Genomic DNA, 56,007 nt, shown 5'->3' with positions numbered 1-56,007 from the left:
GTGCCACGCTGAGCAGCAACACCTGCACGAACAGCGGCATCTAGCCGCGGGCCCGTGTAGCGTTTGGGCGCGTGCGGCGATACTCGCTCGTGCCCGGCGCTTGCCCACAAATGGGTTATTACCGATAAGCACTTGCTACCCAAATAAGTACTGAAAAGCGACCGGACAACCCGGTCGCTTTTTTTTGCCTCTATTTCGGCTAGCTTAGCGGCTACATTCGGCACTATTCTCCCAGACACCTTGCCTTTTTCTTTTGCTCTTATGAACAGACGCGATTTTGCTGCCCTTACCGGCCTGGGGGCCACGGCCCTGCTGCTGCCCAGCCTGCCTGGCTTCGGGGCCAAGCACGTGGACCACAGCCGCTTGCTGGAGCCCGGCGCCGACACCATCCTCAAAAAGCGCCTGGCCGACGCGGCGCTGAATGCCGCCAAAAGTGCCGGGGCCAGCTACGCCGATGTGCGCATCGGCCGCTCGCTCAACCAGTACGTGTTTACCCGCGAAAAGCAGGTGCAGAACATCGTGAGCACCGAGAGCTACGGCGTGGGCATTCGGGTGCTGGTGGGCGGGTGCTGGGGCTTTGCCTCCACCAGCGTCGTTACCGAGGCCAGCCTGGCCGCCACCGCCCGCCTGGCCGTGGACATTGCCAAGGCCAACCGCCTGGTAATGAAGGAGCCCGTGCAGCTGGCCACCCAGCAAGGCTACGGCGAAGTGAGCTGGAAGACCCCGCTGCAACAAAGCGCCTTCGAGGTGCCCGTGAAGCAAAAGGCCGACCTGCTGCTGGCCGCCAACGCCGCGGCCATGGCCAACGGCGCTAGCTACATCAACTCGGCCCTCTTCCAGGTGAATGAGCAGAAGTACTTTGCGAGTACCGACGGCTCGTACATCGACCAGGATATTCACCGCCTCTGGCCCACCTTCAACGTGACGGCCGTGGATACCAAATCGGGCAAATTTCGCTCGCGCGAGTCGCTGAGCGCGCCCGTGGGCCTGGGCTACGAGTACCTCACGCCCAGCGCCGCTGAGCAGGTGCGCGGCCCCCAAGGTACTGACACCGTGGGCTATAAGCTGCGCTACGACATATTAGCCGATGCCGCGCTGGCCGGCAAGCAGGCCAAGGCCAAACTCACCATGAAGTCGGTGACGCCCGGCAAGTACGACCTCGTGCTCGACCCCGGCCACCTGGGCCTCACCATCCACGAGAGCGTGGGCCACCCCACCGAGCTCGACCGCGTGCTGGGCTACGAGGCCAACTACGCGGGCACCAGCTTCGCCACCCTGGAGTGGAAGGCCAAAAACCTGCCTTACGGCTCGCCGCAGGTCAACATTGTGGCCGACAAGCTGCAAACCGGCTCGGTAGGCAACGTGGGCTGGGACGATGAGGGCGTGAAAACCAAGGAGTGGGACATCATTAAGGCCGGCAAACTAGTTGATTACCAGAAGATTCGCGACCAGGCGCACATCGTGGGCCAGAAGGCCAGCGACGGCTGCTGCTACGCGCAGTCGTGGGAGGACGTGCAGTTTCAGCGCATGGCCAACATCAGTCTCAAGCCCGGCCCCGCCAAACTGAGCGTGGACGAGCTGGTGAGCAAGGTGGACAAAGGCATCTACATCGCGGGCGCGGGCTCTTTTAGTATTGACCAGCAGCGCTTTAACTTTCAGTTTGGCGGCCAATTGTTCTTTGCCATCGAGAAGGGAAAAATCACGGAGCCGCTCGAAGACGTGGCGTACCAGTCGAATACCCAGGAGTTTTGGGGCGCCTGCGCCGGCTCGTGCGACCAGTCGGATTATCGCCTCTTCGGCACCTTCTTCGACGGCAAGGGCCAGCCGGCGCAGGTGTCGTCGGTGAGCCACGGCTCGGCCACCACGCGCTTTAATGGCGTGAACGTCATCAACACGGCGCGTAAGGTGTAAATTTTTAAGCTGTTAGCTTATAGCTGCTAGCTGTTAGCTTCCGTTCGGGAGGCGCAGTCAGCACAAAAAGCTAACAGCCAACAGCTATAAGCTAACAGCTCAAGAAAATGGCTATCCTATCCAAAGACGAAGCACAGACGCTCCTCAAGAAAGTCCTCGGCTACAGCACCGCCGACGAATGCGCGGTATCGCTGAGCGGGCGCACGGCCGGCAACATTCGCTACGCCCGCAACAGCGTGAGCACGGCCGGCGCGCAAGACAACGTATCGCTGGCCGTGGAGGCGCGCTTTGGCAAGCGCAGCGGCATTGCCACCTGTAATGAGTTTGGCGACGCCACCCTACGCCGCTGCGTGCAGCGGGCCGAGGAAATTGCCAAGCTGGCTCCCGAAAGCCCCGAGTACGTGCCCCTGCTCGGCCCCCAAACCTACCTCAACCCACCCTCGGCGGCTTCTACGCCGCTCACGCCCGCGCTGCGCGCCCAAGCCGCGGCCGACAGCATGACGCTGTGCGCCGCCAAAAACCTGACGGCGGCTGGCTTCTTGGATGGCGGCACGCGCTTCACGGCGCTGCGCAATTCGAAGGGCCTGGAGGCGTATCAGCAGTCCACCAACACCGACTTTTCGGTGACGGTGCGCACCGCCGACGGCCGGGGCTCGGGCTACGCCATTGCCGACGTAACGGACCCTACCAAACTCAATACCAAAGCCTTAACCCAGCGCGCAGCCGACAAGGCCCTTGGCTCGGTCAATGCCAAGGCCATTGAGCCCGGCAAGTACACCGTGATTCTGGAGCCGGCCGCACTCATGGCCGGTGACGACCTGTCGCTGCTCGGCGGGCTGATGTATGGCCTCAGCGCCCGCTCGGCCGACGAGGGCCGCAGCTTCATGACCAAGAAGGGCGGCGGCAACCGCAAGGGCGAAAAGCTCTTCGATGAGCGCGTTACGATTTATTCTGACCCGCTCAACGCCGACGTGCCCGGCAATGCCTTCGACGACGAAGGCCTACCCACCCAGCGCATGAGCTGGGTGGAAAAAGGCGTGGTGAAAAACCTGTTTTACTCGCGCTACTGGGCCGAGAAAAACAAGACTACGGCTACGCCCTTTCCCAGCGGCTTCGTGATGAGCGGCGGCACGCAAAGCACCGCCGAGCTGATAAAAGGTACCGCCAAGGGCATCCTGGTCACGCGCCTCTGGTACATCCGCGAGGTCGACCCGCAAACGCTGCTCTACACCGGCCTGACGCGCGACGGCACGTTTTACATCGAAAACGGAGCCATCAAGTTTCCCATCAAAAACCTGCGCTTCAACGAGAGCCCGATTATTATGCTCAATAATATCGAGGCCATCGGCCGGCCCGTGCGCCTGGCCGGCTGCCTGGTGCCGCCCCTTAAAATCAGGGACTTCACGTTCACGAGCCTGTCGGACGCTATCTAGAAAATTGCGTCTGCCTCAATAGGATTGAAGCTTATAAAAAAGAACGTCATGCTGAGCTTGTCGAAGCATCTCTACCACGCCAGTTGGTTTACTAACCTAAGCGGCGCGATAGACATGCTTCGACAAGCTCAGCATGACGTTCTTTTGTAGTAGACTATAAAATAGCCACTTACAGCTTGGGCAGTTGCACGGCTATGTAGGCCTGAAACACGCGGTTTTTCAGCTGCGGGTCGTTCACGCCCACCAAAGAGCCTTGCAGTAAGTTGTCCTTGTGCACATCATTGAGGCCCGCCACGAAGCGGCCACCCACCCGAATGAGCGAGCCCAGCTTGAGGCCAACGCCACCGCAGACCGCAAAATCGCCCCGCTTGTAATTGTCGGTCGACGACTGGTCGGCGTCGCGGAAAGTGGCGGTGCCGCTGGTGGTGCGCACCTGCACCATGCCCTGGTCATTGGCGGCCACGAGGTAGCCAAACTGCGGGCCCGCCTCCACAAATACCGGCCCCAGGGTGGCCTTCAGCAAGATGGGCACCTGGATGTAGTTGAGCTGAGTGGTGTAGTTGGCCACCGTAGTCGCGCCCTTTAGCTGCGAGCCCTGCAACGAATACAGCAATTCGGGCTGAATGGAAAGCGGGCCAATCAGCTTGGCTTCGTAGAAGACGCCGGCGTGGAAATATGTCTTGTAGGTGGCGTCTTCGCCCACGCGGCCTTTAAGTACGGCCTCATTCACGCCGGCCTTGATACCGAACTGGGCGTGGGCCTTGGGCGCGAGCGCGCAAGCAAGCAGCGAAACGGCAGCCAGAGCAGAGAATTTCATAAACATCAGAAAAAGTGATAGATAGAGCAGCGGCGCGGTTGCAGCCGCCAGGATAACGAGTGCGCGAGGCATTTGGTACGTTGCAAGCCGCCGCAATAAAGCGGCAATTTACGGCCTTCGGCCGGGTGGGTGGCCCCCGGCACCCCGCCATCAGCCAGGGCCACTGCCCATCATAGCTGCCGACTAAAGTCAAGCAAAGCTCAGGCTCGGCTCATTAAGTATCAATGAATTATGGCAATTGATGGTGGCTTTAGCGCGCGCGCTAAAGTCTGACGGATACATAAGTTGGTTTGTATGGCGGGCGCGTAGCCCGCAGCTTTGTTTGGTCAACGGGCTACCCGCGCCGCCCGCAGCCCTACATTCGCCGCCATGCCTTCTATTTATGCCCTTAAGCCTCGGTTTCAACAAGTATTGCGGCCTTTGCTGGCGGCCTTGCACGGCGCGGGCATCTCGGCCAATGCCGTAACGGTGGCCGCCCTGCTGGCCTCGCTGGCCTACGGCGGCTGGCTGGCGCTGGCCCCTACTAACCGCTGGGCCTGGCTGCTGCTGCCCTCTTTCCTGTTTACGCGCATGGCCCTCAACGCGATAGACGGCATGCTGGCCCGCGAGTATGGGCAGCAAAGCCGGCTGGGCGCGCTGCTCAATGAAGTGGGCGACGTGGTGGCCGATACGGCCCTCTACCTGCCGTTTGCGCTGCTGCCGGGCGTGCACGCCAGCCTGGTGGTGCTGGTGGTGGTGCTGGCGCTGCTCAGCGAGTTTGTGGGCGTGCTGGGGCAGGTGGTGGGTGGCGAGCGGCGCTACGACGGCCCCAGCGGCAAGAGCGACCGGGCATTTATTTTCGGAACGCTGGCGCTGGCCGTGGGCCTGGGCCTGCCCGTGGGGCCCTACCTCGACTACGTGTTTGGCGGGCTGGCGCTGCTGCTGGTCGTCACCTGCTGGAACCGGGCCCGGCAGGCCCTGCGCGCCGATGCCAACTCAATCAACTGATTACCAGTGAATCCCATCTTACTCTACGCCTTTGGCGGCCTCGCGGGGCTGCTGTTGCTGGCCTCGCTCGCCACGGCGGGGCTGATGCGCTGGCGTCCTGCGCACGACTACACCATCCTGAGGCAACGCATCCAAACCTGGTGGGCGCTCACGGCGCTACTGGCGCTGGGCCTGGCGCTGGGCCGCCCGGTGGCCATCGTAATGGCAGCCCTGGTGAGCTTCCTGGCTTTGCGCGAATTTCTGTCGCTGGTGCCCACCCGGCCCGTCGATAACCCGGTGCTGCTGCTGGCCTACCTGGCCATTCCGGGGCAGTATTTGTGGGTGCACCTGGCCTGGTACGGGATGTTTATCATCTTTATTCCGGTATACTTTTTTCTGCTGCTACCGGTGCGCATGGTCATCGCCGGCGAAACCAAGGGGTTTTTGCAGGCGGCGGGCACGGTGCACTGGGGCCTGATGGCTACCGTGTTCAGCATCAGCCACGTAGCCTACCTGCTGGTGTTGCCCGCCCGCGCCGGGGCGCACGGCGCGGTGAGCGGCGAGCTGCTGGTTTTTTACTTGCTGGTGCTGTCGCAGCTCAACGACGTTGCGCAATTTTTGTGGGGTAAAATGCTGGGCGGCCGTCGCATAACGCCCACCGTGAGCCCTAACAAAACCCTGGCGGGCCTGCTGGGTGGCGTGGGCACTACCACGCTGCTGGCCTGGGCGCTGGGGCCGTGGCTCACGCCCTTCGGGCCGTGGCAGGCAGTGCTGGCGGGCCTACTTATCAGCCTATTTGGCTTTTTTGGCGATGTCGTGGTTTCGGCCATCAAGCGCGACGTGGGCGTCAAGGATTCGGGCACGCTGCTACCCGGCCACGGCGGCGTGCTCGACCGGCTCGACTCGCTTATCTACGCGGCCCCGCTGTTTTTTCACTATACTTATTACCTCTACTATTAGCCCCATGCCCAGCCGGCTCGATGCGTTTTGGCGGCAGCTGTTTGCGCTGGGTATGGTGTACCCGGTGATGCGGCTGTGGCTGGGCCTGCGAGTGCACCACTGCGAGCGGCTACCCCGGCAGGGCCCGGCCATCATCGTAGCCAACCACAACAGCCACCTCGATATTCTGGCGCTACTAGCCCTGTTTCCGCTGGGCCGCGTGCCGGGCGTGCAGCCGGTGGCCGCCACCGATTACTTCTATAAAAGCCGCTGGCTACGGTGGTTTTCAAGCCGCCTGGTGGGCGTCATCCCAATAGCGAGAGGTAGCGGCCAAAACTCTACTAATGACCCACTTGAAGGCTGCTACCGCGCCCTGGCCGCCGGCCAGGTGCTCATCGTTTTTCCCGAAGGCACCCGCGGCCAGCCCGAGCAGTTCAGCGAGTTCAAGTCGGGCATCTGGTACCTGGCCCAGCGCTTCCCGCAGGTGCCCATCGTGCCGGTGTTTCTGGCCGGCATGGGCAAGTCGATGCCGCGCGGCGCGCCCCTCGCGGTGCCTATGAACGTACAGGCAATTGTGGGTGACCCATTGCATTACTTGGAAGATAAAGCACAGTTTATGAACAGCTTACTCAATAATTTTCACGAGCTGCGCGCGCAGCTTGACCTGGTAGGAGTTGATTAAGAACGTCATGCTTCACTGCACTCAGCATGACGTTCTTTTTCTTTTTCCCTCAAAATCAGGACTTATACAAAAAGCGTTTGTCATTGCGAGCGCAGCGCAGCAATCACACCAGAACGGCACCCACGCCAGTCGTTCGTCCATCGTTCTGGGACGATTGCCGCGCTGCGCTCGCAATGACAAACACTTTTTGCGTAAGTCCTCAAAATATAAAATCTCCTATTAATCACGTCTTTCCTTTTCTCATGACCGCCACCTACGACACCATCCGCCCCTGCCAGGAGCGCTACTTCGCTTCCTTCGATGCTACCTCGCTTTTCTACCGGCACTGGCCGGCGGCGGGCGGCGCGGCGGGCAAAAAGGCCATCGTGCTCTTCCACCGCGGCCATGAGCACGGCGGCCGCATGGCCCACCTGGCCGACGAATTCTCGCTGCCTGATTTTGATTTTTTCGCCTGGGATGCGCGCGGCCTGGGCGAGTCGCCGGGCCCGCGGGGTGCGGCCGACAACTACGGCGTGCTAGTGAAGGACGTGGACGCCTTTGTGCGGCACATTGCCAGCGCCCACGGCATTGCTACGGAGAACGTGGTAGTTATCGGCCAGAGCTTCGGGGCCGTGACGGTGGCTACCTGGGTGCACGACTATGCGCCCCGCCTGCGCGGCATGGTGCTGGCCGCGCCGGCCTTCAAAATCAACCTGATTGTGCCCGGGGCGCTGGCCGGCCTCAAGCTGCTGTATGGGGTGCGGGGCAACTACTTCGTGAAGTCGTACGTGAAGCCCACCCAGCTCACCCGCGATACGGCACGCATTGCCTCCTACCACGCCGACCCGCTCATTACCAGGCCCATAGCGGCCAATATTCTACTGGAAGTAGACGAGGCCGCTACCCGCGTGGTAGCCGATGCGGGGGCTATTCACGTGCCCACCCAGGTGCTGGTTTCGGGCAACGACGCGGTGGTGTACGAGGAGCCGCAGCAGCAATTTTTCGACAATCTGGGCACCGAAAACAAGGAGCTGCACCGCCTCGACGACTTCCTGCACGACACGCTGGGCGAGCGCAACCGCGCCATCCCGATTGGGCTGGCCCGCGCGTTTATCGAGCGCCTGTTTGCCACCGCACCCGCCCAGCCCGGCTTGCTCGAAGCCGACCAGCGCGGCCTCACTAAAACCGAGTTTGACACCCTGAGCGCGCCCGCCGCCACAGCCGCGGCGCGCCTCTACTGGGCCATGAGCCGCTTTTGGGTAGCCGTGGGCGGCCGGTTTTCGACGGGCATCAAAAACGGCATTGCCACCGGCTTCGACTCGGGCAGCACCCTCGACTACGTGTACCAAAACCGCCAGCAGGGCTTCACGCCCATCGGCAAGCTGGTCGATAACGTATTCCTAAACAGCATCGGCTGGCGTGGCATCCGCATTCGTAAGCAGCACTTGGAACAGCTTATCGGCCAGGCCATTGACTTGCTGAAAGCCGCCGGCCAGCCCGTGCGCATTCTCGATATTGCGGCCGGCCACGGGCGCTACATCCTGGAGGCCGTGGCCGCCCGCCCCGGCCAGGCCGACAGCGTGCTGCTGCGCGACTACAGCCCCGCCAACGTGGCCGCCGGCCGCCGCCTCATTGCCGAAAAAGGCCTCACCGGGCTGGTGCAGTTCGAGCAGGGTGATGCCTTCGACCAAGCCGGGCTGGCCGCGTTGCAGCCCCGCCCCACGCTGGCCGTGGTGTCGGGTCTCTACGAGTTGTTTGGCGATAACCAGCAGGTCAGCAAGTCATTAGCCGGCGTGGCCGGCGCGGTGGAAGCCGGCGGCTACCTCCTCTACACCAACCAGCCCTGGCACCCCCAGCTGGAGCTGATTGCCCGCTCGCTCACCAGCCACCGCGCCGGCGCGGCCTGGGTGATGCGCCGCCGCGTGCAGGCCGAAATCGACGAGCTAGTGGCCCAGGCCGGCTTCGAAAAAATCGACCAGCTAACCGACCAGTGGGGCATTTTCACGGTGTCGCTGGCCCGGCGCAAATAACGTAGCTACTTACCAATTTCAGATTTGTTCTTCGGATTTAAAGTTCTGAAAAAGAACGTCATGCTGAGCTTGTCGAAGTATCTCTATCGCTTCACCTACACTTTTTAACGAAGCGGTAGAGATGCTTCGACAAGCTCAGCATGACGTTCTTTTTTAGCCAAAAAGCCTCTCCCACCGCGCCCCGCCCCTGGCTACGGGCGGCGGGGTGGCTGACGTTTCTGGGGCCGTTTTTCTTCCTCTCCTACGGCTTCGCCAACTGGTGGACGGGGCGGCTGCCGCACGTGGGCTCGTTCGTATTCGATTGGGAAAACCACATCCCCTTCTGGCCCTGGACCATCGTGCCCTACATGGCGCTAGATGCGTTTTACGCCGGCTCCCTATACCTGTGCGCCACCCGCACCGAGCTCGATACCCACGCCAAGCGGCTGCTGAGCGCCAGCGTGTTGTCGGTGGCGGGGTTTCTGCTGTTTCCGTTGCAGTTCAGCTTCGTGCGGCCCGCCACGAGCGGGTTTAATGGCGTGTTGTTCACCATGTTGGCGGGTTTCGACAAGCCCTATAACCAAGCGCCTTCGCTGCACATTAGCCTGGTGCTGCTGGTGTGGCTGGTGTTTGCGCGCCACCTGCGCGGGGTGGCGCGCTGGCTGGCTCACGGCTGGTTTTTGTTGATTGCGCTGTCGGTTTTCACCACTTACCAGCACCATTTTATTGATGGCGTGGCCGGGGCGGCGGTGGGCGTACTCTGCGTGTATCTATTTCCTGATGAGTCACATACGTGGCAACGTGCGCCTGGCCCACCAGCCGCCGACCAACCCTGGCAACGCAAGCTGGCGGCCAGCTACCTACTAGGTGCGGCATTGTGCCTGGCGCTGGCCGCCGCGCTCGGCGGCTGGGCATGGCTGCTGGCCTGGACCAGCATTTCGCTGCTGCTAGTGGGGCTCGCCTACGCTGGCCGGGGCGTGGCCATTTTTCAGAAGCACGATGGGCGGCTGAGTTGGGCGGCGCGCCTGCTGCTATTGCCCTACCGGGTGGGCGCGTGGGGCTCGTCGCGCTGGTTTACGCGCCGGGGCGTGCCGAGCGCCGAGGTGGCGCCGGGCATCTGGCTGGGCCGCGTACCTAGCCGCACCGATTGGCAGCACCTGCCCGCCAGCGCCGTGCTCGACCTCACCGCCGAGTTCAGCCTGAGCCGCGCTGCCCGCGCCCGGCCCCACCGCAGCGTGCCGCTGCTGGACCTGGTGGTGCCCACCCCCGCGCAGCTGGCGCAAGCCGTGGCTGCCCTCGACGAGTTGGCGGCCCACCCGCCGGTGCTAGTACACTGCGCCCTCGGCTACTCGCGCAGCGCGCTGGTGGTGGCGGCCTGGCTATTGCACCGCGGCCGCTGCGCCACCCCCGCCGAGGCGCTGGCGCAGCTGCGCGCCGCCCGGCCGCAGGTGGTGCTGGGAGCCGCCCACCAGGCAGCGCTGGCAGTATATTACGCCAGCTTACCTATTGAAAACCAACAAGTAGCTCCTTAACGATGAAGACTAATAATCCGGTGATGCTGCGGGTGGTGGTGGGCTTTTTGAAGGGCGGGCGGGTGCTGGATGGGGCCTCTTCGGTGCTGCTGCTGGGCACGCTAGTCCGGGCTTTGCTGCCAGCTACGCCGCTGGTGATGGTGAGTATTTGGGTGGCCCTGGTGCTGGCCGGGCTGGAAAAATATTTTGCCTGGCGGGTGGCCCTTGATGGGGAGTTCTTTACCCTGCTACACGAGCAGCCCGAGCAGGTTGAGAATTTTGATGCGGCGCTGGCGGCTTTTTTGGGTCGTAGCAAGGTGCTTCCCCCCCGCTCATTCGCCAGCCGCTGGCGGGGCACGCGGCAGCTGGCGATTTACCAGGCGGTAGTCTTATTAGCTCAATCGCTGCTAGTCAGTGCGTTATGCTTATTTTTTAGGTAACGTGCCGAAAATCAGTCGATAAAAAAATCCGCCTAGCACGCAACTACCATCGCGGGAGTGTTTCATTTGCGCAGTCCGGCGGCTGGTACGCGGCCGGCAGCTTGCTGCTAAATGCCTACTCCTTTCACCTTTGTGCGCCTCAGCTACCACTCCGGCGACTGGGATGCCGTGGACGAGCGGATGCCCGCCAACCTGCTGCATTCGCTGGTGCAGTACACCACGGTACCCGTCGAAACCAAGGAAAAAGTGGTAGCCCTCGACAGCCCCGAGCTCTTCAATTACCCCTTCTGCTACCTCAGCGGCCACCGGCTGGTGCAGTTTTCGGCGCAGGAGAAAAAGAACTTCACCCAGTACGTGCGCAACGGCGGCTTCGTGTTTGTGGACGATTGTAACCACGACATCGACGGCCTCTTCGCCCGCTCCTTTGAAGAGCAGATGCGGGTGTGCTTCGGCACCAACGCCTTGCAGAAAATCGCTAAGACGCATCCTATTTACAATCAGTTCTTTAAGTTCAAAGACGGGCCGCCCAACACCGGTTTCGAGCTCAACGGCTGGGGCGACGACCTGGTGCACGACTACCTCAAGGGTATCACGATAAATAATCGGCTAGGGGTATTGTACTCCAACAAAGACTACGGCTGCGAGTGGGATTACGACTTCCGCAACAAGCGCTTTTTGGCCGAGGACAATACCAAGTTTGGCGTCAATATTCTGCTGTACGCGCTGAGCTGATATCTATCTGTCATTGCGAGCGCAGCGAAGCAATCGCACCCGAACGAAACCCACGCCAGTCGTTCAGCCATCTTGTTCTGATGCGATTGCTTCGCTGTGCTCGCAATGACAACTGCTTACTAATCACCACATGACTGAACAAGACGTAACAACCTTACTCGCCAAGCTGCCAACCTTGAAAGCCGAAATCGGCAAGGTCATCGTGGGCCAGTCGGCCGTGCTCGATGAGGTGCTGGTGGCGCTGCTGGCCGGCGGCCACGCCCTGCTGGAGGGCGTGCCCGGCCTGGCCAAAACGCTGCTCGTGCGCACGCTGGCCCAGGCCACCGATTTGCCGTTTCGCCGCATCCAGTTTACGCCCGACCTCATGCCCACCGACATTCTCGGCACTGAGGTATTGGAGGAGGACCACGGCACTGGCCACCGCTCGTTCAAGTTCAACCCCGGCCCCATTTTCGCCAGCCTGGTGCTGGCCGATGAGATAAACCGCACGCCCCCCAAAACCCAGGCCGCCCTACTGGAGGCTATGCAGGAAGGCCACGTCACCTACGCCGGCCAGGAGCACGCGCTGCCCAAGCCGTTCTTCCTGCTGGCTACGCAAAATCCTATCGAACAGAGCGGTACCTACCCGCTGCCCGAGGCGCAACTCGACCGTTTCTTGCTGTACGTGCGCATCGGCTACCCCAGCGAGCAGGAAGAAATGGCCGTACTCAGCGGCACCACCGGCACCGCGCGGCCCGAAGTGCGCCCCATTTTGGGCGGCGACGACATCCGGCAATTGCAGCAGCTGGTGCGCCAGGTGAGCCTCAGCCCCGAGCTGCTGGCCTTCGTGAACCGGCTAGTGCGCGCCACCCGCCCGGCCACCTCGGAGGTCAAGTTCATTCAGGACTACGGCCGCTGGGGTGCGGGCCCGCGCGCCGGCCAGGCGCTCATACTTTGCGCCAAAGCGCGGGCGCTGCTGCAAGGCCGCTTCGCCGCCACGCTGGATGATATCAAGGCCCTCGCGCCGCCCGTGCTGCGCCACCGGGTGCTATTGAACTTCAATGCGGAAGCCGAGAATATCACGCCCGACGATGCCGTGCGTGAGCTGCTGAAGGCAGTGCAGGTGTAGCGTGGACTCTGTGAGTCCGCGCGTAGAACGATTGCATAACCAACCCACGCGCGGACTCGCAGAGTCCACGCTACCCGCCAAATGCTGACCCCCGAACTCCTCTACGCCCTGCGCAACCTGCCGCTAGCCGCCCGCCAGGCGGCCGAGGGCTTTTTGGCGGGCGCGCACGCCAGCCGGCGGCACGGCGCGGGCATGGAGTTCAGCCAGTACCGCCCCTACCAGCCCGGCGACGACCTACGCCGTCTCGACTGGCGCCTGGCCGCCCGCTCGGACCGGTACTATTTGCGCGAGTCGGAGGTCGATACCAGCCTCACGGTGAACCTCGTGCTGGATGCCAGCGCCAGCATGAACCACCGCGACGACAACGGCCTCACTAAGCTCGACTACGCCCGCCTGCTGCTGGCCGCGCTCGCCTATTTAGCTCAAAAACAAGGTGATGCGGTGGGCCTGACTATTCTGAGCCCCGGCGGCTTGCAGCACTTCCCGGCCCGCGCCGACACCCGCCAGCTGCCGCGCCTCTACCACGCCCTGGAGAAAGCCGAGGGCACTGGCACCTTCCCTGACGCGGCCACGCTGGCCCCGCTCACGGCCCGCCGCCAGCGCGCCCTCACCGTGTGCGTAAGCGATTTATACGAAGCTGATGGCGAGATAAACCGCCTGCTCACCCGCCTGCGCGCCACCAGCGGCGACGTGCTGCTACTGCACCTGGTAGCCAGCAACGAGTTGAACTTCAGCTATAAAGGCTCCGTCACGTTCCGCGACCTCGAAACCGGGCAAACCATGCAGCTCGATGCCGACCAGCAGCGCGCCACCTACCAGCAGCAGCTGCAGCAGTGGCTGCGCGACACCGCCCACGCCGCCCGCCGCCAGGGCCTCGACTACCACCAGCTCAGCACCGCCGGGCCGCTGAACGGGGCCCTGCGCGAATTTTTAAAACGCAGACAATCTATAAGTTAGTAGCTAACAAACCCGCCTGTCATTGCGAGCGCAATATTCTGCGCATCAAGCAGAGATGGAGCGCTCGCAATGACAGACGCGGATTCTTGCCAATAAAACGCCACCAATTTGCTCACTTTTACTAATCCATCTGCGCTACTTGCCCTGCTGGGCCTGCTCGTGCCGCTGGCCGTTCACCTCTGGAACCGCCGGCCGGGCCGCGAGGTGGCGGTGGGCAGCCTGCGCTGGCTAGCCGCCGGGGCCAACCGCCGCCTGCGCAACCTGCGCCTAGAGCAAGTGGGCCTGCTGCTGCTGCGCGCCACGCTGCTGGCCGCGCTGGCCGGGGCGTTGGCCGGCCCGCAGTGGCGGCAGCCCCGGCCCGCTGGTCGCGGCCAGGTGCTGGTGAGTCCTGAGTTGGCCGATGGCAGCCGCCTGGCAGCCGTGCGCCCCACCCTCGACTCGTTGCGGCGGCGCGGCTACGCGCTACGCTGGCTGACGGCGGGGCTACCCGCTATCACGCCCGCCGAGTGGCAGGCCGACTCCTTGGGCCGGCGCAAGCCGTTGTTAGCTAATACATTGATTGACAATACTTACTGGACTAGAATCCAGCAGGCGGCCGATATGTTTGCCGGGCAGCCACTGTACGCCGTGACGCCGGCGGCGCTGCGCGGCCTGGGTGGCGCGCACCCGGCCTTGCCCGCCAACCTCACCTGGCAAACACTGCCGGCGCGCACGGCTACCAACTGGCTGCAAGCCGCCACCGCTGGACCCAGCAGCCTGCGCCTGCTACTGGGCCACAGCGACGAAAAGCAGACCACCTTCCAAGCGGTGCGCGTGAGCCAGCCCCAACCCGGCGCGACGCTGACGGTGGCCGGCCTCCCGCCGCTGCGCTACGAAATGGCGGCCGGCCGCGCCCAACTGCGCAAGCAGCCCACCGACTCCAGCCAGGCGCAACTTCCGGTGCCGGTGCAAGCCGCCCCGCTGCGGGTGGTGCTCTACGCCACCGCCGGCTACGCCGAGGAGGCCCGCTGCCTGCGCGCCGCCTTGCGGGCGGCCGAAGTGGGCCTGGCCGCGCCGCTCACCCTCACGGTGAGCCCCACCCCACCCGACCCAGCCGTGGCCGCCGATTGGCTGTTCTGGCTGAGCGACAGTCCTTTGCCTACCGCCTGGCGCAGCCGGGTGCCGCGCGGACTGCGCGTGTGGCAGGAAGCCGCGGGTCCCGGCGTGGCCGACACCGCTACGCTGGTCACCGCCGCAACGGCCGGGACCGCGCCCATTCTGCTCACGCGCCGGGGCCGGCAGCCGGTACCCGCCGGTAGCCAGCCCCGCTGGGCCGATGGCCGGGGCCGCCCCGTACTAGCCGAACTGACGCAGGGGCAAGGCATTCACTACCAACTGACTACGCGCTTAGCACCGGCCTGGAGCACGCTGGCCGATAGCCCAGCTTTGCCCGCGTTGCTGCTCGATTTGCTGGCTACCAACCCGCAGCTGGGTACCGATGCCCTGCTGACCGTGCACGACCAGCGCCGCCTCGACCCGGCGCAGCTGCCAGTTTCGCGTACCAAATCAGTTGCTGACACGGCTACTCAACCAGCTGCTTATCAGCTTACTGACCTGCGGTCGTGGCTGGTGCTGGCGGTGGCGCTCTTGTTTGGCCTGGAGCGCTGGCTGGCTCAGCGGCGGGCTGTTCCTCCTTCTCTTTCGACTTCGGTATGACGCAGGTAGCTTTTCAGCCCGCCACAAACTTGGGTACCGCCCGGCAGCACTTGCGGGCGGCGGGGCGCAGCTACGCTGGGCGGCGGGCGGTGGCGGTGCTACTGCCCACGCTGGCCGGGCTACTGCTGCTGGAGGCGCTGGCGGCGCGCTGGCCAGCGCGCTGCCCGGCGCTGCTGGCGGGCCTGGTAGCCGTGCTGGCCGTAGCCACCTGGCAGCTGTGGCCGTTGCGCCACCTCGGGCCGGCGGCCGTGGCGCGGCAGCTCGACCGGCTTTTTCCTGAGCTGGAAGACAGCGCCGGATTATTATTGCAAGAGGCTGAGCAGCTGCCTTTTCTGGGGCAGTTGCAGCAGCAGCGGGTGGGCCAGCGGCTGGCTGAGCTAGCCGCTACGCAAGCGCCCCTACTGCCGGTCACCTTTAAAAACACCTTATTAATAAGCTTATTACTGCTAGCGGGTGGGGTAGCAGCCTGGTGGCTGCCCGTACGGCAGCCAGCGGCGTTGGCACCGGTCGCGGTAGCCATACGCTTCACGCCCGATGCAGCCCGGCCGGTGCCGGCCACCGCGCCGCGCATCACCAAAGTAGCGCTGCTGGTAACGCCGCCGGCCTACACCCGGCGAGCGGCTTTCGTGCCGGCTGCCGCCACGTTTCAGTGCCCGCAGGGGTCGCGGGTGCGCTGGCTGGTAACCGTAAACCGGGCGGTGAGTGGCGCTCCCACGCTCGAAATCGGGACGCAGAAGCTGGCGTTGCAGCCGGTGGCCGGGCAGCCCACGCAGTTTGGTGGCGAGCAGGTGCTAAGTGCCTCGGCCCTCTACCGGTTACGCTACGCAGGGCAAACATCCGACGACTACGCCATCGATGTGCGGCCCGACCAGGCCCCCACTATTCGCCTGCAAACACCTAAGCCTTATACCCTTATTGCGGCGGTGGGCACGCGGCCAGAGGTGCCCATCCGGGCCACGCTGCGCGACGACTACGGCCTGACGCGGGCCGAGCTGGTTATCACCGTGGCCCAGGGCCAGGGCGAGGCGGTGAAGTTTACGGAGGTGCGCCGCGACCTGAGCGCTGCCCTGGCCGGGCAGCCGGACCAGGCCACCGTGGGCAGCCTGCTCAACCTGCCCAAGCTTGGGCTCACCTATGGCGATGAGCTGTACTTCTACCTGCAAGCCCGCGACAACAACGGCCACGCCGCCCGCTCCGACGCCTTTTTGGTGCAGTGGCAGGACACGGCCGCCGCCGCCAGCGCCCTCGACGTGGGCCTGGGTGTGAATACTGCGCCCGCTTACTTTCGCTCGGAGCGCCAGATAATTATCGATACCGAAAAGCTTATTAAAGACAAGCCCAAGCTCACCGCCGCCGAGTTTGCCAACCGGGCTAATGCACTGGGCTTCGACCAGCAGTCGCTGCGCATGCGCTACGGCAAGTTCTTGGGCGAGGAAGCTGAAAAAGGCATTGGGGTAACGGCCGGGCCGCCCACGGCCGACGAGCCCGCCTCCCCCACCGCCGAGGTGCCCACGGCCGACGCGCCCACCGCCGACCCCAAGCCCGCCGCCCACGCCGACGAGGCCGATGACCACGACCATCACCCCGAGGCGCCCATTGGCCGCAACGCGTCGCAAACTGCCGCCACCGACGCGCTCATGGACCCCTACATCCACAAGCACGACGACTCCGAAACCGCCGACTTTCTGGAGCCCGCCGTGAAGGCCAAGCTCCACGCCGTGCTTGATGAGATGTGGGCCGCCGAGCTGCGCCTGCGCACTGGCCAGCCCGCGGCGGCCCGCCCCTACGAGTACCGCGCCCTGCGCCTGCTCAAGGAAGTGCAGCAGCAAACCCGCGCCTACGTCAAGAAGGCCGGCTTCACACCCACGCCCTTCCCCGAGGCCACGCTGCGCCTCACTGGCGAGCTAAAGGGAGCTGCCGCCCCGCGCCTGCAAGCTACCGTGCCGGCCCCCGCCACCCAATCCGCTGTGCGCGCCGCCCTGCGCTGGCTGGCCACCGCCCAGGGTGGCGGCCCCGGCCAGCCAGCCCGCCCCGCCGATGCCCCGGCCCTCGACCAGGCCGGCGCGGCGCTGGCCCAGGCGGCCCTGCAAAAGCCGGGCTTCTACCTGCCGGCGCTGCGGGCCCTGCGCCAGCTAGCGGCCGATGCCCGCGCCGGCCGGGTGCCCAGCGCTACCGCCCTCGCCCCGGCCCAGCGCGCCCTCGCCGACCTGCTGCCCGCCCCAGTGCCCACCGCCGCGCCCGCCACCACGGCCGACCGGCTGGGCCGCCGCTACTTTGAGGAACTGAGCAAATAATACTTCTTAAGAAATTGATTACTAATTAGTAGCAGCGCATTGTTTAGCACAACTTCTTCTTTACTGCTGGCGCTTGCTTGCGTGCTGCTGGCGCTAGGACTACTAGCCGCTGCCCTGCGGCGAGCCGACCGCCGACGCCTGGCGCTGCGCGTACTGGCCAGCCTGGCGGCCCCACTAGCGCTGTGGCTTACGGCCCACCCACCACTGCGCCAGGTGCCCGCCGTCCGCGCCGAAGCTATCGTGCTCACGCCTGGCTACCAGCCTGATACATTACGCCAGCTACTTCGCCACCTGGGGGCAGGCACCCCAGTGTGGGCCTACGGCACCCCGCCGCCCGCCCGCGCCAAGGCCCTCGGCAGCTTGCTGAGCTTAGGCGAGCAGCGGCCCGCGCTGCGCCGCCTGCATTTGCTGGGCGAGGGCCTGCCCACCAGCGCCCTGCCGGCGCTAGGCCGGGTGGCCGTGGTGCGCCACGCCGGGCCCGCCCCCAGCGGCTTTCAAGCGGCTAACTGGCCGCAGCAACTAACACTAGGCCAACGGTTTGAGGTAGAAGGCTCCGTGGCCGCCGGCCCCGACCCCGCCTGGGTGAGCCTGCGGGCCGACGGCGCGGACCGCGACTCGGTGCGGCTGCCCGGGGGCGGCAGCTTTCGCCTCCGCTACCAGCCCAAGGTGGCGGGCCGGGCGCGCTACGAATTGGTGCTGCGCCACGCCGGCAGCCCGGCCATTACCGAGCCTATTCCGTTGGAAATTAGCACCCAGGCGCTGCCGCCCGTGCTGCTGCTGGCCGCCGTGCCGGGCTTCGAATTCAAGTTTTTGAAGAACAGCCTGGCGGCGGCCGGCCGGGCCGTGGCCCTGCGCACCACCGTGAGCCGCGGCCTGGTACAAACCGAGTTTCTCAACCAGTCCGCCCAACCGCTCGACCACCTCACGCCCGCCCTACTGGCCCGCTACGCCGTGGTAGTGGCCGATGCCGCCACCCTAGCCACCTTGCCCGTCGGCGAAAGCCAGGCCCTGCGCGCCGCCGTCAGCCAGGGCCGGCTGGGCCTAGTCCTGCTCGCCGATGCCACGCCCCTGCCCGCCGCCGTACCGGCCCGCACCGCCTTTGCGGTGCAGCCGCTGCCGGTAGTCGCGGCTGTGCCCCAGCCGCTGAGTTGGCCCGACGCCCCGGCCCTGGTGCGGGCGCTGCTACCCGCCCGACTGCGGCCGAGTGCCGCCCTGCGCTCCCTCGTCACGGGCCCCAACGCGGCGCTGGTGGCTGCTGGCCAGCGCTACGGTTTGGGCACGGTGGTGGTGTCGGTGGTACCCGAAACCTTCCGCTGGGCTTTGCAGGGACAAGCCGCCGCCTACACCTCCTTCTGGAGCCAGCTGCTGGGGGCCGCCGCGCCACCGCCCGCGCCGGCTGCTACCTGGCAGGTGCTCAGCCGCTGGCCCCGGCCGCAGCAGCCGCTTACGCTGCGCCTGGCGGGCACCATGCCGGCCAGCTTGCCTACTGCGCAGCCGCTGGCGGGCGGCCCGGCCGTGGCGCTGGCCCTCGCCCAGGATGTTCGCCTGCCCGAGTGGAGCACCGCGCAGTACTGGCCCACCCGCGCCGGCTGGCACCAGGTGCGCGGCCCCGGCCGCACGCTGCACAGCTTTTACGTGTACGACTCGGCCGCCTGGCGCGGCCCCGAGCTATTAGCCCGCCAACAGGCTTTGGCTGAGCGCGCTACGCGGCTGGGCGCAGTAGCAACGGCCGTAGCCACTACCACCGTGCCGCAGCCATGGCCGGCCGGGTGGTTTTTCGGGCTGTTTCTGCTGGCGGCCGGCTTTTTGTGGCTGGAGGAGAAGCTGTAGCAGCCCGCGCTAGGTAGGCTGGTAAGATTACCTATTTCTGGTAATTCCGGCTTTTTTAACGGCCGACGCAACCGCTGACCTGGCTCACCGGTCAAGCCCCCGAATGCCGCTGCTGGGCTGGCAACTGGTACTTGCGCGTGTATGGCTGTTACTGCTCCTGCTATTTCTGAGGCCTTGCTGGCGGCGTGCCGCCGGGGCGAAGAAGCGGCGCAATTTCAGCTCTACAACCAGCTGGCCTATGGGCTGATGGGCGTGTGCCTGCGCTACTGCCCCAGCCAAGCCGAAGCGGAGGACACCCTGCAAAACACGTTTGTTAAAATATTTACCCGCCTCGACCAATACCGGGGCGACGGCCCTTTCGAAGCCTGGGCGCGGCGCATAGCCGTGCACACGGCCCTGCACGCCCTGGAGCAGCACCGCCTGCGCCACCCCACCGACTACGGCGCCGCCGACCTCGATGAGCACGCCGCTACCCTACCCAGCCCGGAGCCCTCGGTGCTCGATGAGCTGGCCGCCGCCGACCTGCTACACCACCTCGCGGCCCTGCCAGTCGGCTACCGCACCGTGCTCAATCTCTACGCCATCGAAGGCTATTCGCATTCCGAAATCGCGCAGCTGCTGGGTATTTCGGAAGGCACCAGCAAGTCGCAGCTAGCCCGGGCGCGCCAGTCCCTGGCCCTGCGCCTCCGAATGGTCAACCCCAAGCTCTGTCAATCATGAAGGAAAGCCCTGACTCTCGCCCCAATGACGACGCCAGCGACCCAGTGATGGCCGCGCTGCGGCAGCGCCTGGGCGACTATGGCGCGCCCCCGCCCCCCGGCGCGTGGGCGGCCATTCGGCAGCAGCTACCGCCGCCGGCCGTGGTGCGGCCGTGGTGGCGCCGGCCCCGCCGCCTGCTGCCGCTGCTGGCATTGCTACTAGGGCTCATTACGGCGAGCACTATGCTACGCAACAATAAGCTTTTTATAAGACTGTCTAGTACTACTTTATTCCATAAAACAGCCGTAATTACTGCCTCTGAATCAGCCCATAGCGCCCGGCAACCTCGGGTTACTGCGCCGCTGGTTGCCCCGGCAGCTACTACCGTCCTCGTGGTACCTAGTACCAGGAATAGCCATTTAAATCACGCAAACCAGCCGCTGGGGGCGGGTTCCAACTCACGCCGCCCGGCGGCAGCCAGTCACCTGGCCAACCAAACAGGGCACCAACAGTATACATCACCCAGTGCCTTTGGTAAGCCTTTTCGACACAAGGCGGCAACGCATAGCCCCCAGCAGTTGGCGCTGGCTACTGCCGAATACCTGCCACGGCAGCACCGGGCCGCGGCGGGAGTAGCTGTTGCGCGCCGCCCGCGTTTTAGCACGGCACCCACCACAGCTACCGGCGTTGCACCCCAGAAGGCTGCGGCCCCGGCAGCCGACGGCAACCAGCCCTCCATCCGCGGTGCGGCGCGGCGGCGGGCAGCCGCTACGCCGCACCACGCCGCGAGTGGGCGACCTGTACCAGTGCGCACGCCTTCGGCTATGGCCCAGGTCACTAATACCCGTACTCAGCAACAGGGGTCCAATACTGGATTTTTACGAGCAAAATACTTTAAATCAGCATCTTATAGTCAGGCAGATTCTGGTATTTTGGGCCGGCCAGCGCGGGTAGTGCGCCTGCTGCTGCCCCCAGCTGCGCCGCTACCAACGCCCTTGGTTGCACGGCCTGATTCGACCCCGCCAGCCCCACCGGTGCGGCGCTGGGCGCTGCTGGCCTTGGCTGGCCCCACGCTCAGCTACCGCACTATTGGCGCTGGGCCCAGCCCGGTGGCCGGGCCCGACTTTGCGCACCTCGAGCGCCCCGCGGCGGGCCTGGGCGCGCAAGTGCAGTTGCGCCGGGTGCTGGCGGGCCGCTGGGCGCTGGCTGCGGGCCTGGGCTATCAGGAATACGCTACCCGCCTAGCGCTCCAGCTGGGCGATTCGGCCGGCTCCCGGCGTATAAATCAGCGCGATACCTACCGGCTGCTCACGGTGCCCGTGCAGCTGAGCTACGCGCTGGGGGCTCCGCGGGGGCGGCTTGCCAAGGCGGTGCTATTTGGCACCGAAGTGGGCTGGTACCAGGGGGGCCGCAGCACCGAGGGCAGCGATTGTGGCTGCCAGCAGCAAGCCTACTCGGCCAGCAGCAACCCCTATCGCCCGTGGAGCCTGGCCCTGAGCCTGGGCCTCGACCTGCGCTACCGGGTGGGTGGCCCGGCCTCGCGCTGGCAATGGGTGGTGCAGCCCACGGGGCGCTACGTGCTCACGTCGCTTGCCGGGGCTAACACGCTGGCATTTAGCGCTCGCCGCCCTTTTAGCGTGGGCTTGCTTACTGGTTTTTCCTGGGATATTCGCTAACCTAAAGCTGGCCGGCCGGCAGCTATTTGGCGAGTGCAATTCTCTGCTTCTCACTGTTTTCCCATTTTCTCATGACTCGCTTCCTGCTTTTACTCGGCGCGGCCGGGCTACTGCTGGCATCTGGCTGCCGCAAAGACGATATCGTAGACTGTGCGCCTAGCACCTCCAACCTGTCGCTGGCCGACTTTACGCGCCGCAATGCGGTAGCTGTCCAGGTTTTTCCCTTGGTGCTGGGCCCAACTTTTGCGGCGCAAGACATTACTACTAGCGGTGGGGCCAAGTTTTCCTTGCCAGCCATCAGTTTTTTGCTTCCTACTGGTGGACCAGCTACGGGCACGGCCGAGGTGCGCATCCGCGAGATTTACACCGTACCCGACATGGTGCTGGCCGACATGCCGACCAATATAGTGCGCCAGCGTGATATGTTAGTTTCGGGCGGCGAGTTCAATATTCAGGTTTGGCAAAATACCACGCGCCTGCGGCTAGCTCCCAACCAGACGGTAGCCGTGCAGTCACCGATACCGGCCGACCAGGATACTACCCCGCAATATGTGTGGCAGCAGCCCGCTGCCGTCATGGCCAGCGATAGCGCCGGCTGGCAGCAAGCCAATGCCGCCGCCGTGCAGAAGATGCCGAGCCTTTACCGCGCAGCACTGCCACTCGACTCCATTGGCTGGTGGAACATTGACCAGTTCTGGCATGCCTATTCCACAACGAGCTTGGCCCAGGTAACCATAAAAACCACCGCTACCGCCGCTGGCGAAACCCGCGTTTACCTGCGGCCAGTGGGTTACAACGGGTTACTTAAGCTGCGGCCTACCTACCCTACCGACTGGCAGAATAACCTGCCAACTGGCGCCGATATGGTAGCGGTCGTCCTACAGTCAATTAATGGCCAACTCTACTACGGCACCCAGCGCATTACTATCAGCAATGGCCTCACTATCACTCCGGCTGTTACGGCAGTGAGCGAGGCCGAGGCTGTGCGGCTCATTCGGCAGCTATAGCTTTGGGTTGAAGACCCCCATAAAAAAGGCACCTGTGAAACCACAGGTGCCTTTTTCGTTAGCCCGTCTACTTAGCCTCGGAGCCGGACCAGCGGGCTAATAAGCCCGCGCAAACCACGCCCGGCGCTGGCTGGGCTTACCCGTCACGATGCACACGCCGTCCTCGTCGGCTTCGTTGAGGGGCAGGCAGCGCACGGTGGCTTTGGTTTGCTCCTTGATGAGCTCCTCGGTTTCGGAGGTGCCGTCGTAGTGGGCCACTACGAAGCCGCCTTTGCCGTCGAGCACGGCCTTGAACTCGTCGTAGGTTTCGACGCGGGTGGTGTGGGCCTCGCGGTAGTCCTTGGCCTTGTTGTACATATTCAACTGAATGTCATTCAGCAGCTTATCTACGCTGTCCACTATGTCGGCCAGGGGCAATTGCAGCTTCTGCTTGGTGTCGCGGCGGGCGGCTTCGATGGTGCCGCCGTCGAGGTCGCGGGCACCGATGGCCAGGCGCACGGGCACGCCCTTCAGCTCCCACTCGGCAAACTTGGCGCCGGGGCGCTCGGTGTCGCGGGCGTCGAGCTTCACCGAGATGCCGCGGGCAATGAGGCCCTGCTGAATGGGCCGGATGCGCTCAATGAGCGCGTCCATCTCGCCGGTTTTGTAAATTGGAATGATAACTACCTGAATGGGAGCCAATTTGGGTGGTAATACCAAGCCTTCGTCATCCGAGTGCGCCATTACGAGGGCACCCATCAGGCGGGTGCTCACGCCCCAGCTGGTGCCCCACACGTGCTCACGCACGCCTTCTTTGTTGGCAAACTGCACGTCGAACGCCTTGGCAAAATTCTGGCCCAGGAAGTGGCTGGTACCGGCTTGCAGGGCCTTGCCATCCTGCATCAGCGCCTCAATGCAGTAGGTGTCTTCGGCCCCGGCGAAGCGCTCGTTGGGCGTTTTCACACCCTTTACCACGGGCAGGGCCAGGTGCTCTTCGGCAAACTCGGCGTACACGTCAAGCATCTGGCGGGTTTCGGCCACGGCCTCGCCCGAGGTGGCGTGGGCGGTGTGGCCCTCCTGCCACAAAAACTCGGCGGTGCGCAGAAACAGGCGCGTGCGCATTTCCCAGCGTACCACGTTGGCCCACTGGTTGATGAGCAGCGGCAGGTCACGGTAGCTCTGCACCCAGCCCTTGTAGGTGCTCCAGATGATGGCCTCCGAGGTGGGGCGCACAATGAGCTCTTCCTCCAGCTTGGCGTTGGGGTCCACGCGCAGCTTACCGGGGCGGTCGGGGTCGTTTTGGAGGCGGTAGTGGGTGACCACGGCGCACTCCTTGGCAAAGCCCTCGGCGTTCTTTTCCTCGGCCTCAAACAAGCTTTTGGGCACGAACAGCGGAAAGTAGGCATTCTCGTGGCCGGTGCGCTTAAACATGTCGTCGAGCTGGCGCTGCATCTTCTCCCAAATGGCGTAGCCATAGGGCTTGATGACCATGCAGCCGCGCACGGCGGAGTTCTCGGCGAGACCGGCGCGCTTCACCAGCTCGTTGTACCAGGCCGAATAATCTTCCTCGCGGGTAGGCAACTTTTTGCTCATAATTGCATCTAAAAACCAGTATATCGGTAGCGGCCGGGGGCCGGTCGATTCTGGTATGCGTTTTGTATCAGTAACTTTATCAGGAAAGGCACCGTTTTGGGGCGAAATTACGTTATAGTAAGGCGCACCCGCACGGAAGTTTTGAGGAGAGAGGTTCTTTTTGGGCCGGGCCGAGGGGCCCGGACTTCACATAGCTTCCATTTGCCACGCGTTTACTTTACTAACCCACTCAGTCTCTGACTGATTTCTCACTTTTTTCTGGCCATGAAAAACCTGCTCACCGCTACTTTGCCGGCCCTGGGGCTGCTCGCTTTGGGCGGGTGCGCCACCTCCGGGGCGCTAACGACCTCCACGGAGAACGACGGCGTGTACTACTCGTCCAGCGACCATACCACGGCCGCCTACCAGGCCCGCCCGGGCTATGCCAACAGCGGCACCATCCCGGCCCGCGCGCTTGATGATACTGCACCAGTTGCTGCCGCTACCACCGACGATGCCAACCCCGACTACCAGGGTGGCCAAGCTGGCACCGACCAGGCTAACACCGATTATTATAGCAACAATTACGCCTCGGGCTACGGGGGCAATGGCTTTGGCCAGCCCTACACCGGGCCGGGCGTGAGCTCTTACAACTACACGCCCACCACGGCCTACGCCGTGTCGCCGTCGTACTACGGCTCGCCCTACGGCTATAACAGCGCGTTTGGGTACGGCTTCTCGCCCTTCGGCTACGGGGGCGGCTACGGCTTCTCGCCCTTTGGCTACGGTGGTGGCTATGGCTTCTCGCCCTTCGGCTACGACCCCTTCTTCTCGCCCTACGGTGGCTTTGGCTACGGCTCGGGCCTGAGCATCGGGTTTGGCTTTGGCTACGGCGGTTTTGGGGGATTTGGCTCGCCCTTCGGCTACGGTTCGCCGTTTGGGTATGGTGGCTATGGGTCGCCCTATGGCTACGGCTACGGGGGGGGCTACGGCCGCGGCTATGCTAGCGAAGCCCGCTACCGCAACTCAGCGCCCCGCACCGTGCGGGGTGGCTCGGTACTGAACGGCTTTGCGCCGGCCGGGGGTGCCAATGGCGGCAACGTTAACGTAGGCAACGGCCGCCGTAACGGAGCCGTTTATGCTAACGGTGGCTTCGCGGCCCCGGGTGGCAATCTGGCGGCCCCTTCTAACGCAACTGGTAGTGTGGGCAACCGCAATGCAACCATAATGCCTTCGCGGCGCGATGGTGGCGGGGGTGGTAACGTAGTGGGCAACCCTGCTTACTCTACGCCTGGCACTAGCCCCAATGGCTACAATACCCCAAACAATACCGGGCAGGCCAATGCCGCCGGAATGCCGCAGGGTAATGGCCGCCGGGGTGGATTTTTCAATGGTTTCTTTAGCAGCAACGCCAACGGCGGCGGTAATGGCACAATGAACAGTACCCCTAACCCTAACGCTACGTACAGCCGGCCCGAGCGCCGCAGCTACAGCCAGCAGCAAGGCAGCATGCCCAGCCAGCAAAATCCGGGCTACGCCCAGCCACAGCGCAGCTACCAGCAGCAGATGCCCGAGCGCCGCAGCTTTGAGTCGGCCCCCCAGCGCAGCATGAGCCAGCCCTCGTTTGGGGGTGGTGGTGGCGGGGGTAGCTTCGGTGGTGGTGGAGGTGGCGGCCGCCGCGGGGGCCGCTAGCCAGCAGCACCAGACTACCGGGTTTTTACAAGCTTAATTTATCTCGAGCCGGTCTCTCGGACCGGCTCTTTTTTGCCCTATTTTCTTTCTTATGAAGCACGCATTAATGGGCCTGGCTACCTTGCTGGGCGGTTTATTGGGCGCCAGCCATGCGGCAAAGGCCCAGGGCAGTTACGTTGATGACGCGCTTTTGCTAATGCGCCAAAACCCCAGCGGCACGGCCCGCACGCTGGGTTTAGGGGGAGCTAGCACTTCGCTAGGCGGCGACTTTGGCAGCCTAAACACCAACCCGGCTGGCCTGGGGCTGTTCACCAAATCGGAGTTGACCCTGACGCCCGGCCTAGGCTTTGGCAATGGTACCTCAACACCGGTGGCCAACGCGGCCAGCCTAGGCGGCACCACTATCAAGCAGGACGCCAACAGCTTTCACTTGGCTAGCGCGGGGGTGGTGTTTGCCAACCGCCGGCCTGATGATGATAACAGCAGCGACTGGCGGGGCGGCAGCTTTGCGCTGGGGTTTACGCGGCTGGCCGATTTCAACCAGGCTTTTCGCTATCAGAATCAGACCGACGACCGGCACTCGTTTTTTCAGTACCTGCGTGAGCCGGGCGGCAACACCACTCCGGGCACCGCAGGCTACACCGCCGCGCTGAACGACCTACGTTCGCAGGACAACAGCGGCAACTACGAAACCCTCGACGGTTTGGCCTATGGCAACTTTCTCTCGACCATCGTGAAAACCCGGCGCGGCAACCTCGACTCGTTGGGCACCCCGACGCGGGTGGGCCGCATCACGCAAGATGAGTTGGTGACGAGCAAAGGTTCGCTCTCGCAATTTGACCTGGGCTACGGTGGCAACTACCGCGATAAGCTTTACATCGGCGGGGCCATCGGCATCGTGTCACTCAACCGCACGCGCACCAGCACATTTAGCGAGGGCTCAAATAGCGGGGAGGATTTTAACTACCAAGACTACGTGAAAACGACCGGCACGGGCATTAATGCCCGCATCGGCCTCATTTATCGGGTGGCGGACGTAGTGCGCCTGGGGGCCTCGATTCAGACGCCGACCTATATCCGGCTCACCGATGAGTACGGCACCACGCTCACCTCGCAGTACACTCCCGCTAACCTCGACAATGTGCTGTCGACGGCGCTGCCGCCAGCCGACTATACCATCACTACGCCGTTTCGGGCCAACGGCGGGGCCACGGTGCTCATTGGTAAATATGGCTTCTTCACGGGCGACGTAGAGTACGTAGGCTATTCCAACGCTACCTACAATGCGGACACCAACGGTACCTCGCGGGCGCTTACCGATGCCAACAACGTTATTGCCAGCACCTACCGCAACACCGTCAACCTAAAGGCGGGGGCCGAGGCCCGCGTCAGCATCTTTCGGGCGCGCGTGGGCTACGCACGTTACGGCAGCCCCTACGCCGGTACGTCGGGCTTTAACCGCGACCAGAACTACTACACCGGCGGGCTGGGCATTCGCACCAGCAAGTACTTTGTGGATGTGGCCGGCGTGTACCTTAAGTACCAGAACCGCTACTCGCCCTACGACTTGGCCAGCGGCGCGGGCTCCATCACGAATGGTGTCTCACCCACCATCGCTACCAATTACAACCGCTTCACGGCGAGCATCACCGGCGGCCTGCTTTTCTAGGCCCTTATAGCGCCGCCTTTTACCACAAAAGCTCCCCCCTTGCGTAGCCTCCGGGCCGCGCAGGTGGGGGAGCTTTTGTGGTAAAAGGCGGCGCTATAAGGGCAGCTTGGCCAGGCGAATTTCCAGTTGCAGGCCAGTCATGGTGGTGCCATTGGGCAGGCCTCGCACGTAGAGGAGCCCATATACGGGGGTTGTTTTATCGGACTTATACACCCGGAAAGCATACACCTGGTTGAGGGCCAGCGTGCGGATGCTGGCGCGCCCCGCACCGGCAAACTGACCCTGGATGGCGTTCACATCCTGAGCCCCCGTGAAATCGGTCTGCGAGAGGGTGGTGAGCCGGAAGCGGGTTCTGCTGCGGTTACCAAGGGGCCAGCGCGTAGCGTTGAGCTGCGCGCCCGCCGAGTCGGGCGAAACCAGACTCAGGCCATTGGGCAACACAATGAGGTCGGTAAGTGCTTGCAAATCAGCATTCGGCACCTGGCCCACTACCGAGTAAGCAGGCAGCGCAATGCCCGATTTGAGGTCGATGAAGCGCCGGTCCGACTTTTGAGTGGCCGGCACGCGCAGCTTCAGGATGTAGTCGTGGTAGAGCTTGAGCGAGTCGGCGTACCGCGTCGTGGTGATGAAGGAGCGCGCCGAGCTATTGCCCTCCGAGTCGCGGGCCGTGAACGTCCAGTTCTCACTGCCCGAGGAGGTGCGCACCCCAAACACGGGCGTAAACAGGAAGTTGGCCGCGTTCAGGGTTGTGTCGAGGTACACTATCTCGGGGTCGGCGGGCGGCGTGGCAATAAACTGATTGAGGAGTGCCGGATACGCAAAGGGTTCACGCCGAGGTGAATACGTGACCACCGCCCGAAAATTGGTGAGCCTGGCCGCCTGCCCGCTGCTGGCGTTGGTGACGGCATACAGGCTCGTGGCCAGCGTGTCGCCGGACGCCACGTTGGCCCGGTTGCCCGACGTAAAGCGCGCCGAGCTAATAAAATACAGCTTGAGCGGGCCGCTGACCTGGGCGCAGCCCGCCAGCACAAACACACTCACCACCACCAGTAAAAAACGCATACGCAGGCACCAAAAAGAGAAGAAACACAAAGGTCGGGCAGCGGGCGCGCCCATCGGCCGCCCCGCCTCGCCCACCCCAACGCTGGGCGGCGCCCAGATATTCCGTGCCGGGCCCGGCCGCGGCCAGCCGGGCCGGAACCTACCAGGGAACAAACAATTTATTCAAGAAACTTTTATATCAATAAAGTACTGGAAATCAGTATTTTGTAATTTATTTTTCAAGTTCAGCGCCCGCTCATTAGCCAGCGGCTACCTTTGAAATACCATGGCCCCTGCTCTGTCTCCCACTATTCTTTTTGAGAACGCCGCCGGCCGCGTGGTACTTGACCCGGCGGGCTTTGTGCGCTCGTATTGGGGCCCGCAGGCGCGCACCCTAGCCGATACCCAGGCCCTACTGCGGCACGTTACCCAGGCCCTGCAACGCCACGGCCAACAACGGGTACTGAGCAACCAGCAGCAAATGCAGCCCTTCTCGGCCGCCGAGCAAGCCTGGGTGGCCGAGCAGTGGCTGCCCCAGGCCGTGCGCGAGGCCGGCTACCGCGCCTGCGCCGTAATCTTGGCCACCAACCTCTACGCCCGCCTGGCCATGGCCTACGTCACGACCAACGTGCAGGGCCTGCCCATGCGCTACCGCTCCTTCGACAACGAAGCCGAGGCCCAGGCTTGGCTGCTGAAGCAGCAGTAACAAAAAAGCGGCGCTGAGCTTTCGCCCAACGCCGCCACACTATACTATCAATCAATTACTTAGCCAAAGCCGGGTAATCGGTGTAGCCCTTGGCACCGGGCACGTAGAACGTATCCTTGTCGCCCTCGGCCAGCGGAGCATTTTGAGCAAAGCGCTCCACCAGGTCGGGGTTCGAGATGTAGAGTGTGCCGTAGGCCACGAGGTCGGCGTTGCCGTCGGCCAGCACTTTATTGCCCTTTGCCTGGTCAAAGCCCGCGTTGATGATGAGCGTGCCCTGGTACAGGGAGCGGTAGCGCTGGGCAATGTGCGGCTCGGCAAACTCGTTCTTGCTCACGTCGCTAAACGGCTCCGAGAGGTGCAGGTAAGCCAGGTTATAGTCGTTGAGGCGCTTCACGATGTAGTCGAACGTGGGGATAGTCTCCGCGTCGAGGGTCATGCCAAACATGCCGTCGAGCGAGGGGTTGAGGCGGGCGCCTACCTTACCCAGGTCTACGCCGGCCGCCTTCATGGCGTCCAGCACTTCAAAAAAGAAGCGGGCGCGGTTCTCAATTGAACCGCCGTACTCGTCGGTGCGGTGGTTGGACGTGCCGTTGAAAAACTGGTGAAACAGGTAGCCGTTCGACGAGTGAATCTCGACGCCATCGAAGCCAGCCGCCAGCGCGTTTTGCGCGCCCTTCACAAAGTCAACCACCGTTTGCTTGATTTGGGCCACCGTCATGGCCGCCGGGGTCACCGTTTCCTGAAAGCCGGTGGGCGTGTACACCTTGTCGTGAGGGTTGAGGGCCGACGGGGCCAGCGGCAGGTTGCCGTGGAGCAGGTCGGGGTGCGACATGCGGCCCACGTGCCAGATTTGGGCAAAAAACTTGCCGCCCTTGGCGTGCACGGCGGCGGTCACTTTTTTCCAGCCCTCCACTTGCTCGGGCGAGTACACGCCGGGCACGTTGATGTAGCCCACCGCCTCGGGGCTCACAAACACGCCCTCCGAGATGATGAGGCCCGCGGTAGCGCGCTGCGTGTAGTACTCCACCATCAGGTCGTTGGGCACGGTGCCGGGGTTGTCGGCGCGGCTGCGGGTCATGGGGGCCATCACCACGCGGTTTTTCAGGGATAGCTTATCGGATTGATAAGGGGTCAGAAGCGGTTGCTCAGCCATTAGTCGGAATCGAAGTAGAAATCAAAACTTCCGGTGCGGAAGTGGTTCATAAGCTCCCACTCAGTGCTTTTGTTTCGTGTTGCTACATTAATTTTTTACTACCCTGGCTTCGGCTGGCGGCGCAGGGGTTTTTAGCCCGCAGCGGGCGCAGAGGCTTGCGCAGAAGCCGCAGAAGCAGGCGGCTCTAGCGGCGCACGGCGCGCACGAAGCGCGGCCGGCCCAGGAAATCGGCCAGCACCACGGCCGGCTCAAACGCGGCGGCCTCGAAGAGCGCGGCCGTTTCGGGGCCCAGCTCCTCGTTGATTTCCAGCCAGATGCTGCCGCCCGGCCGCAGCAGCAGGCGCCCCACTTCGGCCAGCCGCCGGTAGAAGAGCAGGGGGTCCTCGTCGGGCACAAACAGGGCGGTAGCCGGCTCCCAGGCCAGCACGTTTTCGCGCATCAGGGCCCGCTCACTTTCGCGCACGTAGGGCGGGTTGCTCACCAGGATATCGAGGCTGCCCGGGGCCATGCCTACTGGCAACGCTTGCAAAATATCGACCTGCTCAAACGCCACGGCCGGCGCGTAGCGGGCGGCGTTGCGCCGCGCCACGCCCAGCGCCTCCAGCGAAATATCAACTGCTACTGCTTGTATATCAGTCAATTCCATTGAAATAGCAATGGCCAGGCAGCCGCTGCCGGTGCCCACATCGAGTAGGCGCAGGCCGGGCCGGCCGGCGTGGGCGCGGGCCACCAGCTGCACCAGCTCCTCGGTTTCGGGGCGCGGAATGAGGGTGGCGGGCGTCACTTCCAGCTCCAGGCCCGCGAAGTGGGCCGTGCCCAGCACGTACTGCACCGGCTCGTGGGTGAGCAAGCGGGCTTGCAGGGCGGGCAGCTGCGCCTGCACCGGGCCGGGCACCAGCGCGTGGGCCTGCATGCGGCGCTGCAAGGGCGAGTGGCCCAGCAGGTGCTCAGTTACCAAGGCCGCCACAGCCTGCGCCTCGGCGGCGGGGTACACGGGTAGTAGGGCGGCGGTCAGGTCGGTGGTGAGTTGGTGGGTGGTCATACTATAAACTGGATGGCAACGCACTATTCGTTGAAATTTAACTAATGAAAACAGAACAATAAGCCTTTACTTTCTTAAGCAGTAAAGCTTTATCCATTAACCATTTAGTATTATGTTATAAATACTCAAATTTCCCAACATGCTCATCTACATTCGCATCAGCAACGGAAGCCTCAATCATTTTCAGGCTCTCTTGTCACCATACCATTTTTTACCAACTTTTTCCACATTTTATGACAACTAAGGTACGATTAATGAGGGGGGGGGCTAGCTGCGCTGGCGCTGGCAACGAGTATGATGGGCTGTAACCGCGACAAAAGCGCGCAGGAATTACCCCAGCCCACCGAAACGGCAGCCAACGCCGCAACCAACCAGGAGCTGGCCGCCGTGGCCAAGGCACTGGCCCGCACCTTGGGCACGGATGCTGCCGCCCGGCAGCAGCTGAAAGCCGAGGCCCTCAAAAAAGCTGATGGGGACTACGATGTGCTGTATCAGCCTTTTGTAGCCACACACGCCGATTTTGGCCAGCACGTAGCCACTACAATGGCCGCGGGCAGCTCGGATGCCCCGACCATGACTGAGTTGCTGAGCCACACCCCCACGCTCAACCTCTCGGTGCCCGTCAACATTGAGAAATGGGATGCGGCAACTTACGCGCCCTTAGTTATTTTCATTCCGGCTGGCTATAATGAGCGCACGGCCACGCGGGTAAAAGCCTACGACCAGGATGGCAACGAGCATTGGCTCGACGCCCAAAAGGCCCCCGATTTCCCGGTAGTAGTAGTGGGACGCAGCGAGCGCGTAACGTCGGTGGCTGCCGCCGCTAAGCAGCCCACCGTTGGCGCAGCGCAAAGTATATCACCTACTGGTGGCAGCACTACCAACCTATACCCACAGGGAGGAACAGAAATAAGCGAGGGTGGCGAGGGTGGCGGCGGTGGCGGTGGCTACACGCCGCTGGGTACCACGGGCACCACAGCTACTTCCTGCCGCACTGATAGGCAGATTGAATACCTGCGTGAGATATGGATGAAAGACGTAAGTAAGTATGAATCCTGGTTCTTGGGCGAACCGGAAATTCGGCTGCAAATAATGTCTCCCCTCGGCACCAATGGCAGTTCTATCTTAGACGTTATGTATACCATGAGCCGCGGAGCCATTGAAGACCACTGGTACTGCAATACTTCCTTGTACTTCTGGAATAAAGCTACCATTACGAACACAGTAGGGTACTTGTGGGTAGAGCAGGATGATACCGGTGATGCGATTGATGTGAAGCTGACCCTCGGCTACAAGACGGATAAAGGCTTGAACGCTTCCACTGAAATCACTTATAAGATAAAGAATGATGATGACCAAATTGCTAAAATTCCAATGGATTTTGATTTCTGTCCTTCGGAAGGGTACTACACGGGTGGTACATCAGGAGACCGTGAGTTTCACTGGGTTTTAGAAAATCGCCCATAGGCTATGAAACTGCTACGTACGGGCACCCCTTCTACAGCCGGGAATATTTTGCAGGTACTACTCCCTGGCTACTTCCCCTACCTGGCTTTGTTGCTAGCTCTGGCAGGCCGCCCATTGCCAGCAGCCAGCCAGCACTTAGAGGCAGCAGGAATTGCCACCAGCCTGGATATCACCCAAACGCTGGCTTCGCCTTATTTCATTGACATGGGCCCTTACGTGCTGGCTACCAATGAAGACCATTCGCACTATGACGAAATCGGCTATCGCCTGGCTGCTTATGGGCGGTGGCAGCTCGGCAGCACGCGGGCTTTTTTGCAGCCAGAGCTAGCCTATACTTCCACGCAAGGCCAGGCTTATTTCGTGCTGTACGATTTGAATAGCGGACCATTCGGACCTTCTTTTTTCACATTCGGCCACCAAATCCGGCGCTGGGAAGCCGCAGCGCTGGGAGGCTTGCACGTCGGACGACGCACCTACGTATTAGCAGGGCCTGTTCTGGCGCTTAATCAGCGGGAAGCTTTGTTGAATGTGCGACCAGGCTATCCGGCCTCAGATGCCATTTTTAACAGCCTGTTTCGGAGCGTAGAACCCGTGCAGCTACTAGCGCAAGCCGGCATAGGCATCACCTTCGGCCGCTTCGATTTCAACCTCCGCGTCGAGCAGAGCCTGACCCCCTACACAAAGCGCTTTATTTTTGAAGGCACCACCTACGGCTACAAGCAGCAAGTGCGACAAGGGCTGCTTACAGCGGGCTTTTTGCTCTACAAACCCAAGGCAGCGCCTGCTTACTAGACTGCGTTCTCTCCTAATTCCCTGCCCGCTGCTGCGGGCAGGGAATTTTTTATTGACTTAATACCCAAGATAAACCACTATCTCCTATACAGCGAATAGCTTTACGCTTCTAACCTGCGTTGTTTTCCTTTCTCATGTCCGTGCCCGACGACTCGCTCTTCATGCACCGCGCCCTCGACCTGGCGGCCCTGGGCCAGGGCTACGCGCGCCCCAACCCCCTGGTAGGCTGCGTGGTAGTGGGCCCCGATAACACCATTATCGGCGAAGGCTACCACCAGCAGTACGGCGGCCCCCACGCCGAGGTAAATGCCTTGGCCAGCGTGGCCGACCCCGCCCTGCTACGCCAAAGCCGCGTGTTTGTGACCCTGGAACCCTGCGCGCACCACGGCAAAACGCCCCCCTGCGCCGACCTACTCATTGCCCGCGGCGTACCCGAAGTAATCGTGTGCAACGACGACCCCAACCCGCTGGTAGCCGGCCGGGGCCTGGCCAAGCTGCGCGCCGCCGGCATCCAGGTGAGCACCGGCCTGCTGGCCGAGGCCGGCCGCCAGCTCAACCGCCGGTTTTTCACCTTTCAGGAAAAGCAGCGGCCCTACCTGGTGCTCAAGTGGGCCGAGTCGGCCGATGGCTTCCTGGCGGGGCCCCATTTTCAGCAGGTGCAAATAAGCGGCCCGCAGGCCCAACTGCTTACCCACCAGTGGCGTACCGACGAGGCAGCCATACTAGTGGGCACCCGCACGGCCCTGCACGACAACCCCCACCTCAATGCCCGCGAGTGGCCCGGCCCCCAGCCCATTCGCCTCACCATTGATAAAAACCTGGCCCTGCCGCCCAGCCACCACATCCTCGACGGCTCGCAGCCCACCATCATCTACACGCACCGCGAGCGCGCCAGCCGCCCCAACCTCACCTACGTCACGCTGCCCTTTGCGCCAGCCAGCGCGCCCCCCTCGCCCGACCTGCTGCCCGCCGTGCTGGCCGACCTCCACGCCCGCGGCGTGCAATCGGTGCTGGTAGAAGGCGGCCCCACCGTGCTCAATGCCCTCATAGCCAACAATCTATGGGATGAAATCCGGGTTTTTCGCAGCGCCAAGCGCTTGGAGCGCGGCATCGCCGCCCCCCGGCTGGGCCTGCGCGGCTGGCACAGCCACGAAAAAGCCGGCCCCGATGATTTGTTCCGGTACATTCAGTAAGTGAGGGAGTTGGGAATGAGTAAGTTAGAGCCCATTACTAACTCACTCATTCACTGATTAATATAAAAAAAGGAGCGAAGAAGTGCTGACTAATAGGTCATTCACTCCTTCGCTCCCTCACTTATTCACTCACTGCCTACCGGCCAAACAAACCGCCTAGTAGGCCGCCCATGCCGCTGCCCATGATGCCGCCGCCACCCGCGCTAGCGGGCTGCGAATTGGGCTGGCCACCCAGGCCGCCCAGCACCGACATAATGGAGCCGAGGCCGCCGCCGCCCATTGAGCCCTGCTGCGGGTATTGGTTGGTAGCCGCTTGGCTGCCGCCACCCAGTACGCCGCTCAGCAGGCCGCCACCGAGCAAGCCGCCCAGCAGGCCACCCAGCGAGCTACCACCGCCGCCGCCGCCGCCCAGGCTGCCCATAGCCCCGCTCAACAAGCCGCCCAGCGAGCCGCTGCGCTCCTGAGGCTGGCCATAGTCGCTAGTATTGTTGCCGCCGCCCATCACTTTGGAAATTACCATGGGGGCTACCACGCCCAGCAAGCCGGCCATGAGGGCTCCCTTGGGAATACCTACGCTGCTCAGTTTATCGCCCAGGCCGCTCAGGAAACCTTGCTTGCCGGGGTCTTGCGCATCGTGAGGCACGCTAGCGGCTTGGTCTACCACGCTTTCGAGGGCTTGCTTCTGCTCGGGGTTTACACCCAGGTAATCAGCCATTTTAGCCACCATTTCTTCCTCGCCGGGCGAGTACGTGCCATCGGCGCGGGCAAAGCTGATGAGGTCCGTGATGAGCGAGTAGCGCAGGTCGCTGCTCTTGAGCTGGTCGAGGCTCTGCTGCACCGTTTGGTTGTTGGCGCTATCGGCAGCGGCCAGCACCTGGCGGATGGCTCCGTCCGAGAGGCCCGCCTGCTGCGCTAGGCGCTGCAAAAACTCGGCTTCGGGGGCCGTGGCCTGGCGGTCGGCCGTGGCGAGGGCCGCAATGGCGCTGAGGTAAGCCGTTTTTTCGGGTTCCGAATAGTTTTGAAGGAGCTGGGTTTCCATGAAAGAGGGAAAAGAGTAGGTGAAAAAGGAGAAAAGTAGCGTTTAAGACGGGCAATGTGCCTCAGTGCTGCTAACGGATGCGCGGCGGTGGCGTTGCCAAACCAGCGTTTGCAAGTTGTTACATATTTTTTTCAAAACTTTTTATGCCTGATTGCTAATTTTTTACGCCTGTACCCATACTTATCAGAGCACTTTTTTTAGCACCTGGCTTGGTCAATCCAAAAAATCCCCCCATCTTTGTAATCCCAAACGGCCACAACCACTCGGGACAAAAGGGAGATTAGCTCAGCTGGTTCAGAGCATCTGCCTTACAAGCAGAGGGTCACTGGTTCGAACCCAGTATCTCCCACGTTGATAAACAGCCACTTAGATTAAGTTCTAAGTGGCTGTTTTGCGTTTGGTATCAATGCTCTCAGTAAGAGGCCCGCTAGTGTAAACAGCGGGCCTCTTACCAATTGAGACCGCGCTAATTCCACGTGCGCCGCTTTGCGAGGCAGCTACTTAGCCCACGCGCTGGCAGGCACCAATTGCCCTAGTGGCAAAAGTGACGAAGGTCACTTTGTAGCATGATGCTACGCATTTAGCTACGCGAAAGGGAGTACGAGCTTTGGGGTACCAATCGCTTCCCACCCATCACTTTTCCAGCAGTTTATAGTTACCTCCGGCGGCGCGTGCGCCACCGAAAGCAACTAGCTGGTAGCGTGATTATTACCCTCCAGCGCTATGTCCTTTGCTTCTGCCCAACGCCTTGGCTGCCGCCGCGCAGTAAGCTGCGGGGCCGCGGGTAAGTGGGGCTGGCTGCTGGCGCTGCTGCTAACCCTGGCGGCGGGGCCAGGCTGGGGCCAGCGCCCGGCCCCGCACAAAGTGGTAGTGCGGGCCGACACGGCTCGCAAACCCCTCTCCAATAAGCAGATGGAAGAAGCGCTGCGCCTCCTGCTGCGCGCCGACTCCGTGCAGCAAACCCGGGTGCAGCCCGGCATGGAGGCCGATGCCGAGGGTTTTGTGCTGGACCAGACCATTACCAAGCCGGGCCGCGATTTCTACGAGATGTTCTACGGCACCTTCCAAAGCTCGGCGGCGGCGGGCCTGGGCGAATACACTATTGTATTGACCGAAAAGCCGTTACGCGGCAACTCTTCTCTCATTTCGATGAGCGTAAACGATACCGAGCTGCTCGAAATGCCCCTGCCCACCCGCACCGAGCAGCTCGAAGAAGCCGTGGCCAGTGCCATCGAAACGGCCTGTGGCTTCCTGGCTGAGCAGCAGGCCGCCAGCACCCAAATGGAAACCGCCAACCACGGCCCGCCCGCTTCAAAGCCCTGATTACCCCCGCCCTTTCGCCTATACTACTACCTGGCCCAGCGCCAGCCCCTCTACCCTACTCTCGCCCGCTTGCGAACCTACTCTATGAACAAACTTTACGTTGCCTTACTGGTGGTGCTGGGCACCGCCGCGGCCCGCCCCGCGCTGGCCCAGCGCTTTGTGTACACGCCCGTGAACCCCGCATTTGGCGGCAACACCTTTAATTACAGCTGGTTGCAGGCATCAGCCACCGCGCAGAACACCACTGTTGACCCGGCCGCTACCCGCAGCACCACCGACCCCCTCACCCAATTTAGCGCCAACCTCAACCAGCAGGTGCTCTCGCAGCTCACTTCGCGCCTCATCTCCTCGCAGTTTGGCCAGGGGGCCATTAAAGAGGGTACCTACACGGTGGGCACCTACCAGGTGCAGGTAACGCCGGGCGGCGGGGGCGTAATGGTAACGGTAACCGATACCGGCACGGGCAACCGCACCACCATCACCATTCCTAACGGCTTGTAGGTTAAATGCTTGACCACAGCAAGCTACCCGTAGCCCGCCCCTCCTGGCTGGGCCGCGGGCGCACCTTGGCGCGCGGCCTGGTGGCGGCGGCCCTGCTCACCAGCAGCAGCTGCGTACCCTACCTGCACCAGCACCTACTGGCCCCCCAGCGCGCGCGCCTGGGGGCCGAAGTAGCTGGTAATGAGCTCTGGAACCAGCTGCCCACCCCAGCCGGTAAGACGATTGTGGCGGTGTACAAGTTTCGGGACCAGACAGGCCAGTACCGCCTCATGGAGAACGGGGCCAGCTTCTCCACCGTCGTTACGCAGGGCGCTACCAGCATCCTGCTGCGCGCCCTGGAAGAGTCGCACTGGTTTGAGTCGATTGAGCGCGAAAACATCGGTAACTTACTGAACGAGCGCAAGATAATTCGCTCGGCGCAGTCCGAGTTTGCGGCCCAAACCGGCAAGCCGGCGGCCCCGCTGGCTTCCATGCTTTTTGCCAGCATCATACTGGAGGGCGGCATTATTTCCTACGATTCCAACATCATTACCGGCGGGGGCGGGCTGCGCTACTTCGGGGCCGGCGCCTCAGGCCAGTACCGGCAAGACCGCGTGACGGTGTACCTGCGGGCCATTAGCACCAATACCGGGCGCATTATGAAAACGGTGTACACGTCCAAAACTATTCTCTCGCAGCAAGTAAGCGCGGGCGTGTTTCAATTTGTTGATTTCAAGCACCTGCTCGAAACTGAAACCGGCTTCACCTACAACGAGCCCAGTGAGATGGCCGTGAAGGAGGCCATCGAGAAATCGGTGCAATCCCTGATAATGGAGGGCGTGCGCGAGCATTTCTGGGGCCCGCGCGATACGGCCGAAGTGCACGGCCCGGCCATGCAAACCTACCTGCACGAAAAAACCGAAAACCTGAGTATCGACGAGCTAGGCCGGGTGCAGCAGCCGCGCCGCGCCACCTTCGGCCTGGGTGTCACGGGCGGCTTGCAGCGCTACGCCGGCGACTACAGCGCCCCCCAGGTGCGGGCCGCCGCCGAAGCTACCCTACGCTGGCAGCCCAGCGAAGCCTGGACGGTGTGGCTCAATGCTGGCCGGGGCCAGCTGGCGGCCGGGTCGGGCGGTAGCTCGTTCAGCCAAACGTTCAACTATGCCGAGGCGGGCGCGCTGTTGCGCCTGCTCCCGCGCGACCGCCTCACGCCCTACTTGCTAGCCGGCGGTGGTATTACCCAGCGGGCTGCGCCGGCCCCGCCGTCGTCGTTTGGCACGCTGCCCCACGCCGTGGTGGGCGTAGGCCTGGAGTATCTGGCCACCAACCGCCTGGGCCTGAGCCTCAGCCTCGACAACCACTACTACTTCAGCGACCAGCTCGACCTGCTGGCGCGGGGCAGCTACAACGACTACTACTGGGGCGCGCGCCTGGGGGCCGTGTTCTACCTGGGCCAGCTGGGCGGGCCCAAAGTAAGGACACGCTAGGGCTTACGTAAAATGTTGAAAAGACTACATAGTTTTTTACATTTTAACTTGAATAATTTTAATTTTACTCCTATTGGAGTATTGATACTTCTCTACTACCCCACCTACTTTTGACTCATTCTTCCGGCCGGAGAATTACTCTTCAGTACTACTTCCCACCCCCCCCATTTTTAACTACTCATCTCCATGAACACGCTCAAACTCAAACTTCTGGCCGCTTCTATGTTTGCTTGCTCGGCTGCTTTTGCCCAAGGGACTGCAGCAAGTGGCCAAACAAATAACAGTCCAAGTAGCAATGGTCAACTTAGCCCGCTGTCTGGTCCTACTTCCAACGCTAACGCTTTTACTCCGACTGCTGCGCAGGGAGTAGGTATGCGCAATGATATCAATAATTATAGTGTTGATTCTTACGTTTTACAAAGTGGCAGCAACCAATACGCCAAAGTAAATCAGCAAGGCTACTATAACACGGCCGACATCTACCAAACTGGTGGTAGTGGCAATAATGCGACTCAATCGCAACTGAACGACGGCAGAGATAATTTTCAGGGTAAGCGCAATACGGCATACATCGCTCAGGGCGGCTCAGCAAGCAGCGCTAACCAGAGCCAGACGGGTACTGGCAACGTAGCCAGTACCATCCAAGGCCAAGGCTCGGGTAATTTTGCCGACCAGAAGCAGGACGGCATGAGTCACTCGGCCGAAATCACGCAGGCCGGGTCAACGAGCAACGCCACCCAGAGCCAGACCGATGGCAATTCGGATGTTGCCCGCATTGTTCAAGGCGCTGGCACAAACAATACGGCCGACCAGAAGCAATTTGGTGGCAGCAACAACAGCGCTGATATCTCGCAAGACAATGGAGGCTCGTTCAACGATGCCTACCAATCGCAGCAAGGCTCTTCTAACGCGGCACGTATCCAGCAGGATGGTTCGTCCCGTAACTACGCTGAGCAACACCAGGTGGGAACCGGTAACCAGGCTAGCACCACCCAATCGGCCGCACAGTACGGCTCGTTTAGCTACATTGGCCAAACTGGTACTTCCAACCAGGCTACCGTGACGCAAGTGCGCTAGGCAAACCTAGGGTAAGTAAGCGACTCAGTAAACTGGATGCTGCGGCTGGTATGGTACCAGCCGCAGCATCCAGTTTACTGAGTCGCTTACAAACGAGGCTTAATTGGCTCATTATCAGCAATTACATAAGTTTTTTTTACTTCTCTCTCAGGTTTAAGGTATGCAAGCGTTCTTTCTATTGCTGCTGGCCGGGTTGGGTTGGTCGCAGCTAGCCAATGCCCAGCAGGCTATCAGTCAGGCCGCCACCGCTGAGCAGCGCTTGGCTGAAGACCTGGGGGTAGACCGCCTTCGCAACGCCTTGCTTCCTGCCATAGAAACCCGAACCTCGTCCGTGCTTCTCCAAACAGGCACTGGCAACGTGGCAACAATAGGACAAGCCAGCCAAGGCACCGCGCCCAACCAAGCGCTAGTGGTGCAGGCCGGCCTCGGCAATGCGCTAACATTGACTCAGGTGGGCTTCGACAATCAGACGACCTTGAGCCAAATGGGCAACGCCAACAAGGCCACCCTGCACCAATCGGGCAGCAGCAACGCCATCGATGGCTTGATAACCGGCGACGACAATACGCTGGGCGTACAGCAGCAGGGCCAGCGCAATCGGTACCTAACGCAGCTCGCGGGCAACAATGGCCGCTACAACATCGAGCAAATCGGCAGTGACAACAGCTTCACTCAGCGCGAAACCTCAGCTAGCACGCCCCTGCCCGGCTACAGTGTGCAGCAGCAGGGTGCCGGTATGCGCCTGACCATCGAGCAGGGCAAGGTATTTCCGTAGCGGGGCCGGTGTTTCGCGAGTGGCCTTTCTCTCTTCCGCACTCTACATCCCTAATACTATGAAACTTACTTTGCTACTAGCCTTGGTGGCGTGGCCGGCTAGCCCACCGTGCTTAGCTCACTTGGCTCTGCGCGAGCAGGATGGGCTGCTGCACATCACGGGTAGTTGCCGTAGCCAACTGGCGCAGGCGGCGCAGTACCGCTACGAGCTACGCACGCACCGCACCGGGCAAGTCGGGCAGTCGAATACCACGCAGGGTGGGCGCTTTGAGCTACCCGCCGGGCAGGAGGTCACGCTCTCACAGGTAAGCCTCAGTGCCGGGACCAATGCCCACTACCACTTGCACTTACTAGTGTACGATGCTGCTGGCCACACCGTGGCGCAGGACTCGGCCAGCCACTAACGCCCTCCCCTTTCCCTTTCGACTCAGGCAGTAATGTTTGAGTCTTTTTAGGTTTATACCCGCTACCATTTCTGCCCTATCCCTCCGCCTTTTTCCCACCTCTACTTTCTATGAACGCAAACAAGTACCTGGCCTTCCTCTTTTCCTGGTTGCTACTGGCGGGCTGCACCGAGACTACCGTGGAGCCCGCGCGCTTTGGGGCCCTTAATGGCACCGTGCTAGATGCGCGTAGCGGCCAGCCGCTGGCCAATGTATCTATCACAACCACCCCGGCTAGCAGCGGCTACCTCACCGATGCCAAGGGCCAGTTTGCCATTGCCCAGGTGCCGGCCGGCACCGTGAGCGTAACGGCCCACAAGGCCGACTACACCGACCAGAGCACCAGTATCACCGTAACCGAGGGCCAAACCCAGACCGTAGCCGTGCTGCTGGCGCGGCCCAGCTCCACCACGCCCCCCAGCGCGCCCGCCCAGCCCGGCCCCGCCACCGGGGCCACCGGCCAGCCCACCCAGCTTACCCTCAGCTGGCACTCGGTGCGGGCCGCCAAAACCGATTCGCTGCGCTACACCGTGGTGCTCTACGAAAGCAACAACCTCAACCAGCAAACCCTGCTCACCAACTCGCGCGACTCAACGGTGGTGGCGGCCAACCTGCGTTATAATACCACCTACTACTGGCAGGTAACGGCCACCAACCTCGCGGGCACCGGCAGCAGCGCCCGCTCGCCGGTGTGGAGCTTTCAAACCCAGGCGCTGCCCGATAACCGCTTTCTGTTTACGCGATTAACCGGCTCTAATACTGATATTTATTCTTCCAATAGCACGGGCGGCAACCTGCTGCGCCTTACCAGTGAGGCCACCACCGAAACCGCCCCCCAGCTTAGCCCCAACCGCGACCTGATTGCCTACACCTCCAACGCCACGGGCCAGTTTCAGCTCTATACCATGAACCGCGACGGCTCGAATCAGCGACGCATCACCACGCTGGCCGTGGAGGGCTACAGCAATGCGGGCGTGGGCTACCGGTGGTCGCCCGATGGGGCGCAGCTTATTTATGCCCACTACAACCAGCTTTACCGCGTTAACCGCGACGGCACCGGCTTGCAGCTGCTAGCCACTGCTCCCGCCGACCGCCACTTTCGCGAGTGCGACTGGACGGCCCAGAACGGCGGCCGGCTGGTAGTGCAAACGGTGGGCGTAAACGTATATGATGCTGAGATATACCTATTTAACACCGACGGCACCGGCGGCAGCCTGCTGGTGGGCAACCTGCCGGGCCGGCTCGACTCGCCAAGCTTTAGCATCGACGGCACGCGTGTGGTGTACACCCGCGACGTGGCGGGCTTCAACAGCCCCAGCGGCCGGCAGCTCGACGCGCACATTTTCACGCAGCGCCTCGATGGCACCGGCGTACTTGATGTGACGGCTACCGGCAGCAACGGTAGCGGTAGTGGCACCCCTAGAACTGTGGGCACCAACGACTTAAACCCCCAATACTCGCCCGATGGCTACTCCTTCATCTTCATCAACCAACCTAATGATGGCCTCACCCCTGGTGATGCCTGGACGGTAGAAACCACCGGCCTCGCCCGCACCAAGCAGATTACCAACGCCGCCCTGCCCAACTGGAAGTAGTAGTAATAAATAGTGGTACGCAAGGAGCAAGCTCTAAGAAGCTGTTTGAGTTAATTTTGGGTCGTGAAAAATGTTGCTGCTCTACCTCAGCGAAAAGCTTATAGCTCAGACTTATCAGCGCATCAGCGCATCAGCGCATGATTGGCAGCGCTTAGAGCCGGTGCTGCTGGCGCATGTGCGGCGGCGCAGCAAATGGCCCCTGCTGGAATTGGTCAATGCCATCCTGTACGTACAAACGGCTGTTTATGGCGCGATGTGCTAGGCGAGTTTCCGCCGTGGGGCACGGTGTACTGGTACTTTAGCAAGTGGCAGGACGAGGGCGTGCTCGACAAAATAAACGCCTGTTTAATAGCTGATTGCCGGGAGGAGGCCCAAAAAAAGTCCAGTCCAGTTGCGTGATAATTGACACGCAAAGTGTTAAGAATGCCGCCACGGCCACGGGCGATACGGTGGGCTTCGACGCGGGGAAGCTGGTCAAGGGTCGCAAGCGCCTGGTGCTCATCGATACACTGGGTAACATACTGGCCAGCTGGGTAGTACCAGCTAGTCAGTCGGACGCAGCCACGGCGATTGCCTTTTGGGACGCGGTAGCCGCTCAACTACCGCTGCTGGGGCAGGTGCAAGTGGTCATGAGCGACAGCTCGTTTGCTGGCCTGTTCACCGACCACCTGCGCCTGCGCTTCGAGAAGCCGACGGATATCGTGTTGAAGAAGAACTTTTGCATTCATTTAAGAAGCGCTGGTTAGTCGAACGCACCTTGGCTTGGTTGAGCGCTAATCGCCGCTTATCAAAAGAACATGACCGGTTGTTAACGCGCGCAAATGCTTGGCTAACAAAGGCTAACATCCGACGTGTTCTTAAATTTTGCTAACTCAAACAGCCTCTTATTGATTACTTCTTGCGTACCACTATTTATTGCGCATTGCCAGCTACACCATGCCGGCACCCAGGTGGGCCAGGCGCTGGCTCACGTTCTTGGACTTGATTTTGCGCTGGATGTTGCGACGGTGCGTCTTCACCGTGAAGTAGCTGATAAACAGCTTCTGGGCAATAGCTGCATTGGTTTCGCCGGCCAGGATGAGGGCCAGAATTTCCTGCTCGCGGCTACTGAGCTCGTCTTCCTCGCGCTTGCCCTTGCGGGCGGCCAGCCAGCTGGCAAAGGCGGGGTGGTCGAGGCTAAAGCGCACGTCCACCGTGTTTTTGTGGGCCGTGATGTCGGTGAAAAGGCTGGCCGTGGCCAGCGGACGGCCCGCGGCGTCCTGGGCAATAATGAAGTTTTGGCGCAGCACGTGCAGGTAGTGCCCGGCGCGGCAGCGCAGGCGGTAATCGACGCTGAAGCACGGGGGCACGGGGGCAGCCTCGCCCTGGCCCGGCACCGGGCCGTGCAGCTGTAAAAACTCGCTGGCCAGGGCCGAAGCCCGTATCACGGCGGGCAGGTCTTCGGGGTGAATGGCGGCGTATAACAAGCTCATTGTCAGCTCATTTTTCTCGTAGCCCAGCAGCCCGGCAATGCTGGGGCTACTGTAGCAGCATTGCTGCCGCCACAACTCAAACACCACCAAAAACTGACTGGCAAACAGCCGGTTGGCCATTTGCATGGCTTCCTGACGCACTGCCTCCAGCAGGCCCGCGTGCGCCGACGGCAAGCCCGGAGCTGGGCTCTCCAAATTATCAAGCATGAAAAAAATACCACTAGTGTGAGCGCCTGCCCCGGCGCGGGCGGCCAGCCACAGCCCCGCTCCGGCCGTGCAGCCATGGCAAAGGTGCCAGCTACCCCGCGGGGCCGCATTGATAGGGCTCACTACCTCAAGTGATTATCCTCATCTTTGGCCCACTCGGCCACGCACGCGCCGCCCGGCCCACTGCTGTGGGCCGGGCGGCGCTACCAGCGGGCTAGGCGGCGGCTAGTCGAACAGGGTAGCTATTTCCTGCAACTGCCTGGGCGCCAAGATAGTGATGGCGCTGCCCCGGGTAGTGAGCAGGCCCTCGTGCTTGAACTCGGTGAGCATGCGGGTGGTGGTTTCCTTGGTGGTGCCCATGAGGGCACCCAGGTCCTCGCGCGAGATGGCCATGGTGAAGGGCTTGCTGTCGCCGGTGGCCTGGTAAGTGTGCAGCAGCAGCAGCAGGGCCTCGGCCAGGCGCTCGCGCACGGGCTTGTAGGCCAGGTGCAGCATGCGCTCGGCAGTATCGCCGAGGTTGGTGGCCAGCAGCTGCATCAACGCACTGCTAAAGAGCGGGTTAGTGCTCAGCTGCTGCCCAAAAGCGTGCCGCGGAATGAGGCACACCGTGCAGTCGCTGAGGGCCACGGCCGAGGTGGCGTGCGCCGAGCCGGCAATGAGGGCGCGGTAGCCGAGCAGGTCGCCGCTCTTCACGAGGCGGATAATCTGCTCTTTGCCATCGCCGCCCGATTTCGTGATTTTGATGCGGCCGTCGTGCACGCAGTAGAGGCCGGCGGGCCGGGTGCCCTCGCCAAAAATGGTTTGGCCGGCGGCGTAGCGCTGGCTGGTTTTTTCTTGGCCAATGGTGTCGGTGCCCGACAGGGCGCAGCAGTGGAGCTGGTTGTGCTGCCGATGCGGGCAGCTCTGGCAGCTGGGGGTGGCAAGTCGTAACATAGTTGAAAGGCGGAGAATGAGTGAGTAGGGGCGTGAAGCGGGTGTTGGGGTGGGCAAAGGAGAGCGGGCATACTACGTTGCAAGGCGCGGGCAAGCCGTCGGGTACCAAGTCGGTTCCTCCTGACTGTTAGCTTCTTGGCAAATGTGAGTGGCGAGGGTGCCGCGGGGCTAGTTGGCCCAGCGGCCGGTGGCCTGGTAGAGGGGCTGAAACGCTTCGGCCCGGCTTATTTCGCCGTTGAGGTAGCGCTGCAGGCGCTGCTGGCTGTCGGGCTGGGGCACTTGCCCGCCAAAGGCTTGGCAGAGCAGCGCGTTTTCGACTTCGCGCAGGCGGTTGGTGTACGCCTGCTGCTCATCGGGCGACAGGATAGCGGAGGCCGCAAAATCAAATTGCAGCGTGGGGCTGAGGTATGCTAGTGCCATGTTTTCAGAAGGTTAGGAAGAGTGAGGTAACATAAAGAGCGGCCGGGCGGTGGGGCCGCCTACGGCCGGGTAACTACTTGGGGCGGCCACCGGGGGCAGGCCCAAAACCCAGGGCGCAGGTACGCTGGGGCTTGTATAGCCACGGTCCTGCAAATCCATTCTAAGGTATTGGTTGAATGAGCTTTCGCTCATCCGTGGCTCAGCTAGCCGGGCAATGGACCAGGCTAGCCCTGGGGCCAAGTACTTGGAGGGGGCGCTAGGTTGCCAGCGGGGCCAAACCGGGGCGGGGGGTAGCACGCGAAGCGTGGACTACCGGCAGAAAGTATTTTTTTTTCATAGTTAGAAAAGAGTGAGAGAGATATTCTTGCAAGCAGCCGTTGGCAGCCCACCGAGTGCTCCTTAGCGTAAAGCAAGCTATTGATTGACTGGTAGCTACCTTGGCAGGCTGAAGCATGATAAAAGTAGCGGGCTGGTAGGCTTGCCACTACTCCCAAAGGGTGAATCAGGGGATGCGGTATCCAGAAGCCGACCCTCCATATGCCAGCCGGTACCGGCGCCGCCCGCTACGAGCAGGCACCCTCCAAAGCTGCCCAACTCAGTTCAGCTATCCAGGCCAACCGTTCGCTCACTTAAAGGCTTGCTTTAGCTACTATTTCGCCCTAGCGGCTGACTATTTTGGTACCTTAACAAGCTTTATTTATCTTTTCCTAATGCCTACTTCTTCCGACAGCCTGCTGCACACCCTGCACGAGCCCATTGGCAAGGTGGCGGCCCGCCAGCGCATTCAGGAGCTGGAACGGGAGCTGGCGGCCGCGCATGCCAAAACTGCCGCCGCGCACCACCTGCTCGAAGAAAGCCTGGCCGATGCCAGCGACGGCCTATTGCTCGTGAACGACGCCCAGCGGGTACGCCTGGTCAATACGGCGCTCTACACCTTGTTTGGACTTAGCCAGCCGCCGGCCCACTGGGTGGGCCAGCCCGCCGCGCTCGTGGAGGCCCAGGTGCGGGCGTGCCTAGCCGACCCCGCGGCGTTTGACCGCCTGCTGGCCCACCCTACCGGGCAGCACGTACGGCTGCGACTACTTGGCCTTCAAGAAGTTGTGTTGAAAGTGCAGGCACTACCCGCGGCGGGTGGCGGCTACCTCCTCAGCTGCCGCGATGCCACCAACCAAGGCGATTTTTTTCAGCGCCTGCAGGAGCTGGCCTGCATTCCGGACCAGAACCCCAACCCGGTGCTGCGCTTTGGGGTGGGCGGTGAGCAGCTGTACGCCAACCCGGCCGCCGAGCGGCTGTGGGCCAAGCTGGCCACCGCCCCCCTGCAACAAGCCGAGCTGCTGGCCCTCACGCAGGCGGCCCTGCGCAGCAACCAGCCCCTCGAAGCCGAGCTGCCGCTGGCCCACAGCCGCGTGATGCAGGCCTACGTAGTGCCGTTTGAAGCGGCGGGCTATGTTAATGTGTATCTGACTGATATAACGACCCGCTACCGGGCCGGGCGCGCCTTGCAGCAAGCCAAGGAAACGGCCGAGGCCGCCGCCGCCGCCAAGGAAACGTTTTTGGCCAACATGAGCCACGAAATCCGCACGCCGCTCAACGGGGTGCTGGGCATGGCGGCGCAGCTGGCCAAAACGCCCCTCGACAGCCAGCAGCAGCAGCTCCTGAGCATTGTGCGCACCTCGGGCCACTTTTTGCTAAGTGTGCTCAACGACGTGCTGGATATGAGCAAGATAACGAGCGGCAAGCTGGAGCTCGACCACGCGCCGTTCGAGTTTTGCCAGGTGGCCAGCGAGGCGCTGGCCCTGCTGGCCTGGCAGGCCACCGAGAAGAACCTCGACTTCAAGTTTGTGCCCGTGGGCCAGCCCGCGCCCTACCCCTGGGTGCTCGGCGATGGCCACCGCCTCAGCCAGGTGCTGGTCAACCTGGTGGGCAACGCCCTCAAGTTTACCGATAGCGGCTACGTGCACGTGCGCAGCCAGGTGCTCACCCAAACTGCCAGCACGCTCACCCTGCAAATAGAAGTAGCCGACAGTGGCAGTGGCATTGCGGCCGACAAGCAGGAGTTAATATTCGAGTTCTTTATTCAGGAAAGCGCTGATATTCAGCGCAAATACGGCGGCTCGGGGCTGGGGCTCAGCATTTGCCGCGCCTTGGTGCAGCAAATGGGCGGCACGCTGGCCGTGGCCAGCCAGCCGGGGGCGGGCAGCACGTTTACGCTGGTGCTTACCCTGCCCAAGGCCGTGCCCGAGCTGCGCCCCCGCTTGCCCCTGGTGGCTGCCAGCCGCACGGGCAGCCTAGCTGGCCTGCGGGTGCTGCTGGTAGATGACAACGAGATAAACCGCAGCGTGGCGCGCTACCTGCTCGACGACTGGGGCACTGCGCTGCACGAGGCCAGCAACGGCCCCGACGCCCTGGCCCTGCTGGCCGCCCAGCCGTTCGACGTGGTGCTACTCGACATTCAGATGCCGGGCATGACGGGCCTGGAGGTGCTGGCGCGGTTGCGCCAGCACCCCGACTCCCGGCGCGCGGCTACCCCCGCTATTGCCTTCACTGCCAATGCGTTTCGGGCCGATGCGGAGCGCTACCTGGCGGCCGGCTTTACTGATTACCTTACCAAGCCGTTTGAAGAGGATAGCCTCTACCATAAGCTGGCGGCCTACCGGCCGGCCCCCGCGCCGGCTAGCTTCGACTTCACCTACCTGCACGGGCAGGCGCAGGGCAACCAGGCGCTTATCACCAAGATTATCAGCGCGTTCTTGCGCAATACGCCGCCCCTGCTGGCCGACTTACGCGCCGCGGCCGACGAGGGCCGCTGGCCCGAGGTGGCCGCACTGGTGCACCACCTGCGCTCCAATATTCAGGTGCTGGGCATTCAGCACACCGAAGCCAGCCTGGCTACCCTGCGCACGGCCCCGCCGGCCACGGGGCCCGTGGCGGTGGCCTTTGCCCGGGCGGCCCACCAGCTGGCCGACCACATCGACGCGGCCCTGCACGTACTGCCTAGCCACCTGCCGTAGGCATTGCGTTGATTTACAGGCTTCTCAGCGAGTGATAAAGCTCATCCTGGTACGACTTGGCCAGCGGCACCTCGTGGCCGGCCAGCGTGAGCACGTTGTCCTCAATGCTATCGATGAGCTTGGTATTGACCACGTAGGAGCGGTGCACCCGCCGAAAGTGCGCGAAGGGCAGCCGCTCCACAATGCTCTTGAGCGTGTAGTGGACGATGTGCTTTTGGCGGGCCGTCACCAGCACCGAATACGTAGACATGGCCTCAATGTAGAGCACATCGTCGAAATTGAGCCGCAGCAACCGGTTGTTGACCTTCACAAACAGGTCGTGGCCGGCCCGGTCAAGGTCGCCGGCCAGTTCGGCGGGCACAGCAGGTGGCGGCGGGGCCAGCTCGCTGGCCGGCGCGGCCCGCAGCGGCAGTCGCGCAATGGCCTCCTCGAAGCGGGTGTGCATCACCGGCTTCAGCAGGTAGTCGGCCACGTGCAGGTCAAACGCCTCCACGGCAAAGTCGCGGTGCGTGCTGATGATGACCACCGCCGGGTGCGGGCGCGCCAGCTGCTGCATCAGCTCCAGGCCCGAAAGGCCGGGCATCTCAATGTCGAGCAGCAGCAGCTCTACCTCGGGATGGGCCTGCAGGTAATGCAGCGCCGCGTGGGCATCGGTGAAGGATGCCAGCAGGCGCAGCGACTTGTTGAGCTCGACCAGGTGCTCCGTCAAATACAGGTCTATCTCGTTGTTGTCAACGATAACGCAGGAAACAGGAGTAGTAATCGACATAGCCAGAGCAGTTAGCAAGTCGAAATATACCCTTAATTTATTCGTAAAAGCCACGCCCTTACCCGCTTGCCACGCGAAAGCGGCGCCAAGCACTTGCACGATAAGTACAACTTAATAAAAACTTAATACCAATTGCATTATTACGCTAGCCACTGCCAGCTCCCTTGGGGCTGCCTGGTGGGCTAGCGGGCCGGGGCCGCCGGCACTGCCACGGAGGCCGGGCTGCTGTGGGCCGCCAGGTATTGGTGCCGCCACAGCACCCAGGCTAGGCCAATAGCCGCTGTTACCACCAGCAGGGTGTACACCACGCGGTTTTGGCGGTTGATGATGGTCGCGATGAGGTCGGCTCGTTTCATGGGCGTGCTGCTAGAGGCTGAAAACAGCGCTTTTAACGCGCCGCCGCCGCCGGTAGTTGTACCCCACCCAGACCGTGGGGCACCCGTAACTTGCGGGCCTTATGGCTAATTTTTATCCGGAGGCGCGGCGCGCACGCTGGCAGCGCTGGCTGCCGGGCGGCTTGCTGGTGGCCCTGCTGCTGCTGGGGGCCAGCCTCTACCGCGGCTACGGCCTCACCTGGGACGAGCCGGTTGACCACGACAACGGCGTTTACAACCTGTACTTAGCGGCCGATTTTCTGCTGCCCCCAGCCCTGGTGCAGGCTCGCATGCCCCCCGGCATGGCCGCGCCCATCGAGGCCAAATGGTCTGGTTTCGACCACGGCGTGGCCTTTGAGCTGCCCGCTGCCCTGCTGGGCCACCTGCTTTACCCCAGCAGCCCGGCGGGGTACTACCGCCTGCGGCATCTGCTGGTTTTCCTTGTCTTTGCGGGCGGCGTGGTAGTCACCTACCGCCTGGCCCGCCTGCGCTATCCCGCCGCCCGCTGGCTGCCGCTGCTGGCCGCCGGGGCGCTGGTGGCCACCCCCCGCTTTTTTGCCGAAGCCTTCTTCAACGGCAAAGACATCGTGTTTATGGCCGCCTTCGCCCTGGGCATGCTCACGCTCGTGCGCCTGGCCCAGCGCCCCACCGTGCCCCGCGCCCTGGCCCACGCCGCCGCCACCGCCCTGGCCGCCGACGTGCGCCTCACCGGCCTGGTACTGCTCACTGCCTTCACGGCCGCCGCGCTGCTGCTGCAAGCCAGTGCCCCCCTGGCCCGCCCCACCCCCGCCTGCCGCCGCCTAGCCCTTTTCGCATGTTACGGCCTGGCAACGGCCGCCTTCACCGTGCTGGGCTGGCCCTATCTCTGGGCCGACCCCGCCGCCCGCCTGCTCTACGTGTTGGGCCGCACCACTAGCTTCCCTTGGGAGAATACGGTGCTCTACGCCGGCCATTTCCTGAGCGTACACCACTTGCCCTGGCACTACCTGCCGGTGTGGATGCTCATTACCATTCCGCTGCCCTACCTGGTGCTGAGCACGCTGGGCCTGGGCACGGGCCTGCGCGCGCTGGCTCGCCACGGCCGCGCCGCCCTGCGCCGCCCGGGGGCCTGGCTCGATGCCCTGCTGCTGGCCTGGCTGCTCGGGCCCATCGGGGCCATTATGGCCACGCACGCCGTGGTGTACGATGGCTGGCGGCACGTTTACTTCGTGTATCCGGCCCTGCTGCTACTGGCCTTGCGCGGGGCCCGCGCCCTGGGCCAGGCCTGGCAACAGCGCCCGGCTTGGCGCTGGGTGGCGGGCGCGGCGGTGGCGCTGCTGGGGCTCGAAACCGGCCGCACGGTGTGGTTCATGGTGCGCGCCTACCCCAACCAGCAGGTGTATTTCAGCTGCCTGAGCACCCCGGCGGCCGAGCGGCTATTCGAGCGCGACTACTGGGGTGGCAGCGTGCATTATGGCCTGGAGTGGCTGCTGCGCCACGATGCCTCGCCCGTTATCACGGTGGGCGAGGCGATACCGGGCCTGGTGTACAACAATCGGCAGCTGCTAACGCCCGCCCAGCAGCAGCGCATTCGCATTGTGGGCGACTGGCAGCAGGCGCGCTACTTCCTCACCTTTTACCGCTGGCACCCGCAGTCGTATGCCGACTCGCTGGGCCCCGAGGTACTGGCCTACCGGCCCAGCGGCCGGGTCAAGGCGCTGTCCATCTTCCGGGTTGATTCACTGGCTGGGCCGCTTTCGCCGGCTGCGGCGGCTTTCCGCCAGCGCAACCCGCCGGCCGCGGCCCACCCCACACCGTAATTTTGCGCCATGCCCTTGCTCGAAGTTAAGTCCGCTGCCCAGCGGCGCCAGTTTTGCCGCCTGCCCCACCACCTGCACCGCCACGCGCCCGCCTACATTGGTCCGCTCGACAATGAGGTGGAGGCAGTATTCGAACCCGTTAAGAATCAGCTTTTTGCCGCTGGGGGCGAAGCCCAGCGCTGGCTGCTCACCGACGCGCAAGGCGTGGTAATTGGCCGCATTGCGGCCTTCGTCAACCCGCTCACCGCCTCCGTCACCGATGCCACGCTGCCCACCGGCGGCCTGGGATTTTTTGAGTGTATCGACGACCAGGCCGCCGCCACCGAGCTGTTTGATGTGGCCTGCGCCTGGCTGCGCGCCCGCGGCATGCTGGCCGTGGATGGCCCCATCAACTTCGGCGACCGCGACCGCTTCTGGGGCGTGCTGATTGACGGCTTCGACCGCGAGCCCAACTACGGAATGTTTTGGCACCCAGCTTATTACCAACAGCTGTTTGAAAGCTGCGGCTTTCAGCTCTACTTCAAGCAGTACACCTGCCACCGCCCGGTCGAGATGCCGCTGCACCCCAGCTTTCACCAAAAGCTGGCCGGCTTCGAGGCCGATAGCGCCTACCGCTTTGCCTACGCCCGCAAGGCCGAGCCCGAGAAAATGGCTCAGGATTTTCACCACGTGTATAACCTGGCCTGGGGCCGCCACGCCGGCGTGAAGCCCATGACTATCGAGCAGGCCCGCCACCTAGTGCGCGAGATGAAGCCCGTCATCGACGAGCGCCTGCTGGCCTTCGCCTACCACAATGACCAGCCGGTGGCTTTCTTCCTGAGTTTGCCCGAGCTCAACCAGATTTTCAAGCACATCGGCCACCGTCTCAACCTGGTGGGCAAGCTGCGCTTCGTGTGGCAGCGCTGGCGCTACCTAAAGCGACAGGATAAAAAACTCCTCGGCATTATCTACGGCGTAATTCCTGATTACCAAGGCAAAGGCGTGGACCAGGCCCTGCTCACCTGGGAGCAAAAACGCTTCATCGAAGCCGGCTACGCCAACATCGAAATGAACTGGATTGGCGATTTTAACCCCCGCATGCTCGTGACCACTCGCAGCATCGGGGCCAAAATCGTGAAAACCCACGCCACCTACCGCAAGCTATTCGTGGACCGGCCCTTCGAGCGCTACCCGATTATTCGGTGAGTGAGTAAGTAATTGAAAAAGAACGTCATGCTGAGCTTGCCGAAGCATCTCTACCGCATCATTGGTCAGTCCAACCGATGCGGTAGAGATGCTTCGGCAAGCTCAGCATGACGTTCTTTTTTGCTCATTCACTTATTCGCTCACTCCTATTTCTTACCCCGAAATTCCTTGTCCAGCGCCAGCACCTGGGGCAGCACCAGCTGCGTCTCGTCGTTATAAACCACGTAGTCAGCCCGTTGCAGCTTTTCTTCCTCGCTCAGCTGCTTGTCCATAATGGCTTGCACCTCGGCGGCCGAGCGATGGGCATCGCGGCTGCGCACCCGCGCCGTGCGCACCTCGGGCGGCGCAAACACGGTGATGATGGCATCGAGCCCCTTGTAAGCGCCTGACTCATAGAGCAAAGCGGCTTCCTTCAGCAGGTACGCGTGGCCAGCGGCAGCCTGCGCGGCCGTCCAGGTGGCAAAGTCCGCACCCACGCGGGGATGAACCAAGGAATTAAGCCGCGCCAGCTGGGCGGCATCATTGAAGGCAACCTGCGCCAGGTAGGGCCGGTTGAGCTGGCCGGCGGCATCGTAAGCTTCATCCCCAAAAGCGGCTTGCAGCTGCTCGCGCAATACCAAGTCGTTGGCCATCACCCACTTGGCCCGGCTGTCCGAATCGTAGACAGGCGCACCCAGCGCCGCAAAAACCCGCGACACGATACTCTTGCCCGAGCCAATGCCACCCGTAATCCCAATACGCCGCATAGCTTTTGAATTTGGAATGAGGAATTTAGAAAGAAGAATTGGCTAGCGAATCTTTTTAGGAAATACCCCTTAACTACCTTACCATCAATCTAAAAGAGAACTTCTTCTTCCCAATACCTCATTCTACATTTAAAGAAGCGTCGCCGCCCGGCACCAGGTAGTAGCTAGCCGAATCGGCGGGTAGGCTCACCAGGCGCACGGTGCCCAGCGCCCGGCGCAGCGGCGGCCGTAGCGCCGAGCGCTGCGGAAGCGTGCCAGGCAGCCGCAGGCGCACCTCGGCGGGCAGCAGGTGCAGGCCCACGGCCCGGCTGAGCAAGCGCCAGCCGTTGCCGCGCACCTCGATGGGCACGGTGGCGGGCAGGGGCCGGGCCGGGTGGTAGCGCTGGGCATTGTAGTGCCAGTGCACGGGGTAGTCGAGCGAGGCCGTGTAGCTGTTGCTCAGCTCCCGCAGCATCCACAACGTGCTGGCAATCAAGAAGCAAGCTATTACGGCGCGGTAAAAGCTAGGCTCCTTCCCGGCCAGGGGTTGCAGCAGGCGGCGCAGCAGCTGGCTGGCCCGGCCGCTCGCGGCGGGGGGCGGCGCGGGCCTCATGCTAGCTGGCAGCGGGCGTGGCGGTATCGGTAGTGGTAGAGCCGGCTACGCGGGCCACGGCGCTACGGTCGAAGCGCAGGCGCTGGCCGCGCTCTACTTCGAGCAGCACGGTTTCGGGGCCTACTTCCACCAGCAGGCCGTGCAGGCCGCCGATGGTGACCACGCGCGTGCCCTTCACCAGCGACTCGCGGAAGCTCTTGGCATCGGCCGTTTTGCGCTGCTGCGGCCGAATCATGAAAAAGTACAGCACCAAGCCAATAGCGACCGGAAAAACGAACTGCATGATGCTGCCGCTAACCGCAGCCTGAAGCAAAAGGGTAAGAAAAGTCATGGTTTTTAAACTAAGTGGACAAGGTAGGCAGAAAGTAGTGCAGCGCGGCGGGCAGCAAGTCAGCCGACGTTACTACCTCCGCCTTGCGCCATTTAACTACTTATCAGTCAATACGTTACCTTTAATGTAAATCGTATTGGTATTGGGTTGGGTATTGGCCCGCACGGTTACCTGCTTGCTGATGAGGCCCTGCTTGCCGCGGCTGTCGAATTGCACTTGCAGCTCGCCGGTGGCGCCAGGGGCCACGGGCTCCTTGGTCCAACTGGGCGTGGTGCAGCCGCAGCTGGCCGTGGCATCGGCAATAAGCAGGGGCGTTTTACCGGTGTTGGTGAATTTGAAGGTGTGCTGCACCTTGCTACCGGGCTTGATGTCGCCAAAGTCGAACTGGGCCTCGGCAAACGTGAGTACGGGCGCGTTGGGGTTGGGCGCTTCGGTGTCGCTGGCCACGTTGGGGTTGTCGATGGTGGGGTTGGCCTTGGCGTCGGCGGCAGCCTCGTCGGCGGCGGCGTTCATGCCCTGGGTACCGGCCTCGGTGGCTTTATCGCGGTTGCAACCCACTAGCAGCAAGACCGCTAGGGCAAAAGAAGAAACAGTGGAACGCAGCATAAACACAGCATCCTACGGGGCCCGGCGGGCCACCGTAGGACGATTAGGGGGATATTCTATTTTTACTTCAGCTTATCAATAATGTGCTGGGCAAACTCCGTGGTCGAAGCCTTGCCGCCAAGGTCGCCGGTGCACTGCTCTTTGTGCAGAAATGTCTCATTGAGGGCCGCTTCAATGCGGGTGGCGTGCTCCTTTTCGCCGAGGTGCTCCAGCATCATCAGGGCCGAGCGCAGCAAGGCGGTGGGGTTGGCTTTACCCTGGCCGGCAATGTCGGGGGCCGAGCCGTGCACGGCCTCAAAAATGGCCATGTTGTCGCCAATGTTAGCACCGCTTACCACGCCCAGGCCACCCAC

Annotated in this window: 53 protein-coding genes and 1 tRNA gene (2 of these 54 cut by a window edge); 38 read left to right on the top strand and 16 right to left on the bottom strand. The window is 62.6% G+C overall.

Annotated features, from left to right (window positions below; translation table 11 throughout):
- The 3 genes from ACYVGC_RS05805 to ACYVGC_RS05795 all read left to right on the top strand — a co-directional run.
- On the top strand, nucleotides 1–44 hold the final stretch of the coding sequence (locus ACYVGC_RS05805) for a pectate lyase family protein (RefSeq protein WP_460582845.1). 1,057 nt of this gene lie to the left of the window's left edge; 44 of the gene's 1,101 nt are visible here — the last part of the coding sequence; its start codon lies off the left edge, out of view; the stop codon is at nucleotides 42–44.
- Nucleotides 45–261: 217 nt separating this feature from the next.
- Nucleotides 262–1,911 (top strand): TldD/PmbA family protein, encoded by a 1,650-nt coding sequence (locus ACYVGC_RS05800; RefSeq protein WP_460582844.1) that lies wholly within the window; start codon nucleotides 262–264, stop codon nucleotides 1,909–1,911.
- A gap of 107 nt (nucleotides 1,912–2,018) precedes the next feature.
- A complete protein-coding gene (locus tag ACYVGC_RS05795; protein ID WP_460582843.1) occupies nucleotides 2,019–3,344 on the top strand; it encodes a TldD/PmbA family protein in 1,326 nt (441 codons plus the stop codon).
- A 169-nt stretch (nucleotides 3,345–3,513) separates the two neighbouring features.
- Here the strand turns inward: ACYVGC_RS05795 and ACYVGC_RS05790 are convergent, their stop codons facing one another.
- A complete protein-coding gene (locus ACYVGC_RS05790; protein ID WP_460582842.1) occupies nucleotides 3,514–4,161 on the bottom strand; it encodes a porin family protein in 648 nt (215 codons plus the stop codon).
- Between the two features lie 369 nt (nucleotides 4,162–4,530).
- On the opposite strand from ACYVGC_RS05790, the gene ACYVGC_RS05785 reads away from it, so the two are divergent.
- From ACYVGC_RS05785 to ACYVGC_RS05715, 15 genes are all read left to right on the top strand, one after another.
- Nucleotides 4,531–5,148, top strand: a complete 618-nt coding sequence (locus tag ACYVGC_RS05785; protein ID WP_460582841.1) for a CDP-alcohol phosphatidyltransferase family protein — start codon at nucleotides 4,531–4,533, stop codon at nucleotides 5,146–5,148.
- 6 nt (nucleotides 5,149–5,154) lie between these two features.
- Nucleotides 5,155–6,087 carry a phosphatidate cytidylyltransferase gene (locus ACYVGC_RS05780; RefSeq protein WP_460582840.1) on the top strand — a complete coding sequence of 311 codons (933 nt, stop codon included), beginning with the start codon at nucleotides 5,155–5,157 and terminating at the stop codon, nucleotides 6,085–6,087.
- A gap of 4 nt (nucleotides 6,088–6,091) precedes the next feature.
- Nucleotides 6,092–6,748, top strand: coding sequence for a lysophospholipid acyltransferase family protein (locus tag ACYVGC_RS05775; RefSeq protein ID WP_460582839.1), 657 nt, complete (start codon nucleotides 6,092–6,094; stop codon nucleotides 6,746–6,748).
- A gap of 242 nt (nucleotides 6,749–6,990) precedes the next feature.
- The gene (locus ACYVGC_RS05770; protein ID WP_460582838.1) at nucleotides 6,991–8,757 is read left to right on the top strand and encodes a bifunctional alpha/beta hydrolase/class I SAM-dependent methyltransferase; all 1,767 of its coding nucleotides are present in this window, start codon (nucleotides 6,991–6,993) and stop codon (nucleotides 8,755–8,757) included.
- Between the two features lie 140 nt (nucleotides 8,758–8,897).
- The gene (locus ACYVGC_RS05765) at nucleotides 8,898–10,268 is read left to right on the top strand and encodes a phosphatase PAP2/dual specificity phosphatase family protein (protein ID WP_460582837.1); all 1,371 of its coding nucleotides are present in this window, start codon (nucleotides 8,898–8,900) and stop codon (nucleotides 10,266–10,268) included.
- Between the two features lie 2 nt (nucleotides 10,269–10,270).
- Entirely contained in the window at nucleotides 10,271–10,687 is a 417-nt protein-coding gene (locus ACYVGC_RS05760; RefSeq protein WP_460582836.1) for a hypothetical protein, read from the top strand.
- A 111-nt stretch (nucleotides 10,688–10,798) separates the two neighbouring features.
- Nucleotides 10,799–11,419, top strand: coding sequence for a DUF4159 domain-containing protein (locus ACYVGC_RS05755; RefSeq protein ID WP_460582835.1), 621 nt, complete (start codon nucleotides 10,799–10,801; stop codon nucleotides 11,417–11,419).
- A 130-nt stretch (nucleotides 11,420–11,549) separates the two neighbouring features.
- Nucleotides 11,550–12,527 carry an AAA family ATPase gene (locus tag ACYVGC_RS05750; RefSeq protein WP_460582834.1) on the top strand — a complete coding sequence of 326 codons (978 nt, stop codon included), beginning with the start codon at nucleotides 11,550–11,552 and terminating at the stop codon, nucleotides 12,525–12,527.
- Nucleotides 12,528–12,608: 81 nt separating this feature from the next.
- Complete coding sequence (locus ACYVGC_RS05745; protein WP_460582833.1) at nucleotides 12,609–13,484, top strand: DUF58 domain-containing protein; 876 nt, start codon at nucleotides 12,609–12,611, stop codon at nucleotides 13,482–13,484.
- 108 nt (nucleotides 13,485–13,592) lie between these two features.
- A complete protein-coding gene (locus tag ACYVGC_RS05740) occupies nucleotides 13,593–15,179 on the top strand; it encodes a BatA domain-containing protein (RefSeq protein WP_460582832.1) in 1,587 nt (528 codons plus the stop codon).
- Nucleotides 15,176–17,473 (top strand): hypothetical protein, encoded by a 2,298-nt coding sequence (locus ACYVGC_RS05735; protein ID WP_460582831.1) that lies wholly within the window; start codon nucleotides 15,176–15,178, stop codon nucleotides 17,471–17,473. The genes ACYVGC_RS05740 and ACYVGC_RS05735 overlap by 4 nt, the downstream gene beginning before the upstream one ends.
- Nucleotides 17,474–17,554: 81 nt before the next feature.
- Complete coding sequence (locus ACYVGC_RS05730; protein WP_460582830.1) at nucleotides 17,555–19,303, top strand: hypothetical protein; 1,749 nt, start codon at nucleotides 17,555–17,557, stop codon at nucleotides 19,301–19,303.
- Between the two features lie 141 nt (nucleotides 19,304–19,444).
- A complete protein-coding gene (locus ACYVGC_RS05725) occupies nucleotides 19,445–20,023 on the top strand; it encodes an RNA polymerase sigma factor (RefSeq protein ID WP_460582829.1) in 579 nt (192 codons plus the stop codon).
- A 974-nt stretch (nucleotides 20,024–20,997) separates the two neighbouring features.
- Nucleotides 20,998–21,678 (top strand): hypothetical protein, encoded by a 681-nt coding sequence (locus ACYVGC_RS05720; protein ID WP_460582828.1) that lies wholly within the window; start codon nucleotides 20,998–21,000, stop codon nucleotides 21,676–21,678.
- A gap of 71 nt (nucleotides 21,679–21,749) precedes the next feature.
- Nucleotides 21,750–22,685, top strand: coding sequence for a hypothetical protein (locus tag ACYVGC_RS05715; protein ID WP_460582827.1), 936 nt, complete (start codon nucleotides 21,750–21,752; stop codon nucleotides 22,683–22,685).
- 96 nt (nucleotides 22,686–22,781) lie between these two features.
- Here the strand turns inward: ACYVGC_RS05715 and proS are convergent, their stop codons facing one another.
- On the bottom strand, nucleotides 22,782–24,257 hold the full coding sequence (gene proS / locus ACYVGC_RS05710; RefSeq protein ID WP_460582826.1) for a proline--tRNA ligase: 1,476 nt from the start codon (nucleotides 24,255–24,257) through the stop codon (nucleotides 22,782–22,784).
- A 264-nt stretch (nucleotides 24,258–24,521) separates the two neighbouring features.
- Between proS and ACYVGC_RS05705 the strand changes: the two genes are divergently transcribed.
- Both ACYVGC_RS05705 and ACYVGC_RS05700 read left to right on the top strand, forming a co-directional pair.
- Nucleotides 24,522–25,928 carry a hypothetical protein gene (locus ACYVGC_RS05705; RefSeq protein WP_460582825.1) on the top strand — a complete coding sequence of 469 codons (1,407 nt, stop codon included), beginning with the start codon at nucleotides 24,522–24,524 and terminating at the stop codon, nucleotides 25,926–25,928.
- Between the two features lie 91 nt (nucleotides 25,929–26,019).
- Nucleotides 26,020–27,597 (top strand): hypothetical protein, encoded by a 1,578-nt coding sequence (locus ACYVGC_RS05700; protein ID WP_460582824.1) that lies wholly within the window; start codon nucleotides 26,020–26,022, stop codon nucleotides 27,595–27,597.
- 93 nt (nucleotides 27,598–27,690) lie between these two features.
- Here the strand turns inward: ACYVGC_RS05700 and ACYVGC_RS05695 are convergent, their stop codons facing one another.
- The gene (locus tag ACYVGC_RS05695; RefSeq protein ID WP_460582823.1) at nucleotides 27,691–28,659 is read right to left on the bottom strand and encodes a hypothetical protein; all 969 of its coding nucleotides are present in this window, start codon (nucleotides 28,657–28,659) and stop codon (nucleotides 27,691–27,693) included.
- A gap of 265 nt (nucleotides 28,660–28,924) precedes the next feature.
- Between ACYVGC_RS05695 and ACYVGC_RS05690 the strand changes: the two genes are divergently transcribed.
- Nucleotides 28,925–29,344 (top strand): SpoIIAA family protein, encoded by a 420-nt coding sequence (locus tag ACYVGC_RS05690; protein WP_460582822.1) that lies wholly within the window; start codon nucleotides 28,925–28,927, stop codon nucleotides 29,342–29,344.
- A 55-nt stretch (nucleotides 29,345–29,399) separates the two neighbouring features.
- Here ACYVGC_RS05690 and ACYVGC_RS05685 read toward each other — a convergent pair whose 3' ends face one another.
- Nucleotides 29,400–30,497 carry an alkene reductase gene (locus ACYVGC_RS05685; RefSeq protein WP_460582821.1) on the bottom strand — a complete coding sequence of 366 codons (1,098 nt, stop codon included), beginning with the start codon at nucleotides 30,495–30,497 and terminating at the stop codon, nucleotides 29,400–29,402.
- A 184-nt stretch (nucleotides 30,498–30,681) separates the two neighbouring features.
- Nucleotides 30,682–31,539 carry a N5-glutamine methyltransferase family protein gene (gene prmC / locus ACYVGC_RS05680; protein WP_460582820.1) on the bottom strand — a complete coding sequence of 286 codons (858 nt, stop codon included), beginning with the start codon at nucleotides 31,537–31,539 and terminating at the stop codon, nucleotides 30,682–30,684.
- A gap of 294 nt (nucleotides 31,540–31,833) precedes the next feature.
- Here prmC and ACYVGC_RS05675 point away from each other — a divergent pair, with 294 nt between their 5' ends.
- The 3 genes from ACYVGC_RS05675 to ribD all read left to right on the top strand — a co-directional run bounded on the left by ACYVGC_RS05675 (nucleotide 31,834) and on the right by ribD (nucleotide 34,991).
- Nucleotides 31,834–33,006 carry a DUF3103 family protein gene (locus ACYVGC_RS05675; protein WP_460582819.1) on the top strand — a complete coding sequence of 391 codons (1,173 nt, stop codon included), beginning with the start codon at nucleotides 31,834–31,836 and terminating at the stop codon, nucleotides 33,004–33,006.
- Between the two features lie 3 nt (nucleotides 33,007–33,009).
- Entirely contained in the window at nucleotides 33,010–33,798 is a 789-nt protein-coding gene (locus tag ACYVGC_RS05670; RefSeq protein ID WP_460582818.1) for a hypothetical protein, read from the top strand.
- Nucleotides 33,799–33,932: 134 nt separating this feature from the next.
- Nucleotides 33,933–34,991, top strand: coding sequence for a bifunctional diaminohydroxyphosphoribosylaminopyrimidine deaminase/5-amino-6-(5-phosphoribosylamino)uracil reductase RibD (ribD, locus tag ACYVGC_RS05665; protein ID WP_460582817.1), 1,059 nt, complete (start codon nucleotides 33,933–33,935; stop codon nucleotides 34,989–34,991).
- A gap of 136 nt (nucleotides 34,992–35,127) precedes the next feature.
- Here ribD and ACYVGC_RS05660 read toward each other — a convergent pair whose 3' ends face one another.
- Nucleotides 35,128–36,030, bottom strand: a complete 903-nt coding sequence (locus ACYVGC_RS05660) for a tellurite resistance TerB family protein (RefSeq protein WP_460582816.1) — start codon at nucleotides 36,028–36,030, stop codon at nucleotides 35,128–35,130.
- A 274-nt stretch (nucleotides 36,031–36,304) separates the two neighbouring features.
- On the opposite strand from ACYVGC_RS05660, the gene ACYVGC_RS05655 reads away from it, so the two are divergent.
- From ACYVGC_RS05655 to ACYVGC_RS05605, 11 genes are all read left to right on the top strand, one after another.
- Nucleotides 36,305–36,379 (top strand) — tRNA-Val (locus tag ACYVGC_RS05655).
- A gap of 374 nt (nucleotides 36,380–36,753) precedes the next feature.
- Nucleotides 36,754–37,353 (top strand): CsgE family curli-type amyloid fiber assembly protein, encoded by a 600-nt coding sequence (locus tag ACYVGC_RS05650; protein ID WP_460582815.1) that lies wholly within the window; start codon nucleotides 36,754–36,756, stop codon nucleotides 37,351–37,353.
- A gap of 84 nt (nucleotides 37,354–37,437) precedes the next feature.
- A complete protein-coding gene (locus tag ACYVGC_RS05645; RefSeq protein ID WP_460582814.1) occupies nucleotides 37,438–37,854 on the top strand; it encodes a curli production assembly/transport component CsgF in 417 nt (138 codons plus the stop codon).
- A gap of 5 nt (nucleotides 37,855–37,859) precedes the next feature.
- Nucleotides 37,860–39,320, top strand: a complete 1,461-nt coding sequence (locus ACYVGC_RS05640) for a CsgG/HfaB family protein (RefSeq protein WP_460582813.1) — start codon at nucleotides 37,860–37,862, stop codon at nucleotides 39,318–39,320.
- Nucleotides 39,321–39,506: 186 nt separating this feature from the next.
- Nucleotides 39,507–40,397 (top strand): hypothetical protein, encoded by an 891-nt coding sequence (locus ACYVGC_RS05635; protein WP_460582812.1) that lies wholly within the window; start codon nucleotides 39,507–39,509, stop codon nucleotides 40,395–40,397.
- 160 nt (nucleotides 40,398–40,557) lie between these two features.
- Nucleotides 40,558–41,172, top strand: a complete 615-nt coding sequence (locus ACYVGC_RS05630; protein WP_460582811.1) for a hypothetical protein — start codon at nucleotides 40,558–40,560, stop codon at nucleotides 41,170–41,172.
- 58 nt (nucleotides 41,173–41,230) lie between these two features.
- Nucleotides 41,231–41,575: a curli-like amyloid fiber formation chaperone CsgH gene (gene csgH, locus ACYVGC_RS05625; RefSeq protein ID WP_460582810.1), complete on the top strand. Its 345-nt coding sequence runs from the start codon at nucleotides 41,231–41,233 to the stop codon at nucleotides 41,573–41,575.
- Nucleotides 41,576–41,685: 110 nt separating this feature from the next.
- Nucleotides 41,686–43,209: a carboxypeptidase-like regulatory domain-containing protein gene (locus ACYVGC_RS05620; protein ID WP_460582809.1), complete on the top strand. Its 1,524-nt coding sequence runs from the start codon at nucleotides 41,686–41,688 to the stop codon at nucleotides 43,207–43,209.
- A gap of 70 nt (nucleotides 43,210–43,279) precedes the next feature.
- Entirely contained in the window at nucleotides 43,280–43,471 is a 192-nt protein-coding gene (locus ACYVGC_RS05615; RefSeq protein ID WP_460582808.1) for a hypothetical protein, read from the top strand.
- Nucleotides 43,402–43,608 (top strand): transposase, encoded by a 207-nt coding sequence (locus ACYVGC_RS05610; protein WP_460582807.1) that lies wholly within the window; start codon nucleotides 43,402–43,404, stop codon nucleotides 43,606–43,608. Before ACYVGC_RS05615 ends, ACYVGC_RS05610 begins: the two co-directional genes overlap by 70 nt.
- Nucleotides 43,605–43,955, top strand: coding sequence for a hypothetical protein (locus ACYVGC_RS05605; protein ID WP_460582806.1), 351 nt, complete (start codon nucleotides 43,605–43,607; stop codon nucleotides 43,953–43,955). Before ACYVGC_RS05610 ends, ACYVGC_RS05605 begins: the two co-directional genes overlap by 4 nt.
- 183 nt (nucleotides 43,956–44,138) lie before the next feature.
- On the opposite strand, the gene ACYVGC_RS05600 is transcribed toward ACYVGC_RS05605, so the two are convergent.
- The 3 genes from ACYVGC_RS05600 to ACYVGC_RS05590 all read right to left on the bottom strand — a co-directional run bounded on the left by ACYVGC_RS05600 (nucleotide 44,139) and on the right by ACYVGC_RS05590 (nucleotide 46,241).
- A complete protein-coding gene (locus tag ACYVGC_RS05600; RefSeq protein ID WP_460582805.1) occupies nucleotides 44,139–44,888 on the bottom strand; it encodes a LuxR C-terminal-related transcriptional regulator in 750 nt (249 codons plus the stop codon).
- Nucleotides 44,889–45,113: 225 nt separating this feature from the next.
- Entirely contained in the window at nucleotides 45,114–45,821 is a 708-nt protein-coding gene (locus ACYVGC_RS05595) for a Crp/Fnr family transcriptional regulator (protein WP_460582804.1), read from the bottom strand.
- 168 nt (nucleotides 45,822–45,989) lie between these two features.
- The gene (locus tag ACYVGC_RS05590) at nucleotides 45,990–46,241 is read right to left on the bottom strand and encodes a hypothetical protein (RefSeq protein WP_460582803.1); all 252 of its coding nucleotides are present in this window, start codon (nucleotides 46,239–46,241) and stop codon (nucleotides 45,990–45,992) included.
- 710 nt (nucleotides 46,242–46,951) lie between these two features.
- Between ACYVGC_RS05590 and ACYVGC_RS05585 the strand changes: the two genes are divergently transcribed.
- Entirely contained in the window at nucleotides 46,952–49,252 is a 2,301-nt protein-coding gene (locus ACYVGC_RS05585) for a response regulator (protein WP_460582802.1), read from the top strand.
- Between the two features lie 13 nt (nucleotides 49,253–49,265).
- Here the strand turns inward: ACYVGC_RS05585 and ACYVGC_RS05580 are convergent, their stop codons facing one another.
- Nucleotides 49,266–50,021 (bottom strand): LytR/AlgR family response regulator transcription factor, encoded by a 756-nt coding sequence (locus tag ACYVGC_RS05580; RefSeq protein ID WP_460582801.1) that lies wholly within the window; start codon nucleotides 50,019–50,021, stop codon nucleotides 49,266–49,268.
- 182 nt (nucleotides 50,022–50,203) lie between these two features.
- Nucleotides 50,204–50,377: a hypothetical protein gene (locus ACYVGC_RS05575; RefSeq protein ID WP_460582800.1), complete on the bottom strand. Its 174-nt coding sequence runs from the start codon at nucleotides 50,375–50,377 to the stop codon at nucleotides 50,204–50,206.
- Between the two features lie 101 nt (nucleotides 50,378–50,478).
- Here ACYVGC_RS05575 and ACYVGC_RS05570 point away from each other — a divergent pair, with 101 nt between their 5' ends.
- Complete coding sequence (locus tag ACYVGC_RS05570; RefSeq protein ID WP_460582799.1) at nucleotides 50,479–52,194, top strand: hypothetical protein; 1,716 nt, start codon at nucleotides 50,479–50,481, stop codon at nucleotides 52,192–52,194.
- Nucleotides 52,195–52,203: 9 nt separating this feature from the next.
- The gene (locus tag ACYVGC_RS05565; protein WP_460582798.1) at nucleotides 52,204–53,379 is read left to right on the top strand and encodes a hypothetical protein; all 1,176 of its coding nucleotides are present in this window, start codon (nucleotides 52,204–52,206) and stop codon (nucleotides 53,377–53,379) included.
- Between the two features lie 146 nt (nucleotides 53,380–53,525).
- On the opposite strand, the gene coaE is transcribed toward ACYVGC_RS05565, so the two are convergent.
- The 5 genes from coaE to ACYVGC_RS05540 all read right to left on the bottom strand — a co-directional run.
- A complete protein-coding gene (coaE, locus tag ACYVGC_RS05560) occupies nucleotides 53,526–54,125 on the bottom strand; it encodes a dephospho-CoA kinase (protein ID WP_460582797.1) in 600 nt (199 codons plus the stop codon).
- 118 nt (nucleotides 54,126–54,243) lie between these two features.
- Nucleotides 54,244–54,717 carry a hypothetical protein gene (locus tag ACYVGC_RS05555; protein ID WP_460582796.1) on the bottom strand — a complete coding sequence of 158 codons (474 nt, stop codon included), beginning with the start codon at nucleotides 54,715–54,717 and terminating at the stop codon, nucleotides 54,244–54,246.
- A gap of 1 nt (nucleotide 54,718) precedes the next feature.
- Nucleotides 54,719–55,048, bottom strand: coding sequence for a preprotein translocase subunit YajC (yajC, locus tag ACYVGC_RS05550; protein ID WP_460582795.1), 330 nt, complete (start codon nucleotides 55,046–55,048; stop codon nucleotides 54,719–54,721).
- 96 nt (nucleotides 55,049–55,144) lie between these two features.
- On the bottom strand, nucleotides 55,145–55,654 hold the full coding sequence (locus ACYVGC_RS05545) for a DUF1573 domain-containing protein (protein ID WP_460582794.1): 510 nt from the start codon (nucleotides 55,652–55,654) through the stop codon (nucleotides 55,145–55,147).
- A gap of 62 nt (nucleotides 55,655–55,716) precedes the next feature.
- Nucleotides 55,717–56,007, bottom strand: the 3' end of a protein-coding gene (locus ACYVGC_RS05540; RefSeq protein WP_460582793.1) for an isocitrate/isopropylmalate dehydrogenase family protein. The gene runs 714 nt beyond the window's last position; 291 of the gene's 1,005 nt are visible here — the last part of the coding sequence; its start codon lies beyond the right edge, outside the window; its stop codon occupies nucleotides 55,717–55,719.

This window comes from Hymenobacter arcticus (genome assembly GCF_054779975.1).
The sequence above is the reverse complement of the archived record's forward strand: the minus strand, read 5'-3'. Positions and strand labels throughout refer to the sequence as shown.

Bases quoted from the DNA above. Each gene is read 5' to 3' on its own strand.
- ACYVGC_RS05800 (WP_460582844.1), top strand. From the start codon at position 262: ATGAACAGACGCGATTTTGCTGCCCTTACCGGCCTGGGGGCCACGGCC.
- ACYVGC_RS05795 (WP_460582843.1), top strand. From the start codon at position 2,019: ATGGCTATCCTATCCAAAGACGAAGCACAGACGCTCCTCAAGAAAGTC.
- ACYVGC_RS05790 (WP_460582842.1), bottom strand. From the start codon at position 4,161: ATGAAATTCTCTGCTCTGGCTGCCGTTTCGCTGCTTGCTTGCGCGCTC.
- ACYVGC_RS05785 (WP_460582841.1), top strand. From the start codon at position 4,531: ATGCCTTCTATTTATGCCCTTAAGCCTCGGTTTCAACAAGTATTGCGG.
- ACYVGC_RS05775 (WP_460582839.1), top strand. From the start codon at position 6,092: ATGCCCAGCCGGCTCGATGCGTTTTGGCGGCAGCTGTTTGCGCTGGGT.
- ACYVGC_RS05770 (WP_460582838.1), top strand. From the start codon at position 6,991: ATGACCGCCACCTACGACACCATCCGCCCCTGCCAGGAGCGCTACTTC.
- ACYVGC_RS05765 (WP_460582837.1), top strand. From the start codon at position 8,898: ATGACGTTCTTTTTTAGCCAAAAAGCCTCTCCCACCGCGCCCCGCCCC.
- ACYVGC_RS05760 (WP_460582836.1), top strand. From the start codon at position 10,271: ATGAAGACTAATAATCCGGTGATGCTGCGGGTGGTGGTGGGCTTTTTG.
- ACYVGC_RS05755 (WP_460582835.1), top strand. From the start codon at position 10,799: ATGCCTACTCCTTTCACCTTTGTGCGCCTCAGCTACCACTCCGGCGAC.
- ACYVGC_RS05750 (WP_460582834.1), top strand. From the start codon at position 11,550: ATGACTGAACAAGACGTAACAACCTTACTCGCCAAGCTGCCAACCTTG.
- ACYVGC_RS05745 (WP_460582833.1), top strand. From the start codon at position 12,609: ATGCTGACCCCCGAACTCCTCTACGCCCTGCGCAACCTGCCGCTAGCC.
- ACYVGC_RS05735 (WP_460582831.1), top strand. From the start codon at position 15,176: ATGACGCAGGTAGCTTTTCAGCCCGCCACAAACTTGGGTACCGCCCGG.
- ACYVGC_RS05725 (WP_460582829.1), top strand. From the start codon at position 19,445: ATGGCTGTTACTGCTCCTGCTATTTCTGAGGCCTTGCTGGCGGCGTGC.
- ACYVGC_RS05715 (WP_460582827.1), top strand. From the start codon at position 21,750: ATGACTCGCTTCCTGCTTTTACTCGGCGCGGCCGGGCTACTGCTGGCA.
- proS (WP_460582826.1), bottom strand. From the start codon at position 24,257: ATGAGCAAAAAGTTGCCTACCCGCGAGGAAGATTATTCGGCCTGGTAC.
- ACYVGC_RS05705 (WP_460582825.1), top strand. From the start codon at position 24,522: ATGAAAAACCTGCTCACCGCTACTTTGCCGGCCCTGGGGCTGCTCGCT.
- ACYVGC_RS05700 (WP_460582824.1), top strand. From the start codon at position 26,020: ATGAAGCACGCATTAATGGGCCTGGCTACCTTGCTGGGCGGTTTATTG.
- ACYVGC_RS05695 (WP_460582823.1), bottom strand. From the start codon at position 28,659: ATGCGTTTTTTACTGGTGGTGGTGAGTGTGTTTGTGCTGGCGGGCTGC.
- ACYVGC_RS05690 (WP_460582822.1), top strand. From the start codon at position 28,925: ATGGCCCCTGCTCTGTCTCCCACTATTCTTTTTGAGAACGCCGCCGGC.
- ACYVGC_RS05685 (WP_460582821.1), bottom strand. From the start codon at position 30,497: ATGGCTGAGCAACCGCTTCTGACCCCTTATCAATCCGATAAGCTATCC.
- prmC (WP_460582820.1), bottom strand. From the start codon at position 31,539: ATGACCACCCACCAACTCACCACCGACCTGACCGCCGCCCTACTACCC.
- ACYVGC_RS05675 (WP_460582819.1), top strand. From the start codon at position 31,834: ATGATGGGCTGTAACCGCGACAAAAGCGCGCAGGAATTACCCCAGCCC.
- ACYVGC_RS05670 (WP_460582818.1), top strand. From the start codon at position 33,010: ATGAAACTGCTACGTACGGGCACCCCTTCTACAGCCGGGAATATTTTG.
- ribD (WP_460582817.1), top strand. From the start codon at position 33,933: ATGTCCGTGCCCGACGACTCGCTCTTCATGCACCGCGCCCTCGACCTG.
- ACYVGC_RS05660 (WP_460582816.1), bottom strand. From the start codon at position 36,030: ATGGAAACCCAGCTCCTTCAAAACTATTCGGAACCCGAAAAAACGGCT.
- ACYVGC_RS05650 (WP_460582815.1), top strand. From the start codon at position 36,754: ATGTCCTTTGCTTCTGCCCAACGCCTTGGCTGCCGCCGCGCAGTAAGC.
- ACYVGC_RS05645 (WP_460582814.1), top strand. From the start codon at position 37,438: ATGAACAAACTTTACGTTGCCTTACTGGTGGTGCTGGGCACCGCCGCG.
- ACYVGC_RS05640 (WP_460582813.1), top strand. From the start codon at position 37,860: ATGCTTGACCACAGCAAGCTACCCGTAGCCCGCCCCTCCTGGCTGGGC.
- ACYVGC_RS05635 (WP_460582812.1), top strand. From the start codon at position 39,507: ATGAACACGCTCAAACTCAAACTTCTGGCCGCTTCTATGTTTGCTTGC.
- ACYVGC_RS05630 (WP_460582811.1), top strand. From the start codon at position 40,558: ATGCAAGCGTTCTTTCTATTGCTGCTGGCCGGGTTGGGTTGGTCGCAG.
- csgH (WP_460582810.1), top strand. From the start codon at position 41,231: ATGAAACTTACTTTGCTACTAGCCTTGGTGGCGTGGCCGGCTAGCCCA.
- ACYVGC_RS05620 (WP_460582809.1), top strand. From the start codon at position 41,686: ATGAACGCAAACAAGTACCTGGCCTTCCTCTTTTCCTGGTTGCTACTG.
- ACYVGC_RS05615 (WP_460582808.1), top strand. From the start codon at position 43,280: ATGTTGCTGCTCTACCTCAGCGAAAAGCTTATAGCTCAGACTTATCAG.
- ACYVGC_RS05610 (WP_460582807.1), top strand. From the start codon at position 43,402: ATGGCCCCTGCTGGAATTGGTCAATGCCATCCTGTACGTACAAACGGC.
- ACYVGC_RS05600 (WP_460582805.1), bottom strand. From the start codon at position 44,888: ATGCTTGATAATTTGGAGAGCCCAGCTCCGGGCTTGCCGTCGGCGCAC.
- ACYVGC_RS05595 (WP_460582804.1), bottom strand. From the start codon at position 45,821: ATGTTACGACTTGCCACCCCCAGCTGCCAGAGCTGCCCGCATCGGCAG.
- ACYVGC_RS05590 (WP_460582803.1), bottom strand. From the start codon at position 46,241: ATGGCACTAGCATACCTCAGCCCCACGCTGCAATTTGATTTTGCGGCC.
- ACYVGC_RS05585 (WP_460582802.1), top strand. From the start codon at position 46,952: ATGCCTACTTCTTCCGACAGCCTGCTGCACACCCTGCACGAGCCCATT.
- ACYVGC_RS05580 (WP_460582801.1), bottom strand. From the start codon at position 50,021: ATGTCGATTACTACTCCTGTTTCCTGCGTTATCGTTGACAACAACGAG.
- ACYVGC_RS05575 (WP_460582800.1), bottom strand. From the start codon at position 50,377: ATGAAACGAGCCGACCTCATCGCGACCATCATCAACCGCCAAAACCGC.
- ACYVGC_RS05570 (WP_460582799.1), top strand. From the start codon at position 50,479: ATGGCTAATTTTTATCCGGAGGCGCGGCGCGCACGCTGGCAGCGCTGG.
- ACYVGC_RS05565 (WP_460582798.1), top strand. From the start codon at position 52,204: ATGCCCTTGCTCGAAGTTAAGTCCGCTGCCCAGCGGCGCCAGTTTTGC.
- coaE (WP_460582797.1), bottom strand. From the start codon at position 54,125: ATGCGGCGTATTGGGATTACGGGTGGCATTGGCTCGGGCAAGAGTATC.
- ACYVGC_RS05555 (WP_460582796.1), bottom strand. From the start codon at position 54,717: ATGAGGCCCGCGCCGCCCCCCGCCGCGAGCGGCCGGGCCAGCCAGCTG.
- yajC (WP_460582795.1), bottom strand. From the start codon at position 55,048: ATGACTTTTCTTACCCTTTTGCTTCAGGCTGCGGTTAGCGGCAGCATC.
- ACYVGC_RS05545 (WP_460582794.1), bottom strand. From the start codon at position 55,654: ATGCTGCGTTCCACTGTTTCTTCTTTTGCCCTAGCGGTCTTGCTGCTA.